Origin of the sequence: Paraburkholderia phytofirmans, assembly GCF_046028095.1 — a bacterium.
GTDB classification, from domain to species: domain Bacteria; phylum Pseudomonadota; class Gammaproteobacteria; order Burkholderiales; family Burkholderiaceae; genus Paraburkholderia; species Paraburkholderia phytofirmans_A.
Map to the genome: position 1 here is coordinate 283651 of NZ_JAQQDJ010000008.1, position 56431 is coordinate 340081.

The 56431-nt window shown below is 64.3% G+C and carries 56 protein-coding genes (2 of these 56 running past the window's edge); 44 read left to right on the forward strand and 12 right to left on the reverse strand.

Annotated features, from left to right (window positions below; translation table 11 throughout):
* The 12 genes from PQR54_RS23230 to PQR54_RS23285 form a co-directional block, all read left to right on the forward strand.
* Nucleotides 1-645, forward strand: the 3' portion of a protein-coding gene (locus PQR54_RS23230; protein WP_408249711.1) for a tripartite tricarboxylate transporter substrate binding protein. The gene continues 354 nt to the left of window position 1, outside the view; only the last 645 of its 999 coding nucleotides appear in the window; the start codon falls outside the window, past its left edge; the stop codon is at nt 643-645.
* A 46-nt stretch (nt 646-691) separates the two neighbouring features.
* Entirely contained in the window at nt 692-1072 is a 381-nt protein-coding gene (locus tag PQR54_RS23235; protein WP_408249713.1) for a VOC family protein, read from the forward strand.
* A 158-nt stretch (nt 1073-1230) separates the two neighbouring features.
* Nucleotides 1231-1749 (forward strand): tripartite tricarboxylate transporter TctB family protein, encoded by a 519-nt coding sequence (locus PQR54_RS23240; RefSeq protein WP_408249715.1) that lies wholly within the window; start codon nt 1231-1233, stop codon nt 1747-1749.
* A 12-nt stretch (nt 1750-1761) separates the two neighbouring features.
* Nucleotides 1762-3309 carry a tripartite tricarboxylate transporter permease gene (locus PQR54_RS23245; RefSeq protein WP_408249717.1) on the forward strand — a complete coding sequence of 516 codons (1548 nt, stop codon included), beginning with the start codon at nt 1762-1764 and terminating at the stop codon, nt 3307-3309.
* Nucleotides 3310-3385: 76 nt separating this feature from the next.
* Nucleotides 3386-3958, forward strand: a complete 573-nt coding sequence (locus tag PQR54_RS23250; RefSeq protein ID WP_408249719.1) for a chromate transporter — start codon at nt 3386-3388, stop codon at nt 3956-3958.
* On the forward strand, nt 3948-4484 hold the full coding sequence (locus tag PQR54_RS23255; protein WP_408249721.1) for a chromate transporter: 537 nt from the start codon (nt 3948-3950) through the stop codon (nt 4482-4484). Before PQR54_RS23250 ends, PQR54_RS23255 begins: the two co-directional genes overlap by 11 nt.
* A 16-nt stretch (nt 4485-4500) precedes the next feature.
* Nucleotides 4501-5142 carry a glutathione S-transferase family protein gene (locus PQR54_RS23260; RefSeq protein WP_408249723.1) on the forward strand — a complete coding sequence of 214 codons (642 nt, stop codon included), beginning with the start codon at nt 4501-4503 and terminating at the stop codon, nt 5140-5142.
* Between the two features lie 280 nt (nt 5143-5422).
* Entirely contained in the window at nt 5423-6142 is a 720-nt protein-coding gene (locus PQR54_RS23265) for a FadR/GntR family transcriptional regulator (RefSeq protein ID WP_408249725.1), read from the forward strand.
* Between the two features lie 166 nt (nt 6143-6308).
* Nucleotides 6309-7076: an SDR family oxidoreductase gene (locus PQR54_RS23270; protein WP_408249727.1), complete on the forward strand. Its 768-nt coding sequence runs from the start codon at nt 6309-6311 to the stop codon at nt 7074-7076.
* Between the two features lie 81 nt (nt 7077-7157).
* Nucleotides 7158-8456, forward strand: coding sequence for an MFS transporter (locus PQR54_RS23275; RefSeq protein ID WP_408249729.1), 1299 nt, complete (start codon nt 7158-7160; stop codon nt 8454-8456).
* A 38-nt stretch (nt 8457-8494) separates the two neighbouring features.
* On the forward strand, nt 8495-9742 hold the full coding sequence (locus PQR54_RS23280; protein WP_408249731.1) for an enolase C-terminal domain-like protein: 1248 nt from the start codon (nt 8495-8497) through the stop codon (nt 9740-9742).
* Nucleotides 9743-10069: 327 nt separating this feature from the next.
* On the forward strand, nt 10070-10312 hold the full coding sequence (locus PQR54_RS23285) for a hypothetical protein (RefSeq protein WP_408249733.1): 243 nt from the start codon (nt 10070-10072) through the stop codon (nt 10310-10312).
* Between the two features lie 72 nt (nt 10313-10384).
* Here PQR54_RS23285 and PQR54_RS23290 read toward each other — a convergent pair whose 3' ends face one another.
* Both PQR54_RS23290 and PQR54_RS23295 read right to left on the reverse strand, forming a co-directional pair.
* Nucleotides 10385-10633, reverse strand: coding sequence for a hypothetical protein (locus PQR54_RS23290; protein ID WP_106314263.1), 249 nt, complete (start codon nt 10631-10633; stop codon nt 10385-10387).
* A 78-nt stretch (nt 10634-10711) separates the two neighbouring features.
* Nucleotides 10712-11101: a hypothetical protein gene (locus PQR54_RS23295; RefSeq protein ID WP_408249735.1), complete on the reverse strand. Its 390-nt coding sequence runs from the start codon at nt 11099-11101 to the stop codon at nt 10712-10714.
* Nucleotides 11102-11910: 809 nt separating this feature from the next.
* On the opposite strand from PQR54_RS23295, the gene PQR54_RS23300 reads away from it, so the two are divergent.
* On the forward strand, nt 11911-12843 hold the full coding sequence (locus PQR54_RS23300; protein ID WP_408249737.1) for a TauD/TfdA dioxygenase family protein: 933 nt from the start codon (nt 11911-11913) through the stop codon (nt 12841-12843).
* A gap of 19 nt (nt 12844-12862) precedes the next feature.
* Here the strand turns inward: PQR54_RS23300 and kdgR are convergent, their stop codons facing one another.
* From kdgR to kduI, 3 genes are all read right to left on the reverse strand, one after another.
* Complete coding sequence (kdgR, locus tag PQR54_RS23305) at nt 12863-13735, reverse strand: DNA-binding transcriptional regulator KdgR (protein WP_408249739.1); 873 nt, start codon at nt 13733-13735, stop codon at nt 12863-12865.
* A gap of 89 nt (nt 13736-13824) precedes the next feature.
* Nucleotides 13825-14595: a 2-dehydro-3-deoxy-D-gluconate 5-dehydrogenase KduD gene (gene kduD, locus PQR54_RS23310; protein ID WP_408249741.1), complete on the reverse strand. Its 771-nt coding sequence runs from the start codon at nt 14593-14595 to the stop codon at nt 13825-13827.
* A gap of 40 nt (nt 14596-14635) precedes the next feature.
* Entirely contained in the window at nt 14636-15472 is an 837-nt protein-coding gene (gene kduI, locus PQR54_RS23315; protein WP_408249743.1) for a 5-dehydro-4-deoxy-D-glucuronate isomerase, read from the reverse strand.
* A gap of 269 nt (nt 15473-15741) precedes the next feature.
* Between kduI and kdgT the strand changes: the two genes are divergently transcribed.
* Nucleotides 15742-16767: a 2-keto-3-deoxygluconate transporter gene (gene kdgT, locus PQR54_RS23320; RefSeq protein ID WP_408249745.1), complete on the forward strand. Its 1026-nt coding sequence runs from the start codon at nt 15742-15744 to the stop codon at nt 16765-16767.
* A 71-nt stretch (nt 16768-16838) separates the two neighbouring features.
* Here kdgT and PQR54_RS23325 read toward each other — a convergent pair whose 3' ends face one another.
* Nucleotides 16839-17438, reverse strand: coding sequence for a GNAT family N-acetyltransferase (locus tag PQR54_RS23325; RefSeq protein ID WP_408249747.1), 600 nt, complete (start codon nt 17436-17438; stop codon nt 16839-16841).
* A gap of 87 nt (nt 17439-17525) precedes the next feature.
* Nucleotides 17526-18971, reverse strand: coding sequence for an NAD-dependent succinate-semialdehyde dehydrogenase (locus PQR54_RS23330; protein WP_408249749.1), 1446 nt, complete (start codon nt 18969-18971; stop codon nt 17526-17528).
* Nucleotides 18972-19292: 321 nt separating this feature from the next.
* On the opposite strand from PQR54_RS23330, the gene PQR54_RS23335 reads away from it, so the two are divergent.
* The 4 genes from PQR54_RS23335 to PQR54_RS23350 all read left to right on the forward strand — a co-directional run bounded on the left by PQR54_RS23335 (nt 19293) and on the right by PQR54_RS23350 (nt 23503).
* Nucleotides 19293-19496: a cold-shock protein gene (locus PQR54_RS23335; protein WP_007181784.1), complete on the forward strand. Its 204-nt coding sequence runs from the start codon at nt 19293-19295 to the stop codon at nt 19494-19496.
* Between the two features lie 336 nt (nt 19497-19832).
* Nucleotides 19833-21254 carry a hopanoid biosynthesis associated radical SAM protein HpnJ gene (gene hpnJ / locus PQR54_RS23340; RefSeq protein ID WP_408249751.1) on the forward strand — a complete coding sequence of 474 codons (1422 nt, stop codon included), beginning with the start codon at nt 19833-19835 and terminating at the stop codon, nt 21252-21254.
* On the forward strand, nt 21251-22411 hold the full coding sequence (gene hpnI, locus PQR54_RS23345; RefSeq protein WP_408249753.1) for a bacteriohopanetetrol glucosamine biosynthesis glycosyltransferase HpnI: 1161 nt from the start codon (nt 21251-21253) through the stop codon (nt 22409-22411). Before hpnJ ends, hpnI (PQR54_RS23345) begins: the two co-directional genes overlap by 4 nt.
* 96 nt (nt 22412-22507) lie before the next feature.
* Complete coding sequence (locus PQR54_RS23350) at nt 22508-23503, forward strand: flippase-like domain-containing protein (protein ID WP_408249930.1); 996 nt, start codon at nt 22508-22510, stop codon at nt 23501-23503.
* On the opposite strand, the gene PQR54_RS23355 is transcribed toward PQR54_RS23350, so the two are convergent.
* On the reverse strand, nt 23500-24903 hold the full coding sequence (locus PQR54_RS23355; protein ID WP_408249755.1) for an ATP-binding protein: 1404 nt from the start codon (nt 24901-24903) through the stop codon (nt 23500-23502). The genes PQR54_RS23350 and PQR54_RS23355 overlap by 4 nt on opposite strands.
* Complete coding sequence (locus tag PQR54_RS23360; RefSeq protein WP_408249757.1) at nt 24900-25559, reverse strand: response regulator transcription factor; 660 nt, start codon at nt 25557-25559, stop codon at nt 24900-24902. The genes PQR54_RS23355 and PQR54_RS23360 overlap by 4 nt, the downstream gene beginning before the upstream one ends.
* 179 nt (nt 25560-25738) lie before the next feature.
* Between PQR54_RS23360 and PQR54_RS23365 the strand changes: the two genes are divergently transcribed.
* Genes PQR54_RS23365 through hpnK form a run of 3 tightly spaced genes read left to right on the forward strand, consistent with a single transcriptional unit; the run spans nt 25739 to nt 28205 of the window.
* The gene (locus PQR54_RS23365; protein WP_408249759.1) at nt 25739-26089 is read left to right on the forward strand and encodes a hypothetical protein; all 351 of its coding nucleotides are present in this window, start codon (nt 25739-25741) and stop codon (nt 26087-26089) included.
* A gap of 12 nt (nt 26090-26101) precedes the next feature.
* Entirely contained in the window at nt 26102-27391 is a 1290-nt protein-coding gene (gene hpnI / locus PQR54_RS23370; protein ID WP_408249761.1) for a bacteriohopanetetrol glucosamine biosynthesis glycosyltransferase HpnI, read from the forward strand.
* On the forward strand, nt 27381-28205 hold the full coding sequence (gene hpnK, locus PQR54_RS23375) for a hopanoid biosynthesis-associated protein HpnK (protein ID WP_408249763.1): 825 nt from the start codon (nt 27381-27383) through the stop codon (nt 28203-28205). Before hpnI (PQR54_RS23370) ends, hpnK begins: the two co-directional genes overlap by 11 nt.
* A gap of 176 nt (nt 28206-28381) precedes the next feature.
* On the opposite strand, the gene PQR54_RS23380 is transcribed toward hpnK, so the two are convergent.
* Nucleotides 28382-29371 carry a LysR family transcriptional regulator gene (locus PQR54_RS23380; protein ID WP_408249765.1) on the reverse strand — a complete coding sequence of 330 codons (990 nt, stop codon included), beginning with the start codon at nt 29369-29371 and terminating at the stop codon, nt 28382-28384.
* A 307-nt stretch (nt 29372-29678) separates the two neighbouring features.
* On the opposite strand from PQR54_RS23380, the gene PQR54_RS23385 reads away from it, so the two are divergent.
* From PQR54_RS23385 to PQR54_RS23425, 9 genes are all read left to right on the forward strand, one after another.
* Nucleotides 29679-31163, forward strand: a complete 1485-nt coding sequence (locus tag PQR54_RS23385; protein WP_408249767.1) for a UbiD family decarboxylase — start codon at nt 29679-29681, stop codon at nt 31161-31163.
* Nucleotides 31156-31782, forward strand: a complete 627-nt coding sequence (locus PQR54_RS23390; protein ID WP_408249769.1) for a UbiX family flavin prenyltransferase — start codon at nt 31156-31158, stop codon at nt 31780-31782. Before PQR54_RS23385 ends, PQR54_RS23390 begins: the two co-directional genes overlap by 8 nt.
* Nucleotides 31779-34817: a xanthine dehydrogenase family protein molybdopterin-binding subunit gene (locus tag PQR54_RS23395; protein ID WP_408249771.1), complete on the forward strand. Its 3039-nt coding sequence runs from the start codon at nt 31779-31781 to the stop codon at nt 34815-34817. Before PQR54_RS23390 ends, PQR54_RS23395 begins: the two co-directional genes overlap by 4 nt.
* Nucleotides 34814-35635, forward strand: a complete 822-nt coding sequence (locus tag PQR54_RS23400) for an FAD binding domain-containing protein (protein ID WP_408249773.1) — start codon at nt 34814-34816, stop codon at nt 35633-35635. The genes PQR54_RS23395 and PQR54_RS23400 overlap by 4 nt, the downstream gene beginning before the upstream one ends.
* 32 nt (nt 35636-35667) lie before the next feature.
* Nucleotides 35668-36189, forward strand: a complete 522-nt coding sequence (locus PQR54_RS23405) for a (2Fe-2S)-binding protein (protein ID WP_408249932.1) — start codon at nt 35668-35670, stop codon at nt 36187-36189.
* Entirely contained in the window at nt 36182-37759 is a 1578-nt protein-coding gene (locus tag PQR54_RS23410) for an AMP-binding protein (RefSeq protein WP_408249775.1), read from the forward strand. Before PQR54_RS23405 ends, PQR54_RS23410 begins: the two co-directional genes overlap by 8 nt.
* Nucleotides 37760-37762: 3 nt before the next feature.
* Nucleotides 37763-38569 (forward strand): enoyl-CoA hydratase/isomerase family protein, encoded by an 807-nt coding sequence (locus PQR54_RS23415; protein ID WP_408249777.1) that lies wholly within the window; start codon nt 37763-37765, stop codon nt 38567-38569.
* A gap of 45 nt (nt 38570-38614) precedes the next feature.
* Complete coding sequence (locus PQR54_RS23420) at nt 38615-40348, forward strand: GMC family oxidoreductase (RefSeq protein ID WP_408249779.1); 1734 nt, start codon at nt 38615-38617, stop codon at nt 40346-40348.
* Nucleotides 40349-40440: 92 nt separating this feature from the next.
* A complete protein-coding gene (locus PQR54_RS23425) occupies nt 40441-41817 on the forward strand; it encodes an MFS transporter (protein ID WP_408249781.1) in 1377 nt (458 codons plus the stop codon).
* On the opposite strand, the gene PQR54_RS23430 is transcribed toward PQR54_RS23425, so the two are convergent.
* Nucleotides 41814-42737 (reverse strand): LysR family transcriptional regulator, encoded by a 924-nt coding sequence (locus tag PQR54_RS23430; protein WP_408249782.1) that lies wholly within the window; start codon nt 42735-42737, stop codon nt 41814-41816. The two genes, PQR54_RS23425 and PQR54_RS23430, sit on opposite strands and share 4 nt — an antisense overlap.
* Before the next feature lie 177 nt (nt 42738-42914).
* Here PQR54_RS23430 and PQR54_RS23435 point away from each other — a divergent pair, with 177 nt between their 5' ends.
* Nucleotides 42915-43646: a ProQ/FinO family protein gene (locus PQR54_RS23435; RefSeq protein WP_408249784.1), complete on the forward strand. Its 732-nt coding sequence runs from the start codon at nt 42915-42917 to the stop codon at nt 43644-43646.
* Nucleotides 43647-43661: 15 nt separating this feature from the next.
* Here PQR54_RS23435 and PQR54_RS23440 read toward each other — a convergent pair whose 3' ends face one another.
* Nucleotides 43662-45014, reverse strand: coding sequence for a TAXI family TRAP transporter solute-binding subunit (locus PQR54_RS23440; RefSeq protein ID WP_408249786.1), 1353 nt, complete (start codon nt 45012-45014; stop codon nt 43662-43664).
* Nucleotides 45015-45144: 130 nt separating this feature from the next.
* Here PQR54_RS23440 and PQR54_RS23445 point away from each other — a divergent pair, with 130 nt between their 5' ends.
* The 13 genes from PQR54_RS23445 to hypF all read left to right on the forward strand — a co-directional run.
* The gene (locus PQR54_RS23445) at nt 45145-45588 is read left to right on the forward strand and encodes a DUF2946 domain-containing protein (protein WP_408249788.1); all 444 of its coding nucleotides are present in this window, start codon (nt 45145-45147) and stop codon (nt 45586-45588) included.
* A 106-nt stretch (nt 45589-45694) separates the two neighbouring features.
* Complete coding sequence (locus PQR54_RS23450; RefSeq protein WP_408249790.1) at nt 45695-46591, forward strand: hypothetical protein; 897 nt, start codon at nt 45695-45697, stop codon at nt 46589-46591.
* 15 nt (nt 46592-46606) lie between these two features.
* On the forward strand, nt 46607-46999 hold the full coding sequence (locus tag PQR54_RS23455; protein ID WP_408249934.1) for a copper resistance CopC family protein: 393 nt from the start codon (nt 46607-46609) through the stop codon (nt 46997-46999).
* 135 nt (nt 47000-47134) lie between these two features.
* Nucleotides 47135-48190 (forward strand): HoxN/HupN/NixA family nickel/cobalt transporter, encoded by a 1056-nt coding sequence (locus tag PQR54_RS23460; RefSeq protein ID WP_408249792.1) that lies wholly within the window; start codon nt 47135-47137, stop codon nt 48188-48190.
* Nucleotides 48191-48527: 337 nt separating this feature from the next.
* Nucleotides 48528-49586 carry an NADH-quinone oxidoreductase subunit B family protein gene (locus PQR54_RS23465; protein WP_116117091.1) on the forward strand — a complete coding sequence of 353 codons (1059 nt, stop codon included), beginning with the start codon at nt 48528-48530 and terminating at the stop codon, nt 49584-49586.
* Between the two features lie 52 nt (nt 49587-49638).
* A complete protein-coding gene (locus PQR54_RS23470) occupies nt 49639-51453 on the forward strand; it encodes a nickel-dependent hydrogenase large subunit (RefSeq protein WP_408249795.1) in 1815 nt (604 codons plus the stop codon).
* 8 nt (nt 51454-51461) lie between these two features.
* Nucleotides 51462-52064, forward strand: coding sequence for a NifU-related iron-sulfur-binding protein (locus PQR54_RS23475; protein ID WP_408249797.1), 603 nt, complete (start codon nt 51462-51464; stop codon nt 52062-52064).
* Nucleotides 52061-52699, forward strand: a complete 639-nt coding sequence (locus PQR54_RS23480; RefSeq protein WP_408249799.1) for a DUF5947 family protein — start codon at nt 52061-52063, stop codon at nt 52697-52699. The genes PQR54_RS23475 and PQR54_RS23480 overlap by 4 nt, the downstream gene beginning before the upstream one ends.
* The gene (locus PQR54_RS23485; protein WP_408249801.1) at nt 52692-53351 is read left to right on the forward strand and encodes a DUF6084 family protein; all 660 of its coding nucleotides are present in this window, start codon (nt 52692-52694) and stop codon (nt 53349-53351) included. The genes PQR54_RS23480 and PQR54_RS23485 overlap by 8 nt, the downstream gene beginning before the upstream one ends.
* Nucleotides 53348-54760, forward strand: coding sequence for a hypothetical protein (locus tag PQR54_RS23490; protein ID WP_408249803.1), 1413 nt, complete (start codon nt 53348-53350; stop codon nt 54758-54760). The genes PQR54_RS23485 and PQR54_RS23490 overlap by 4 nt, the downstream gene beginning before the upstream one ends.
* Nucleotides 54757-55308, forward strand: a complete 552-nt coding sequence (locus PQR54_RS23495) for a hydrogenase maturation protease (RefSeq protein WP_408249805.1) — start codon at nt 54757-54759, stop codon at nt 55306-55308. The genes PQR54_RS23490 and PQR54_RS23495 overlap by 4 nt, the downstream gene beginning before the upstream one ends.
* A 60-nt stretch (nt 55309-55368) precedes the next feature.
* Complete coding sequence (locus tag PQR54_RS23500) at nt 55369-55470, forward strand: DUF6893 family small protein (protein ID WP_408249807.1); 102 nt, start codon at nt 55369-55371, stop codon at nt 55468-55470.
* Nucleotides 55471-55494: 24 nt separating this feature from the next.
* Nucleotides 55495-56431, forward strand: partial view of a carbamoyltransferase HypF gene (hypF, locus tag PQR54_RS23505; RefSeq protein WP_408249809.1) — the start only. The gene runs 1475 nt beyond the window's last position; the window shows 937 of its 2412 coding nt (coding positions 1-937); its start codon is at nt 55495-55497; the stop codon falls past the right edge of the window.

The window sequence follows — 56431 nt, forward strand, 5'->3', positions numbered from 1 at the left end:
GACGACGTGACGCCGCTCGCCGTATTCGTCACTGAACAGGTGGTGTTCTCCGTGCCGGGCAATTCGCCGATCAAGTCCGGCAACGATCTCGTGCAGATGCTCAAGAAAGACCCGACCAGCGTCACGCTGGGCGTGTCGAGTTCGCCCGGCGGCCAGAGTCACGACGCCGCGGCCTTGGTAATGAAGGGCGCCGGCCAGGATCCGAAAAAGATCAAGGTCGTGTTTTTCGACTCGGGCGGTGAAGCGTTGACCGCGCTGATGGGCGGCCACGTGACCGCGGCGGCAACGCCCGCCGGCGTAGTGCTGGGACCGAGCAAGTCGGGCAGCGTGCGCATGATCGCGATTCCCGGCGGCGCGCGTCAAGGCGGCGAACTCGCGAACGTGCCGACGTGGAAAGAGCAGGGCATCAATGTGGACTTCACGACCTGGCGTGTACTGGTCGGCCCGAAGAACATGACGCCCGCCGAAATAGCGTGGTGGGACAACGTATTGCAGAAGGCCACCGCATCGCCGGAATGGGCGGTCGCCGTGAAGCGCAATCTGTGGACCGCCGACTACAGGAACAGCACTCAGACCCGTGCTTTCCTTCAGGGCGAGCGCAATCGCCTGACCCCTCTGCTTGGCGAGCTTGGCATCGCGAAGTAGCGAATCTTTCTTTTAACCCGCAGTACCTATCGACATGGAGATCCATATGTCACGCATCGTTCACCTCGCAGTCAAGGTCGACGACCTCGAGCAGGCCACCCGTTTTTATACCGAAGTGTTCGGCTTCACGGAAGTGAAGACCGGCCGCAATCGCGAACACATCTCGCGTCACATGACCGATGGTCACATCGACTTCACGCTGATGAAGTACGACAGCGAAGACTCGCACGAAGCGCAGATTGCCGGCGCCGGTCCGCGTCTGCACCACTGGGGCGTCACGGTCGACGACCAGGAAGCCGCTGCCGAAAAGATCAAGCAGTACGGCGGTGAGATTCTCTCGGCAAAAGGCGAGGGCGCACTCAAGTTCCGTGCGCCGGACGGCACGATCGCCGAAGTGGTGAAGCCGGGCCGCTATAACGAGAAGTGATGCGGCGCTGTCGTTGCTGACAGGTAGAGCAGCGCACGGGGGCAACCCGGCGCAAGCGGATCAACGAGCACGACTACGCAGGTCCCACGCGGACTGGGCGGACCTGAGAGGATCACCGAGGTTGGCGATCCTCTCAGGAGTCGAACTCTGGAGGAGACATGAAAAGCATCAGAAGCGACGTGTGGCTCGCATTCTGCGCGATGGCGCTCGCCGTCGTGTACCTGTACATGGACATGCGTCTGCCGGAAGTCCGGCTGAGCGACCCGCTCGGGCCTAAGGCGTTTCCGGCTCTGGTCGGTGTGGGACTGATCGCCTCGGCAGTCGTTCTTCTACTCGAAGGGCGTGGCAAAGCGCATGCTAAAGCGGTCGAACCGCCTCCCGCGCAAACAGCGGCCGACGCAGAGCCTGCTCATGCGGACCATGCCGTACCGGAGCCGAAGCAACGTCCGTTCATTCTGATCGGCATGGTGGTCTGGACTGCCATCTATTACCTGTGTTTCGAGCCTGCGGGCTACGTACTCTCGACCTCGGTCTTTCTGTTTGGCTTGCTCAGCTATTTCAACCGCCAGCGCCACAAAACCAATCTTGCCATCGCGCTCGGCGTGACCGTGGTTTTCGATCTGCTGTTTTCCCAGCTTCTCGGCGTTCCGGTGCCGACCGGCCTTCTCCCATTTTGAGGCGTTCGCATCATGGACAGTCTGCATGGCATTCTGCACGGACTCGCGGTTGCCGCGACGCCGATGCATCTCATGTATACGCTTTTCGGCGTTTTCATCGGCACGATGATCAGCCATTTGCCGGGCATCGGCCCGTCGGCGGGAATCGCGTTGCTGATTCCGGTGACCTTCGGCATGGATCCGATTTCCGCGCTCATGATGCTCACCGGCATTTACTACGGCTGCATGTACGGCGGTGCGGTCACGGCGATCCTGCTCAATACGCCGGGCGACGCCGCCGCGGTGATGACGGTGCTCGACGGCTATCCACTGGCGCGAAAAGGCAGAGCGGCCGCGACGCTGGCGATTGCCGCCGTCAGCTCGTTCATGGCCGGCATGATGGGTGTCACCGCGCTGGCGTTCGTGGCGGCGCCGCTCGCTGCCGTCGCGCTGCATTTCGGACCCACTGAATATTTCGCGCTGATCTGCTTCGCACTGTCGACGGTCGGCGCGCTCACCGGTGATTCGTTGGGCAAAGGCATGATGGCGGTGTTCATGGGACTCGGTCTCGCGACCGTGGGCATCGACCTGCAAAGCGGGGTGCCGCGCTTTACGCTCGGCCTCACGCAGTTGCAGGATCGCGTGAACTTCCTGGTTGTTGTCGTCGGGCTGTTTGCGATTGCCGAAGTCAGCCGCATGGTTGAAGGCACGCTCGGCGGCACGCTGCATACGGTGCGGGTCGAAGGCAAGCTGTGGTTCACTCGCGCGGAATGGCGGCGCGCGCGGCCCGCGATCTTCCGCGGCTCGGCAGTCGGCTTTCTCTGCGGCGCGGCGCCGGGCCTCGGCGGCACGCTCGCGGCCATGCTCTCGTATGTGCTGGAAAAGAAGATATCGAAGCATCCGGAAGAGTTCGGCCATGGCGCCATTGAAGGTGTCGCGGCGCCGGAAGCCGCCACCAACGCGGACACCTGCGGCGCATTCGTGCATCTGCTGGCGCTCGGCGTGCCGGGTTCGGGGGCGACGGCGGTGATCATGGGCGCGTTCATCATGTACGGCATCCAGCCGGGCCCGATGCTGTTTCACACGCAACCGGATCTGGTGTGGGGGCTTATCGCGAGCATGTATGTCGGCAACATCATGCTGTTGCTGCTCAATCTGCCGCTGGTGGGTATTCTGTCGCGCATCCTGTACGTGCCGTCCGGCGTGTTGCTGTGTCTGATTCTGGTGATTGCATCGGCGGGCGTGTATTCGTTCAGTAACGATGTGTTCGATCTTTTCCTCGCACTGTTCTTCGGCATTGTTGGCTACGCGTTTCGCAAGTTCGACATTCCCAAGGCGCCGCTGCTTTTCGGGCTGATTCTGGGCCATACGCTCGAGCAGTCGTTCCGTCAGGCGTTGACGATTTCGAATGGCGATCCGAGCGTGTTTCTGCGCAGTCCGATTGCCGCGAGTCTGCTCGGCTGTGCCGCTGTCAGCGTTGGGGCGTCGGTCTGGAGCCGTCGGAGGAAATCGTCGAAGCTGGTGCGGGAAGTGGAAGAGCAGGTTGCCGCCGCGCATCGGCTGGCAAACGAGCGGCATTGAGGTTTATGCGAGGCTTACTCATGCGGCAGCCGTCGCTGCCTGCGCCGCGATATGACACAGCAGAAGGAAAGTCCGCATGCAATCAATATCCGGGCGCAAGCCGGGCGACGTAACGCTGCTGGAAATTCTTCTGCTCTTCGCGCGAGTCGGGCTGACGAGTTTCGGCGGCGGTCTATCCGCCTGGATATACCGCGAGGTGGTCACGCAACGAGGCTGGCTGGAAGAAGACGAATTCCTCGGCGCCCTCACGCTCGGCCAGATCCTGCCCGGCTCGAACGTGATCAATCTGTCGATCTATGTCGGCTACCGCATGAAAGGCGCGATCGGCAGCACGGTGGCCGTGTCCGCTTTACTCGTGCCGCCGATGGTGGTGATCGTGCTGCTCGCCACGGTGTTTCATCAGTTCGCGCAACTCGCGTGGCTGCATGAGTTTCTCGAAGGCGTTGCCGCGGCGGCGATCGGCATGACCGCGTCGGTGGGCTTTCGTACCGCGCGCTCGCTGCTCACGGCGCAACGCTGGCCGCTCGTGATGATCGTCGCGGTGTTCGTCGCGGTCGGCGTGCTGCACTGGCCGCTCGTGCCGGTCGCGATCGTGGCGGGAGCCGCCGGCCTGTACGTTGCGTCGAGGAGCCGCCAGAGTGCGCGATAACATCTATCTGCAACTGATCGCCGTATTCGCCCCGTTGTCGTTGCTCTCGCTGGGCGGCGGACAAAGTATCGTCGCCGATATCAACCAGCAGGCGGTGGCGATCCACGGCTGGGTGACGCAAGCCGAATTCGTCGACCTGTTCGCGATCTCGCGCGCCGCGCCCGGACCGGGCGCATTGCTGACCACGTTGATCGGCTGGAAGGCGTCGGGCTTTCTCGGCGCGGTGATTGCGTCGCTCGCGCTGTTCGTGCCGTCTTCAGTGCTCGCCTACGGTGCGACACTCGCATGGACGCGGCACAAGCAGCATCCCTGGCATCGCACTGCGGAACAGGGCCTCGCGCCGATCGCGACCGGACTGATACTCGCCGGCGCATTTTCCGTGCTGCGCGCTTCTTCTTCGACATGGACGATCTGGGCGCTCGCGGCCATCGCGTTGAGCATCTTTCTTGCACGGCCGAAGATGAATCCCCTGATCGTTCTGTTCGCCGCGGGACTCGTGAATGTGATAATCGGCCACGTTCTCTAGCTAACGAGGTATGGCAATGCAGGTCTATGGCAGACGCAATTCGATCAACGTGCAGAAAGTGCTGTGGTGTCTCGCTGAACTGGGTTTCGAAGAAGGCCGGGAGTTTTCGAGGGTCGACGCGGGACTGGAGTACGGCGTGATCGACACGCCGCAATATCGTGCGCTCAATCCGAATGGCCTCGTGCCGACGCTCGTCGACGGCGAAAGTGTGTTGTGGGAGTCGAATACGATCGTCCGCTATCTGGCCGCGAAATATGACGCGCAGACGCTCTTGCCGTCCGAACCGGCTGCCCGTGCCGACGTCGAACGCTGGATGGACTGGCAGCTCGGCACGCTGTGGGCGACGTTGCGCGTCACGTTCCTGGGGCTGACGCGTGTGCCGGAGGCGCAACGCGATTACGACGCCATCAAGCGTTCATATCGTGAAGCAACGCGGCTTCTGGGCATCGTCGACGCGATTCTCGAAAAACACGACTATCTCGCGCAGGATCGTTTTACCGTGGCCGATATCGGCGTCGGCCTCGCGGCGCACCGCTGGGTGCAACTGGCTGAACGGTTCCCGGACACGTTGGGGGCGCAGCAGCCTTTGCCTTCGCTGGATCGGTGGCTTCAGGCGATCAAGGCGAGGCCGGCGTTTTCAGTGGCGGTCGCTTCGTAAGCGGCCTATCCGGGCGGCGAATCGTGGCGCGTGGTTCGCCGCCAGGCACTAGCATCAAGGTCCCTTGAAGCCGGGCGCACGCGCAGACTTGTATGGTCGTATGCGTTCGGCAGCTTCCTTGATCGCCGAATAATCTGATCATTGCCGCCGGAATCCCCACCCGGCCGCCTCCCTGATTCAACTCCCTCCATTCCCGCTGGGCTTCGGGTCAACCCGCATTGCCAAGCCACGTTCATGCGTCTATCTTTCTACATCATACGTATGACCTAGAGAGTATATTGTGGCAACTTTGCACAGGCAGGTCCTGAATCAGATGGGCGAGCAGATCTGTTCAGGCAAGTTCATGCCCGGCGACATTCTTCCCGCCGAGCCCGTGCTTGCCGAGCAGATGCAGGTGAGCCGCATCACCATCCGCGAGACGATGAAGTCGCTGTCCGCCAAGGGCATGCTTCAGGTGCGCCGCCGCTACGGCACGGTCGTGCTGCCGCGTTCGCAATGGCAGTTGTTCGACCCGGACGTGATCACATGGCGGGCGCGCGCGGGCGCTGTCGAGCCGGGCCTCATCGAAGATCTGATGGAGTTGCGCCTGATCATCGAGCCGAACGCGGCGCGGCTCGCCGCGAAACGCGCGACCGCGGAAGACCGCGTCGCGGTCCGGCGCGCGTTCAGGCTGATGGAGCGCGCGGTCGCCGGGCATGGCGAATACGTTCCCGCCGACCTGGCGTTTCACGGCGCCATTCTCACGGCCTGCCACAACCAGTTTGTCCAGCAGATGCAGAACGCGCTGTCGGCGATCCTGCGCACCAGCTTCGAGCTCAGCTCCGAGATCGAGGGTGGGCCCGCTCGTTCGCTGCCCATGCACGAGGCGCTGTGTGTCGCGATCGAGCAGGGCGACCCCGTGGCGGCGGAGCAAGCCGTGCTGACGCTGATCCAGCGCGCCGAGCAGGACTTCGAGGACCGTGCCGCGCTCGATCGCAGCGCTAACGAGAAGCCCGCCTGAAGAATCACCGGAACCAGATAACACGACCGCACGGGGCAGCCACTTAGGCGAACCGAACCGTTCAGAAGCGGCATCGTTGCATCCCAAACTTATTTATCGCGACTGTCATGACGACACGCGAGGGGCGCACTCGCGCCTTGTTATCGAACATCGAGAGGACACGTGCATGACACAGTTATTCGATCTGAGCGGCCGCACGGCGCTCATCACCGGCTCAGCGCGCGGCATCGGCTTCGCGTTCGCGGAAGGCCTGGCCACCGCCGGCGCCGATGTGATCCTGAACGGCACACGCGCCGACACGGTGGCTGAAGCCGTCGAGCGGCTCCGCGCCAAGGGCTTGAACGCACAAGGCCGCGCGTTCGACGTCACCGACGAAGCCGCCGTCGCCGAAGCCTTCGCGCAATGGGACAAGGACGGCGTGCCGATCGACATCGTGATCAACAACGCCGGCATCCAGTTTCGCAAACCGCTCGTCGACCTTGAACTGAGCGACTGGCAGCGTGTGATCGACACCAACCTCACGAGCGCATTCATTGTCGCGAAGCAGGCCGCGCGCCGCATGATTGCGCGCGGCACGGGCGGCAAGATCATCAACATCGGTTCGCTGACGAGCGAGGCCGGGCGCGCGACGGTCGGCGCCTATACCGCGGCAAAAGGCGGCATCAAGATGCTGACCCGCGCCATGAGCGCCGAGTGGGCGGCCGCGAACATTCAGGCCAATGCGATCGGTCCGGGCTACATCCTGACCGACATGAACAAGCCGCTGATCGAAAACGCCGCGTTCGATGCGTGGGTCAAGAACAGCAATCCTTCGCAACGCTGGGGCAAGCCGGAAGAACTGGTCGGCACGGCGGTGTACCTGGCGTCGCCGGCTTCGAGCTATGTGAACGGCCAGATCATTTACGTGGACGGCGGCTGGCTGGCCGTACTGTAAAGACAGATTCGCGCGGGTAGAGCACAACAGAAACACCGCCCGCGCCAGATAGTGAGTAAGCCGTACCGATCCGGAGACATCATGGAAAGCGTCAAATCCGTAGCACCCCAAAGATGGTGGTATCTGATGCCCATCATCTTCATCACCTATAGCCTCGCCTATCTCGACCGCGCGAACTACGGCTTCGCCGCCGCAGCGGGCATCGATCGCGATCTGGGCATCACGCACGGCACGTCGTCGCTGATCGGTTCGCTGTTCTTTCTCGGTTACTGCCTGTTTCAGGTGCCCGGCGCGATTTACGCGCAGCGCAATAGCGTGAAGAAGCTGATCTTTTTCAGCCTGATTCTCTGGGGGCTGTGCGCGGCGGCCACCGGCATGGTCAGCAACATTCCGATGTTGATGGTGCTGCGCTTCGTGCTCGGCGTGGTGGAGGCGGCCGTGATGCCGTCGATGCTGATGTACATCAGCCGCTGGTTCACCCGCAGTGAACGCTCGCGTGCCAATACGTTCCTGATTCTCGGCAATCCGGTGACTGTATTGTGGATGTCGGTGGTGTCGGGCTATCTGGTGCGCAGCTTCGGCTGGCGTGAAATGTTTGTCTTCGAAGGTGCGCCGGCGCTCATCTGGGCGGTCGTGTGGTGGTTCACGGTGAAGGATCGCCCGGCCGACGCGCCGTGGATGAGCTCCGCCGAAAAGACCGAACTCGACGCGCGCCTGAAAGCCGAGCAGGCTCATATCGCACCGGTGCGCGACTACAAAGCGGCGTTCCGCTCGTCGATCGTATTGAAGTTCTGCGCGATTCACGCGTTGTGGAGTATCGGCGTGTACGGCTTCATCATGTGGCTGCCGTCGATCCTCAAGGCGGCCTCCACGATCGACATCGTCTCGGTCGGCTGGCTCGCCGCCGTTCCGTATCTCGCGGCGATCATCCTGATGCTGCTCGCGTCGTGGCTCTCGGACAAGACGCGCAACCGCAAGCTGTTCGTCTGGCCGCTGCTGCTGGTGGGCACGATCGCGTTCGTGGCGTCTTACCTGATCGGCGGCTCGCATTTCTGGATCTCGTTCGCGCTGCTGGTCGTGGCGGGCGCAACGATGTACGCCCCGTACGGGCCGTTCTTCGCGCTGGTGCCGGAGTTGATTCCTGGCAACGTGCTGGGCGGCGCGATCGGTTTGATCAACGCGTGCGGCGCGCTCGGGGCGTTCGCCGGTTCATGGGTGGTGGGCTATCTGAACGGCGCGACCGGCAGCCCGGCGGCTTCTTATATTTTCATGGCGGGCGGCCTGCTGTCGTCCGTGATCCTGATGATGACCGTGCCGGCGAATTCCGACGAACATGCGAAGCGCGGAGCAGCGCTGTCGCTGCATCGCACGCAACACTAGTCGATCGAACTGATTGGCTGAAAACTGGCAGATAGAACATGGCAACCCTGATTACCGATGTAAAAGTCATCCTGACCGCGCCGGAAGGCATCAACCTGATCGTCGTGAAGGTGGAGACGAACCAGCCCGGTCTGTATGGCCTGGGATGCGCGACGTTCGCTTACCGGCATGTCGCGGTGCAGTGTCTGATCGAAGAATATCTGCGGCCGCTGCTGATCGGGCGCGATGCGGACGCGATCGAGGAACTCTGGCAACTGATGCATCAGAACGCGTACTGGCGCAACGGACCGATCGAGAACAATGCGATCTCCGGTGTCGACATGGCGCTGTGGGACATCAAGGGCAAACTGGCGAACATGCCGCTCTACCAGTTGTTCGGCGGCAAGTGCCGTGAAGGCGTGCCGATCTATCGCCACGCGGATGGGCGCGACCTGAACGAGTTGTGCGAGAACATCCAGAAGTATCGCGAGCAGGGCATCACGCACATCCGCTGCCAGAGCGGCGGCTATGGCGGCGGCGGTTTCGGCAAGGCGCCGGCGAGCGCGCCGCAAGGCGCGGCGGACGGCGTCTATCTCGACAGCCGGAAGTACATGCGCGACACGCTCAAACTGTTCGACGGCATTCGCAGCAAGATCGGTTTCGACGTCGCGCTGTGTCACGACGTGCATGAACGTTTGAAGCCGGTCGAAGCGATCCGCTTTGCGTGCGAACTGGAGCGCTACGAGCTGTTCTTTCTCGAAGATGCGATCGCGCTGGAGGAGGGGGAATGGATGCGTCAGCTGCGCGCCAAAACGACCACGCCGCTGGCGCAGGGCGAGCTGTTCAACAACCCCTACGAATGGCGCTTCATGATTACCGAGCGGCTGATCGACTTCATTCGCGTGCATCTCAGCCAGATCGGCGGGATTACCGCGGGACGCAAGCTGCAGATCTTCGCCGAGCAATTCGGCGTTCGAACCGCATGGCACGGCCCCGGCGACATGTCGCCGTTGGCGCATGCGGCGAATATTCATATCGATCTGGCGGCGCGCAATTTCGGCGTGCAGGAATGGTCGGGAACCGAGCCGCCGAATTTCGTGATCCAGGACCTGAAGGGGCCGAGAGCAGCGTTGCTCGATGTTTTTCCCGGCCTGCCCGAGTTCAGGCAGGGTCACGTGTACGCCAACGACAAGCCGGGCCTCGGCGTCGATATCGACGAAGCCGAGGCCGCGAAATATCCCTGCGAAAATAGCGTGACGATGTGGACGCAAACCCGCCTGAAAGACGGCACGCTGCAAACGCCGTGAAATACCCACTCTGACGCAATGGTGTGCACGGATCGTGACCTGGCAACGGGATCCGTGCGCCGGCGCTCCCGACGTTGCGCCGCAAAACGCAACTATGCGCGCATTGCGGAACAGTCTCTCCGCTACTGCAAGAGAAACGGCGCATTCCGAGCAAATGGATTTAAAAAACCCTCGTTGAACAGCCGTTCTTCATTGTAGTGGCAGCAGCAACAGTGAATTCAGGATTGGCGGATTTATCTCGCCGCGCTGGCCACCTACACTCCATCTACCGCTGCAACGACAGCCCTTGGCGCAGCGCGTAGAAAGACAATCTCTGGAGGTGGTTTCATGAAGTCGCTCATTCAAGCCGTTGCTATCGCCGTTGTTCTTGCCGCGCCGGTAGCCTCGTTCGCCCAGTCGTCCAATGACCCTGTATCGCAAGGCGCGCAAACGCAAGCCGCGGGCCGTCAAGATTCGGCTCAGGCCAATAACAGTGGATACGGTTCAGCCAGCGTCGGCACGTGGCAGGCAGGTCAAGGCAGCGATACGACGGTCAGCTCGTACTCGCCGCCGATTCGCAACGTGCGTTAAGCATCGCGCGTTAAGCATTTCACGAAAGCGCGCGGCGTGCCCCTCACCGCGCGCTAAATCAATTCTCTTCTTCTACGGCGTGCGCAACAGTGTCATCTCGTTGTGCAGCAGCGCCAGCAAATCATCATCGCTAGGCCGCGTGCCCCAATGCCGCGCGCCCGCCACTGACGCAATCGCGATCCACGAGTGAGGTGGAAACCATTCGCGCAAGAGTGCGCCGTCCTGACGCAAACACAATTGACCGGTCTGTTCGCTGTATTCGGCGCAGATCAGCGTGTCGTTGATGTGCGCGGTGACTCGTCTTGGATCGCTGCGTAGCAAATCGTCGCTCCTACAGAACGTGTGGCGCGAATGCGTGCGCGGCACGGCCGCGGCAACGACGCGGCCGCGGCCTATGCATCAATGATCGCCGTGGCCGTGTCCATGATCGCGGTCGTCGCCGTGACCATGCCAGCCGTTATCGTGACCGCGCCAGTCGCCGTGCGGACCCCGCGCTTCATGCCATTCGCGTCCGCCGCGATGACGCTCTTCCCACTCGCGCCGTTCCCAGTAGCGGTTGCCGTCGTAATAGCGCTCGCCGTACCAGCCGGGACTCACGACGACCACCGGCGGAGCCGGAGCATAGACCGGCGGTGGCGGCGGAGCGTACACGGGTTCGGGCGCATAGGCGACGCCCGGAATGCCGATGTTCACGCCCACATCGACGTGGGCCAGCGCGACCGACGATGCGCCGATTCCGAGACCTGCAATGATCGCCATGGACAGCCAGCGGTTTTGTGATTGCTTCATGTTTTATTTGCGGCTTCTACGATGGTGAGTGGAAAGTGCTGCGCGACTCGCGTTCAATAGCGATCGCGATCGTGATAGTGATTGTGGTAGCCGCCTTCCGGAACCACGATGCAACCGCCCAATGCACTGCCGAGCGTGACGGCCAGAATGACCAGCGCGAAAAATCTTTTCATGACATTGCTCCTGTTTCCTTGTGACCCGAACTCTACTGAGCCGCGGCATTTCCGGTGTGTTTGTGTGTAACAGGACGTGTCGATTGCGACGTATGCGGGCAACGCGTGCGTCGTGTGAATAGCGTGCGTGAATGTGCAGCGAGGAAAGGGGGCGGGGCGAGCGGCCGGATGTGCAAGCCATTGAACGCATTGTGGAAAAGACGAAGTGGCCAAGCGTCTCGCATGTTGCGGCGCGTCGAACGGCGCGTGTGTCGACGGCCGTCGGGCATGCCGCGGCGCGTGTCGTTACAGCTATGCCGTGCGGATACATTCGGTTGCAGACTAACTGCGCCGCCCCGCATCCTCGGCCGATTTATCGCACTGACAGCGCGTGCGCATGCGTTCGCGCGCCACGCGAGCCTCGATAGCGAACATGAGCGACAGCATCGTGACGATATCGGCGTCATCGCGTCCACGCGCGATCCTCATACCGTCGCGTGTGATAAGCACATGAAAAACAAGTGTTTTACGCGCGTCGCGGAGACTGGTTAGATCGCTGGATGGCTGACCACCAGCCACTTCAGTTCAATCGCATTCTTGCCGGTCAACGCTGGCCTTTCTCGTTCTCAATCGTCCTCACACCAGGAGTGGCATAGCATGTCGAATCTGAGTCTCGCGACGTCCAACGCACTGGACATTCATCCCGTCACCGGTCGTATCGGCGCGGAAATTCGCGGCGTACGGCTGTCGAGCCAACTCGAAGCGGCCACCGTCGAAGCGATTCGCGCGGCGCTGGTACGTCACAAGGTGATATTTTTCCGCGGCCAGACGCACTTGCAGGACGCCGATCAGGAAGCCTTCGCCAGGCTGCTCGGCGAGCCGGTTTCGCATCCGACGGTACCGGTGGTGGACGGCACGGACTATCTGCTCGAACTCGACTCGCATCGCGGCGGCCGCGCCAATTCATGGCACACGGACGTGACGTTCGTCGACGCTTATCCGCAGGCGTCGATCCTGCGCGGCGTGACGATTCCGGAAGTGGGCGGCGACACGGTGTGGGCCAACACGGCCACCGCGTACGACGATCTGCCGCCGCCGCTCAAGGCGCTCGCCGATCAGCTCTGGGCCGTGCACAGCAACGACTACGACTACGCGAATCACACCAGCGTCGGCGAGCGCGGCCGCGACGCCGAAGCGATCAGGCGTTACCGCGAGGCGTTCGTGTCGACGCGTTACGAGACCGAGCATCCGGTCGTGCGCGTGCATCCCGAGTCCGGCGAAAAGACGCTGATTCTCGGGCACTTCGTGAAGAGTTTCGTGGGTCTCGCGCCGAGCGCGTCGGCGCATCTGCTGGAACTGCTGCAAGGCTACGTGACGCGTCACGAGAACATCGTACGCTGGCGCTGGCAGGCCGGCGACGTCGCGATCTGGGACAACCGCGCGACCCAGCACTACGCGGTCAACGATTACGGCGACGCGCACCGCGTGGTGCGTCGCGTGACGCTGAAGGGCGACGTGCCGGTGAGTGTGGACGGCCGCCGCAGTTTCACGCGCAGCGTGCAGCCCAACCCGGCGGCGAAGGCGGCCTGACGGTCTGACGATCTAAGGTTCAGCCCGGCTCGGCGGCGATCTGTTCCGGCGCCGTCGTTTCGCGATAACCGAGCCGCGTCGAGATCGCGAGGCCCGACTTTTTGAGCAGCGCGACATAGTGCGACTTCGTGTCGGCGCCGCAGCGCATGGTCGGAAACGAAATCGACAGGCCGGCGATTACGCGGCCGAAGCGGTCGAACACCGGCACCGCGAGACACCGCAGACCTTCTTCCTGTTCCTCGTTATCCTCGCCGTAACCTTGCTCGCGCACGTGCGGCAGAATGTTCAGCACGGCCTCGGCGGAGGAGAGCGTCTTCTGCGTCGACTTGCGGAATTCGACGTGCGAGAGGACTTCGCGCGCATCGGCCGGATCCATCCACGCCAGCAACACCTTGCCGATCGCCGTGCTGTGCAGCGGATTGCGCCGGCCGATACGCGACTGCATGCGCAGCCCGTAGTCCGCATCGATCTTGTGAATGTAGATGATCGCGTCTTCGTCGAATGCGCCGAGGTGCACCGCCTCGCGCGTCGCTTCGCCGATGCGGCGCATTTCCACGTCGGCCTCGCGCACCAGATCGACGCTTTCCAGGGCCTTCGCGCCGAGTTCGAACAGGCGGATGGTCAACCGGTAGCGCTCCGTTTCCACTTCCTGCGTCACGTAGCCGAGCGCCTTTAGCGTCTGGATCACGCGGTGCACGGTGGTCTTCGACATGCCGAGCCGTTGCGACAGTTCGCTGATGCCGATCTGTCCGCTGTCGCCGATCGCGCCGAGAATCGCGAAGACGCGGCCGATGGACGAGGCCGATTCGCCCTTGTCGCCGCAGTCGGTGTTCTCCGCGTCTTGCGCCTGGGCGGTGCCGTCGTCTTTGCGCTGTTTACCTGTCGATGCCATTTCCGTGTTCCCTGTCTATCCGTTCCCGCGATGCCGGCATGCGCCGGCGAAGCGCCGAGAGCATACCGCGTCCGGCGCCCGCTGCCGAGTCAGCGCGCGAGCCAGCCGCCGTCCACCGCCAGTGTATGCCCATGCACGTAGTCCGAAGCCCGCGACGCGAGGAACACCACCGGTCCCGCGAGATCGTCCGGCGTGCCCCAGCGGGTGGCCGGAATGCGGCTGAGAATCTCGTCGTTGCGCTGGGCGTCGTCGCGCAGCGCGGCCGTGTTCGCGGTCGCCATGTAGCCCGGCGCGATCGCGTTGACGTTGATGCCTTGCGCCGCCCATTCGTTCGCGAGCAGTCGCGTGAGACCGAGCACGCCGCTTTTCGACGCCGTGTAGGAGGCGACGCGGATGCCGCCTTGAAACGACAGCATCGACGCGACGTTGATGATCTTGCCGCCGCTTTGCTGCTTCACGAACTGCCGCGCGGCGGCTTGCGAGAGAAAGAACAGGCTCTTCAGATTGACGTCCACCACGGCGTCCCAGTCGGCTTCAGTGAAATCGAGCGCGTCCTCGCGGCGGATGATGCCCGCGTTGTTCACCAGCACGTCGATGCGGCCGAACGCTTCGACCGCGGCGCGCACGATGTCCTCGACCGGCGCGATCGAGCCGAGATCGGCGCGCACGTCCGCGAACCGTCGCCCGCATGCTTCGACGCGCGCGGCGGTGTCGCCGGCGTCGGCGCGGCTCACGCCGACGATGTCGCAACCCGCGGCGGCGAGCGCGACGGCCATGCCGGCGCCGAGGCCCGTATTGCTGCCGGTGACGATGGCGACGCGGCCGGTGAGATCAAAGGGATTCACGATGTTCGAGCCCATGTCGTGCGGTCGTGGTTGCTGATGTGAAAAGGGCGGTCCATCAACGCAAATCCCGCACCGCGATGTGATCCATATCGCTGAACACCTGGTTTTCGCCGACCATGCCCCAGATGAACGTGTACGCCCGCGTGCCGACGCCGGAGTGAATCGACCAGCTCGGCGAGATCACCGCCTGCTCGTTGTGCACGAGAATATGCCGCGTCTCGTTCGGCTCGCCCATCATGTGAAAGACGGCGGCGTCGTCGGCGACGTTGAAATAGAAATACACCTCCATGCGGCGTTCGTGCGTATGGCACGGCATGGTGTTCCACAGGCTGCCCGGTTCGAGTTTCGTCATGCCCATGGAAAGCTGGCAGGTGGGCAGCACTTCGGGAACGATGAACTTGTAGATGGTGCGGCGGTTGCTCGTGGCCGGGTCGCCGAGGGTCTGCGGCGAGGCTTGCGCGAGCGAGATCGTGCGGGTCGGATACGACGTGTGGGCAGGCGCGCAGTTCAGGTAAAACTTCGCCGGACGCGCGGCGTCGTCACTACCGAAGGCGATGGCTTGCGTGCCTTGGCCGATGTAGATCGCCTCTTCGTTGCGCACCGTGTGGCGCGTGCCGTCCACGTCGACCCAGCCGTCGCCGCCGATGTTGATCGCGCCGAGTTCGCGCCGTTCCAGCAGATAGCTCACGCCGATCGCCTTGCCGAGCGACTCGGGCACCTCGACCGCGCGCGCCGCCGGCATCACGCCGCCGACGATGATCCGGTCGATATGGCTATAGGTCAGCTTCAGCGCATCGCGCTCGAACACCTGATCGACCAGAAACGCCTTGCGCAGCCCGTCGGTATCCAGCGTCTTCGCGTATTCGCTGTTGATGGCCTGTCTCACTTCCATTGTTCTTTCTCCGCTGGGGTTGTGGGCTCGACTGTAGCGCAGAAATACAGTTTCGGAACAGTGGTCCGAAAATATTGCGGCGCGACATGACGACTGGCAAGGCTTTGGAAGAACGCGCGGGTAAACGATGAGCGAGATTTCTGACGGAAACGGAACAGCGTTCCTTTCACGGTGCTATATTGCGCCGAAAGGGAGCAGCCCGGCGCGAGAACGGGACATTACCCAGGGTGAATTACCCAATAACTGGACGCGAAGTCCATGGAGGAGGCATGAAGCTCAAGAAGGCCATCGACCGCATTCCTGGCGGCCTGATGTTGGTGCCGTTGCTGCTCGGCGCCTGCGTCCACACATTTGCGCCGGGCGCGGGCAAGTACTTCGGCTCGTTCACCAATGGCTTGATCTCCGGCACCGTGCCGATTCTGGCGGTGTGGTTCTTCTGCATGGGCGCGACCATCGATCTGCGGGCGACCGGCACGGTGCTGCGCAAGTCGGGCACGCTGCTCGTAACGAAAATGCTCGTGGCGTGGATCGCCACCATTATCGCCTCGCACTTCATTCCGATCGACGGCGTCAAGGCCGGGCTCTTCGCGGGCCTTTCGGTGCTCGCGATCACCACGTCGATGGACATGACCAACGGCGGTCTCTACGCCGCGGTGATGCAGCAATACGGCACCAAGGAAGAAGCGGGCGCGTTCGTGCTGATGTCGATCGAATCGGGGCCGCTCGTCAGCATGATCATTCTCGGCGCGACCGGTGTGGCGTTCTTCGAGCCGCGTCTGTTCGTCGGCGCGGTGCTGCCGTTTCTGGTCGGCTTCACGCTGGGTAACCTGGATGGCGAGCTGCGCGAGTTCTTCGGCCGTTGCGTGCATCCGCTGATTCCGTTCTTCGGCTTTGCGCTCGGTAACGGCATCGACCTCAGCGTGATCGCGAAAAGCGGCCTGCCGGGGATCGTGCTGGGTCTCGGCGTGATCGTCGTGACGGGCATTCCGCTGATTTTCGCCGACCGCTGGATCGCGGGCGGCAATGGCGCGGCGGGGCTGGCGGCTTCGTCGACGGCGGGGGCCGCGGTGGCGAATCCGGCGATCATCGGCGAGATGATTCCGAGCTTCAAGCCGCTGGTGCCGGCCGCAACCGCAATGGTCGCGACGGCGTGTCTCGTGACCGCGATTCTGGTGCCGATCCTCACGGCGATGTGGGTGCGCCGGCATCATGCGCGCGATGCGTTACGCGAGGAATTCGCGGCGGCCGCGGCAGGCAATGCGCCGCCGCTGAATGAGCGGGACGTGCATGTGTAGAGCAGGCTGACGGCGGCTCGCTTGCGCGCTTGTACTTCAAGTCAGCGCAAGCGGGCCGCACGTCGGCGGTTTTATCGCGCCAGCTTCGCCTCGAGCATCGCCTTCACTTCACTCCATTCCTCATCGATGATGCTAAAGCGCACCGAGTTGCGCTTACGCCCATCCGGCATGATGCGTTCATGCCGAACCACGCCTTCCTGTTTCGCGCCGATGCGTAGAATCGCCGCGCGCGATTTCTCGTTGAGTTCGTCGGTGGTGAATTGCACGCGCACGCATTGAATCGCTTCGAACGCGTGGCATAGCAGCAGATACTTCGCTTCGGTGTTCACCGCCGAACGCTGCACCGATTCGCTTAACCACGTGTGCCCGATTTCGAGCTTGCGATTCACGCGGTCGATCTTCCAGAACCGCGTGCTGCCGACCAGCGCGCCGGTGTCGCGACGCACGATCACGAACGGCATCACGGTGCCGGCCGCGCGGCCTTCGAGCGCCGTCGCGATATAGCTGTCGATGGTGCCGGCTCCGGGCACCACGGTCAGCTTCATATTCCACAATTGCCCGTCCGCGGCGGCGCCGAGCAAAGCTTGCGCGTGTTCCCGCTGAAGCGGCCGCAGTTCCACGGTCTTGCCGGTCAGCGTGGGTTGCATGAGTGGTTGGTCGATATCGTTCATGGCAATAAAAAAGGTCCGCGATCGATGACTCGCGGACCCGGCACGGTGGTGTAAAAAGAGGCGGCCAGCAAGCCGCCTCTGTCCGTCTTAAACCGACATCACCGATACGGCCTTGGTGACCAGATAGCCTTCCATCGCTTCCGGGCCGCCTTCCGAACCGTAGCCCGAATCCTTCACACCGCCGAACGGCATTTCCGGCGACGGCGTAGCCGGCTGGTTGATCCACAGCATGCCGACTTCCAGTTGCTGCGACAGCAGATGCACGTTGGTGAACGACTTCGTGAACGCATAGCCCGCGAGGCCGAACGGCAGACGGTTCGCTTCGGCGATCGCTTCCTCCAGCTTGTCGAAGCCGCGGATCGCGGCGATCGGGCCGAACGGCTCGTTGTTGAACACGTCCGATTCGAGCGACACGTTGGTCAGCACGGTCGGCGCGAAGAAGTTGCCTTCCGAGCCTACGCGTTCACCGCCCGTTTCGACCTTGGCGCCGGTCTTGCGCGCGTCGTCGAGCACCTTGCTCATGGCCGTGAGGCGGCGTGCGTTGGCGAGCGGGCCGAGCGTGGTGCCTTCGGCGAGGCCGTCGCCGAGCTTCAGGCTTTCAGCGTGCTTGACCAGCGCCGCGGCGAATTCTTCGCGGATGCTGTTGTGCACGAGGAAGCGCGTCGGCGAGATGCAAACCTGGCCGGCATTGCGGAATTTCGCGCCGCCCGCGGCCTTCACGGCGAGCGCCACGTCGGCGTCTTCGGCCACGATCACCGGCGCATGACCGCCCAGTTCCATCGTCGCGCGCTTCATGTGCGAGCCGGCCAGTGCCGCCAGTTGCTTGCCGACCGGCGTCGAACCGGTGAAGGTGACCTTGCGGATCACCGGATGCGGAATCAGATAGCTCGAAATCTCAGCCGGGTCGCCGAACACCAGGCCGACCGTGCCGGCCGGCACGCCGGCTTCGACGAAAGCCTGCAAGAGCGCCGCCGGCGACGCCGGGGTTTCTTCCGGCGCCTTGACGAGGAACGAGCAGCCGCATGCAAGCGCGGCGCTCAGCTTGCGCACGACCTGGTTGACCGGGAAGTTCCACGGCGTAAAGGCGGCGACCGGGCCGATCGGTTCCTTCAGCACCAGTTGCTGCGCCGCGAGATTGCGCGACGGCACGATGCGGCCGTAGACGCGGCGGCCTTCGTCGGCGAACCATTCGATGATGTCAGCGGCCGCGAGCACTTCGATGCGCGCTTCGGCGAACGGCTTGCCCTGTTCCAGCGTCATCAGGCGGCCGATGTCCGAGGCACGCTCGCGCACCAGCGCGGCCGCTTTGCGCATGGTCGTGGCGCGCTCGTTGGCCGGCACCTTGCGCCAGGCTTCGAAGCCGCGCTGCGCGGCTTCGAGCGCGCGGTCCAGATCGGCGATGCCGGCGTGCGCCACTTTGCCGATGGCCTTGCCGGTAGCAGGATTGATGACGTCGAGGGTCTTGCCGCTGGCGGCGTCGCACCACTCGCCGTTGATCAGAAGTCGGGTATCGGTATAGTTCGAGGTTGCCATGCTGGGGTTCCTGTGTAGGGGAAAACGACAAGGCCGCGCGCTCATGAAACATTGGGCTGTATCTGCGCGGGCCCTGGATGGACTGCCGATAACCAAATAGTTTATCTGATTGCACGGAATCGCACCGGCGGGCCGCCCGCTTGCGGTGCGCGGCACGGCGCTTGCGACGCGGCTGTCGCGGCGGCGAAAAACCGGGCAAAGCAGCGCCGCGCAAAGAAGCGTAGAGTCGAGCGGCGGAGGCAGAATCCGGCGCACACCCGCGGCGGCGGGCGAAGCTCGGCGAATGCAGCCCAATCAACCCAGATGCACAGAGGAATCGACATGCCAACCGGTACAGTGAAATGGTTTAACGACGCGAAAGGTTTTGGTTTCATCACCCCCGACGACGGCGGCGAAGATCTATTCGCGCACTTCTCGGAGATTCGTTCCGAAGGTTTCAAGTCCTTGCAGGAAAACCAGAAGGTCAGCTTTGAAATCAAGCAGGGGCCGAAGGGCAAGCAGGCGGCGGATATCAAGCCGGTCTGACGTCATGGCCGGTTCGCGGGCGCAACGTGTGCGGCCGGCCATCATTGCGTGCGATCCACGCATTAAAAAAGCGCCTCGTTCACACGCGTGACATGAAGCGCCGCTAGCGGGATTTTGCCCGCTCGATCCTCCTTATTGCACCTATTCCTCCGCCTGTTTCGAAGCACATGGAACAGCGCCGCCGGCATCGTCAGTGCCCGCATTTTCCTTAAGGTTTCCTTCAGCTTTGCTCCGTAGTATTTGCGCGATTCCCCGCCGCCCGGCGGGCAATAGTTCCGATAGTCAGTTTGTCGACAGAGAACTGAAAGCGCCGATTCAAGGCTTGCTGGAGCATCCATGAAAACCCTGTTCTTGCAGGCGCCGTCGTATGACGGCTTCGATGGTGGCGCGGGTTCGCGCTATCAGGCCAAGCGTGAAGTCCGCTCGTTCTGGTATCCGACGTGGCTCGCGCAACCCGCCGCACTCGTGCCCGATAGCCGCGTGCTCGACGCGCCCGCCGACGGCCTCTCCGTCGAGGCCTCGCTCGACATCGCGCAGCACTACGATCTGGTGGTGATCCACACCAGCACGCCGTCCTTTCCCACCGACGCGCTATTCGCCGAAGACCTGAAAAAACGCAAGCCGTCGCTGCTGATCGGCATGGTCGGCGCGAAGGTCGCGGTCGATCCGCACAATTCGCTGACCGCGAGCGAGGCGATCGATTTCGTGTGCCGCGAGGAGTTCGACTTCACCTGCCAGGAAGTCGCGGAAGGCAAGCCGTTCGCGCAAATCAAAGGTCTCAGCTACCGCAACCGCGACGGTTCGATCGAGCACAACGAAGCGCGGCCGATTCTCGAGAACATGGACGAACTGCCGTTCGTGGCGCCGGTTTATAAACGCGATCTGAAGATCGACAACTACTTCATCGGCTATCTGAAGCATCCGTACGTTTCGATCTACACGGGCCGCGGCTGCCGTTCGAAATGCACCTTCTGTCTGTGGCCGCAAACCGTGGGCGGCCATCGCTACCGCACGCGTTCGGTCGAGAACGTGCTGGAAGAAGTGAAGTGGATTAGCGACAACATGCCCGAAGTCAAGGAGATCATGTTCGACGACGACACCTTCACCGACTTCAAGCCGCGCGTCGAGGACATCGCCCGCGGTCTCGGCAAGCTCGGCGTGACGTGGTCGTGCAACGCGAAGGCGAACGTGCCGTACGCGACGCTCAAGATCATGAAGGAAAACGGCCTGCGCCTGCTGCTGGTCGGCTACGAATCCGGCGACGACCAGATCCTGCTGAACATCAAGAAAGGCCTGCGCACCGACATCGCGCGCCGCTTCAGCGACGATTGCCGCAAGCTCGGCATCAAGATTCACGGCACCTTCATTCTCGGTTTGCCGGGCGAAACGCAGGACACGATCCAGAAGACGATCGAGTACGCGAAAGAGATCAATCCGCACACCATCCAGGTGTCGCTCGCCGCGCCGTATCCCGGCACGACGCTCTACAACCAGGCGGTCGAAAACGGCTGGCTCGAAGAGAACAAGGTGATCAACCTGGTGAGCAAGGAAGGCGTGCAGTTGGCCGCGATCGGCTATCCGCATCTGTCGCGCGATGAGATCTACCATCAGCTCGAAAACTTCTATAAGCGTTTCTATTTCCGCCCGTCGAAAATCTGGGAAATCCTGCGTGAGATGTTGACGAGCTGGGACATGATGAAACGGCGCTTGCGTGAAGGCGTCGAATTCTTCCGTTTCCTGCGCGCCCACGAGGCGTGAGCGCCGCGCATTGGGTCGCCGTCACGCTGGCCTATGCGTGCGCGGCGGGCGCGGCTTTCGGCGTCGGCTACACCGCGCTCGCCGGCGCGTTGATCGGCCGGTTCTTCGCGCGAGCGGTGTCCGAGCCGACTGCGTTTCCGCCGGTCACGATCGTCAAGCCGCTGCACGGCAACGAGTGGGCGTTGCTCGCCAATCTGTCGAGCTTCTGCCGTCAGGATTATCCTGGGCCCGTGCAATTCCTGTTCGGCGTGCACGACTCCGCCGACCCCGCGCTGCAAACCGTCGACGACCTGCGCCGTCTCTATCCCGACGCGGACATCACCGTGGTGGCCGACGCGCGCCTGTACGGCCCGAACCGCAAGATCAGCAATATCCTCAACATGCTGCCGCATGCGCGGCACGACGTGCTGGTGTTCGCCGACAGCGACGTGAGCGTCGGCGCGGACTATCTGCGCAACGTGATCGGCGAGTTGCAGAAGCCGGGCGTCGGTCTCGTTACCTGCGCGTATCGCGGACAGCCCGATCCGGGCTTCTGGCCGCGCCTGTCGGCCAAGGCGACCAACTATCAGTTCCTGCCGGGCGTCGTGACCGGTCTCGCGCTCGGACTCGCGCGCCCGTGCTTCGGGCAGACCATCGTAATGCGGCGCGATACGCTGGAAAAAATCGGCGGCTTTACACCGTTCGTGCGGCATCTGGCCGAAGATCACGCGATCGGCGAGGCGGTGCGCCTGCTCGGCGAGAAAGTCGTGATTCCGCCGTTCACGATCTCGCATGCATGCGTCGAATCGAGCGCGGCGCAACTGATCGCGCATGAACTGCGCTGGAGCCGCACCATTCGCCGCATCGATCCGCTCGGCCATTTCGGCTCCGCGCTGGTTCATCCGTTCGCATTCGCGCTGCTCGCGGTGGTCTGCTCGGCCGGCGCCTGGTGGGCGTGGTCGCTCGCGCTTGCCGCCGTGGGCGCGCGGCTCGCCTTGAAACTGCTGTCCGATCGCGCATTGAAGCAGGCGCATCGCGATCTGTGGCTGCTGCCGTTCTGGGATATCGTATCGTTTGCGATTTTCGTCGCGAGCTTCTGGTCGTCGCGTGTGATCTGGCGAGGCTTCAGCTTCAAGGTGGACGGCGACGGCCTGTTGTCGGCGGCACAGGACGAATGAACGGCAGCACGGATCGGTCATGATGCACAGCGTTTCTAAAGCAGCGGTGAACAGCATGGCAATGCGCGTGAGGCGCGCGCGCGAGGTGTGCGCGTGATGAAGCATCTTGGCCGTATGGCCGCATTAGCCGGCTTGCTGGCGTCGCTCTGGCTCGTCTGGCATGACAATCCCGGCGCCGTGCTCGACGCGCTGCGCGCGGCCGGCGCGGGACTGCTGCTGGCGGCGCTCGCGCACGCACTGCCGATGCTCGCCAATGCCTGCGACTGGCGTTCGCTGATTCGCGGCGCGAACCGTCCCGGTCTCGTCAATATGCTGCACCTCGTGTGGGTGCGCGAGTCGGTGAATAGCATGCTGCCGGTGGCGCGTATCGGCGGCGAAGTGGTGTCGTTTCGCATGCTCAAGCGCTGGGGCGTGCGGCCGTCCACGGCGGTGGGCAGCATCGTCGTCGATATGCAACTCACGGTGATCAGCCAGCTTCTCTTCACGATGGTCGGCATCGGCTTTCTGTTCGCGCATGCGCATTCCAATACGCTGCGGCTCGCCGGACAACTGGCATGGGGCGTGGTGGTGCTCACGCCGCTCTTGGTGCTGTTCGCGCTGGTGCAGCACGCGAGTCCGTTCGAGCGCATCACGCGCGCGCTCAATCATTTGACGAGCGGCAAGCTCGCGGCATTGGTCGGGCAGTCGGCGCAGATCGATCAGGCCATCAAGCTGATCTGGCGACGGCGTGGCGTGGTGCTGCGCTATCTGTTCTTCTGGCAACCGCTGCAGTGCTTTCTCACGTCGCTGGAAATCTGGCTGGCGCTGCACTTTCTCGGCGTGCAGGTCACGCTCGTGGAAGCGGTGGTGATCGAATCGCTGATCCAGGCGATCAGCAGCGCGGCGTTCTTCGTGCCGGGCGGTCTAGGCGTGCAGGAGGGCGGCTTCATTCTGATCGGCGGCGCACTGGGCCTCGACCCTTTCATCTGTCTCGCGCTGGCCGGCGCACGCCGGATTCGCGATCTCGTGATGTTCGTGCCCGGCCTGATTGCGTGGCAGTTCGCGGAGTCGTCGAACCGGGCGCCGGAGCGGGCGTTCGAGCGGGCGCCTTAACTCGCCTGCGCATAAGCCGGAAACGACACCTCGACCGCGAGCCCACGTTCGCCGATGCCTTTACCGAGATGCAGGCTCGCGCCGAAATGCTCCGCGATGCGCGCGACGATCGAAAGACCCAGCCCACTGCCGGTGGCCTGATTGCCGGTCGCGCGAAAAAAACGATTCGTCAGACGGTCGAGGTCGCCCGGCTCGACACCGGGGCCGTCGTCGCGCACGGTCACCTGCACGCGGTCTTGCGCGTGCTGCACCGCCACTTCGATGCTGCCGCCGGCGTGCCCGTACTTGATTGCGTTATCGAGCAGATTGTCGAGCAGGATGCCGATCAGCACGGGCTCGGCGTCGATCTCGGCGCGCAGGTCGCCGAGCAGCGTTACGTGAATGTCTTTCTGCTGCGCGTTGCGCTCGTTGGCGAGCAGCGCGTCTTTGGCCACCGTTGCCGGCTTGAGCGGCGCGGTCGAGATTTTTTCATGCACGTCCAGACGCGCGAGCAGCAGCAATTGCTCCGCGAGCCGCGCGCTGCGATCGACGCCTTGCACCACGCGCTCCATCGCCAGCCGCTGCCGCGTCGTGTCCGTTTCCGCCAGCGCGACTTGCGCCTGCACCTTGATCGCGGCCAGCGGCGTTTTCAGTTCATGCGCGGCGTCGGCGGTAAACGCGCGTTCGCGCTCCAGCGAATGCAGCAGACGCGACAGCAGCAGATTGATCGCATCGACGAGCGGGCGCACCTCGGTCGGCGCGCGGCCTATGTCGACCGGTTCCAGCCGGTTCACGTCGCGCGAACGGATGGCGCGCGAGAGCAGCCTGAGCGGCGCCAGACTCCAGCCGATGCTGAACCACACCAGCACCGCCAGCACCGGCAGCGCGACCAGTGTGGGGCGCGCGATGCGGCTCGCGACGCCGCTCACGAGGTCGCTGCGCGTATTGGCCGGTTCGAAGACGCGCACCGTATGGCCGAGCGCGGTGTCGCGCAAGGTGAACGAGTGATACATCTGGCCGCCGAGCTTGATGTCCTGCGTGCCGCTCACCGCTGGTGTGGGCAAATCCCACGCCTTGAGTTCGCGCAATTGCGGGCTGCCCGCCAGCACCGCGCCGTTCGGGTCGCGCACCTGGAACAGCGCATCGCGCGGCAGCGCGTCGTCGTCGTCGCTGTCGTTGGCGCCGGGCGCGCCGCCTTTTTCTTCCTCGCGCACGTCGATGCGCGCGTTGGCGAGCGTGGTCAGATTGCGCTGATCGAGGAGGGCGAGAATCTGCGCGAGTTCCGCGAGACGCGCCTCTTCCCATTCGGCGACTTCGCGGGTGGCCTGACGATAACTCGACACCAGCGCAATGCCCCAGACCAGCGCGATGCTGGTGAGGACCAGCAGCACGAGACGCCGGCGAATGGAGGCGCCCATCATTCTTTCTCCACCACGTAGCCGATATTGCGCACCGTTTTGATTAGCTTGGCGCCGAGTTTCTTGCGCAGATTGGACACGTGCACCTCGATCGCGTTGCTCTCGATTTCTTCCTGCCAGCCATACAGCGCTTCTTCGAGCCGCGAGCGCGACTGGGGAATCCCCTGGTTGGTCAGCAACTGCAACAGGATCGCCCATTCGCGCGAAGTGAGCGGCACGCGCGTCGTGCCCACTTCGACGGTTTGCGCGGCCGGGTTGACCGTCAGGTCCTGATAACGGATCTGCTCGACGCTACGGCCCTGCGCGCGGCGCAACAGGGCCCGGCAGCGGGCGATCAGTTCGGTCAGATCGAAGGGCTTGCCGAGATAGTCGTCGGCGCCCGCTTCGAGGCCGCCGACCCGGTCGACCACCGTGCCCCGCGCGGTCAGCACCAGCACCGGCACGTCCTTGCCCGAATCGCGCAGCCGTTTCAGCAGTTCCATCCCCGATACGCGGGGCAGGCCGAGATCGAGCAGCACCAGCGCGTAGGCGGTGGTGTCGAGCGCGAGACCGGCCTTGTGGCCGTCGCGCGCCCAGTCGACCGTGAAGCCCGCCTGACGCAGTCCCGCTTCGATACCGCAGCCGATCAGATCGTCGTCTTCTACGAGGAGTACGCGCATGAGTCTGTTATTTCCGTTCGATGTTTCATTGCACGGCAGCCGCGATATTTAAGCAAGCCCGCAACCGTATCCGAAGTTTAGCCATGCTGTTCATCACCCGCTTTATACGCTTTCTTCCTTAAGGTTTCCTTCAGCTTGGATCGCTACTATCGCCCCTCAACAGGTCACGAGACCCAGCCATGAAGCCAGCCACCGTCGACATGCTGCGCGCCCACCTGATGGTGGCCTCGCTCACCGCCATGGGCGCCGAGGTGCTCGCGTGCCTCGTGCTGCTGGTACTGCCGGTTTCGCAGAGCGCCCTCAGCTCAATGCCGTTCCGGCTGCTCGCCATTGCTGTGATTCTCAGCGGCGTGATCGTGACGCGCCAGTTCGCGCATGCCGCGTTCGAACTCGCGCGGCAGGGCCGCTTTGCCACGGGCGCGAGCCGGCCTTCGCGACCGGTCGCGATCGCCGTGGATTGTCCGCGGCGCTGGCTCGTGATTCTTCATCTGCGCCTGACCGGCAGGGCGTTCGTGCTGGACGAGCACTGACGGAACCGGGCGATGGCGGCGCACGCAGTGACGGCATGTCAATGGGTCCTGCTGGCTGTCTGCTCGAGCGCGTCGCTTTACGCGCTGCTGGCGGCGCTCGCGATGCCGTTTTTTGGCTCGCGCGGCGGCGCGGCGAGTCGCGCCGCTTATTCCCCTTCGCACGTTTCGCAACCGCAGCCGCTGCATCGCTTCGCGCGGGTCGGCGTCAGCGTGCTCAAGCCGCTGTGCGGAGCGGAGCCGCGTCTGTACGACAATCTGCGGACCTTTTGCGACCAGCGTCACGAGCATTTTCAACTCGTGCTCGGCGTGTCGTCGCCGGACGATCCCGCGCTTGCCGTGGTGCGCCGTCTGCAGGCAGCCTATCCCTTGCACGATATCGAACTCGCGATCGACACGCGCGTGCACGGCAGCAATCTCAAAGTCAGCAATCTGATCAACATGGCGGCGCGGGCACGCCATGAGGTGATCGTGATCGCCGACAGCGACATCGCCGTCGAAGCCGATTATCTCGACAGCGTGGCCGCGCCGCTCGCGGATCCGCGCGTGGGCGTGGTCACGTGTCTCTACGTGGCGCGCGGCATCGGCGGCTTCTGGGCGCGCGTGGGCGCGCTCTTCATCAACGAATGGTTCGCGCCGTCGGTGCGGGTCGCGCACGCGGCCGGCTCGCGCCGCTTCGGCTTCGGTGCGACGCTTGCTTTGCGGCGCGCGACGCTCGAACGCATCGGCGGTTTCGAGGCGCTGAAAAACTGTCTCGCGGACGATTACTGGCTGGCCGAACACGTGCGCGCCCTCGGCCTGCAAACCGTGCTCTCGCGCGTGATGGTAGCCACCGACGTGATCGAGCCAACGTTTTCCGCGTTGTGGCAGCGCGAAACCCGCTGGCTGCGTACGATCCGCTCGGTGAATGCGCCGGGTTTCGCGTTCCTCTTCATTACCTTTCCCACGCCCTGGATCGTGGCCGGCGCGTGGCTCAGCGCCGGCCTCGCGGCCACTTCGTCGGATGTGGTGCACGCGTGGGCCGCGTTCACGGGCGCGACCGGAGCGGCCGCGGGGCTCGCCGCGCGTCTGTTGATGCATCTGCGCTCGGCGCGTCGTGAGCGCACCTTCTGGCGCGATCTGCCGCTGGTGCCGTTGCGTGATACGTTGCTGGCGTTGCAGTGGTGCGCCGCTGTGTTCGGCTCGCATGTGACGTGGCGCGGCGCGCGCGTGCCGGTCGAGGCTTCGACGTCGAAGGCCGCGCGCAACGGCGCGGTGAGTGTGATGGATGTGATGGATGTGATGGAGGCGTCGGATGGCGGCTAAGCCACGCGCATTGATCGTGACCGCCGACGATTTCGGTCTGCACGCGCGAGTGAATCTGGCCGTGGAGCGAGCGCATCGCGACGGCGTGCTGAGCGCCGCGAGCCTGATGATCGGCGCACCGGCCGCGGGCGACGCGGTGGCGCGCGCCCGCGCATTGCCGCGCCTGCGTGTCGGCCTGCATCTGGTGCTGGCCGACGGCGACGCGCTCACGCCGCGCGCGGAGATTGCGGCGCTGCTCGACGAGCATGGCCGCTTCGGCGACAACATGGTGCGCGACGGCGTGCGGTTCTTCTTTTTACCGCACGTGCGCAAGCAGCTTGCGCGGGAAATTCGCGCGCAGTTCGATGCCTTTGCGCAGACCGGTCTGACGCTCGATCATGTCAACACGCACAAGCATTTTCATTTACATCCGACGGTGCTCGGACTGATTCTGGAGATCGGCCGCGAGTATGGAATGAAGGCGATGCGCTTGCCGTTCGAAGCGAACGCGCCGCTGTGGTTGCGGCCGTGGATTGCAGGCGTCAAGGCGCGTCTGGATCGCGCCGGCATTGCGCATAACGATTATGTGGTGGGGATCGCGAACAGCGGCCGGATGGATGAGGCAGCGTGGCTGGCGGCGCTCGCCGATCTGCCGCGTGGGGTGGGCGAGATTTACTGCCATCCCGCGGTGGCGGGGGAACGGGCGCTGAGCGACGGGATGAAGATGTACCGGCACGAGGATGAATTGCGCGCGCTGTTGTCGCCGAAGGTGGCGATGGCGATTCGTGCGGCGGGGGTGCGGGTTGGCGGGTTCGGGGATGTGCTGAAGGTGTAGGTTTGGTCACTTCGCCGACTGATCCGACTGTGCGCCCGCCGCGAGCCACGGGCGCGCAGAAGCGAATGCGGCGTATGCCAGCCCGGCTCGCGGGTGTCCGTGTCCAGTCTCAAAGCGCATGACGTCGGCGCGCCGGTGGGTCTTAAAACGTGACGGTGTTCAACACGCCACCACGTTTAGGCGCTGCGTTCGTTGCTCGACGAAAGCGCTGGACGTGGCTCATTCGACCCATCACCGGACGGCGCGCTCAGCGTCGCGTCCAGTTCCGACGCGCTCGACACTTGCCGCAACTCATCGGCGATGATGGACACGAGAGCATCCGCCGCGGCGCTCAACGGACGTCGCGGATGGCTCACGCACACGATATGCCGCACGATGCGCGGCGCGAGAATCGGATAGGCGCGCAGGCTGCCCAGGCGCACCGCGCGCTGCACGGCGATACGCGGCAGGATGGTCGCGAAGTGGGTCCTCTCCACCAGCTTCACGATCGTGCTCAACACGTCGATCTCGAAACGCGGCGCGAGCAGCACGTCTTCATGTTGCGCGGCCGTATCGAGCACGCCACGCAAGCCATGACGCTTGGTCGGCAGCACCAGCTCCAGTTCCGGCAATTGCGCGAGTTCAATGACGTGCGGCAACTCGGGGCCGTGCTCGGCGCTCGTCACCAGCACCATTTCTTCGTCGAGCAAGGGCTGCGCGTCGAGTGACAGGCGTGCGCGCGGTTTGTTGATCAGCGCCGCGTCGAGCTGTCCGCCCGCCACCCAATCGATGAAAGTCGCGGTGTAGCCGTCCGCCACGGTCACTTCGACATGCGGATAACGCGCGTGGAAACGCGAAAGTGCATCGGCCAGCACGCTTTCCGTGACGGATGCGATCAGTCCGATCGACACATGGCCCGTCACCACCTCATCGCGCTGCACGAGTTGCTGACGCGCGTGCGCAAGGTCGCGCATGATCGGCAGAAAGAGCCGGTACATGAGGCGGCCGGCGGCTGTCGGCGCCATGCCGTGCGCGTTGCGCTCGAAGAGCTGCTGGTGCAGTTCGTCTTCGAGCTTGGCGATCTGCATGCTGAGCGCGGGCTGCACGATGTTCAGGCGTTTCGCCGCCCGCGTGACCGAACCGTCCTCGAAGAGCGCGATGAAATACTGGATTTGCCTGAGGTCCATGTTGGTATGAATAAAACATCAGCAAACGTAATGAGAATGGCGCGCCGTATCAGACAAAGACAGGAACCGCGCTCCACCAATGCTCCTGGACCCTCGCTCCGGCCCTGCAGAATGCGCCGCTGCCCGCGCGGTGTCTATTGATATCCTGCCTACAATTGGCTGTCATTGGTGCTAACACGCATATCATCGGGAATGATTCAACGCATCAATAATCAATATTAGAAGTTATAGGCCGATCTCGTTACGCTTCCATCATCAACTGGCAGTCCGCTTCGGACATGAAGCCGGGGCACGGATGGAGACGTAAATGAATACTCGCGATGCCGCATCGCACGGTACTTTCCACCTGACGTGGGCTCGCCCGACCGGCGCACCCACGCTGCGCGACTGGCTGGCGCATCTGGCCCGCACTGAGCGGGTAGCCACGATCGACCAACCGGTGGCGCTCGAACACGAGCTTGCCGCAATTGCCAGGCGCCTCGACGGCACGCAAGCCGCGTTCTTCACGAAACCGGGCGGACACGACGTGCCGGTGGTCAGCGGTTTCATGTCGCGCCGCGCCTGGATCGCCGAAGCGATGGGCGTGGCCGAGACCGATCTGCTGACGCGCTTTCGCGACGCGGCCGATCAGCCGGTTCCCTCGAAGGAAATTCCACGCGCCGAAGCGGCCTGCCAGCAGGTCGTGCATACCAGCGGCATCGACCTTCACAAGCTGCTGCCGATTCCCACGCACAGTGAACACGACAACGGGCCGTACATTACCGCGGGTCTCGTGATCGCGCGTAATCCGCGCACCGGCGTGCAGAACGTGTCGATCAACCGCATTCAGGTGCATGGGCCCGACCGCATGGCGATCCTGCTGCTGCCGCGCCACTTGTACGCATTCCAGAAAGCCGCTGAAGAAGCGGGCGATGCGCTCGACGTCGCCATCGCGATCGGCGTCGATCCGCTGACGATGCTCGCCTCGCAAGCCATTTCCCCAATCGATTCGGATGAACTGGAAATCGCCGGCGCGCTGCATGGTGCGCCGCTGCCGGTGGTCAAGTGCGTGAGCAACGGCGTGAATGTGCCGGCCTTCGCGGAGATCGTGATAGAAGGGCGCATTCTGCCCAACGTGCGCGAACCGGAAGGCCCGTTCGGCGAATTCCCCAAGTACTACAGCGCGCAGGAAGCGCGTGAAGTGATCGAAGTCACCGCGGTGACGCATCGCGAGAAGCCGATCTTTCATACGATCGTGCCGGCGGAAATGGAGCATCTGCTGCTCGGCGCGATTCCGCGCGAGGCGACTCTGCTCGCGCATCTGCAACGTAGTCATCCTAACGTGAAGGACGTGCATCTTTCCGTGGGCGGCGTGTGCCGATATCACCTGTGGGTGCAGTTCGAGAAGAAGCGCGAAGGCGAAGCGAAGAACGTGATTCTGTGCGCGTTCGGCGCGCACTACGACATCAAACAGGTGGTCGTGGTCGATACCGATGTGGACGTGCACGATCCGGCCGAAATCGAATGGGCCATCGCCACGCGCTTCCAGGCCGATCGCGATCTGGTCGTGATCGAAGGCGCGCAAGGTTCGCCGCTCGATCCGTCGACCACCGTCGGTCAGCCGGAAGACGCGCCGCCGCATTTGCAAGGCGTGAGCGCGAAGATGGGACTCGACGCCACGCGGCCGGTGGTGTATCCGTCGCACGTGTTCACACGTGTGCGCATTCCGGGCCAGGACACGGTGGATCTGGACGCACTCGTCGCCGCCGACAACACCGCGTTCGACACCTATCTGGACGGCGCGCATGGCTGAGCACGCACAAAAGCCTCAGCGCATCGTCGTCGGCATCTCCGGCGCGAGCGGCGCGTTGATCGGCGTGCGTCTGCTTGCGGCGTTGCGCCGCCTCGGCTCGCACGAGACGCATCTGATCGTATCGGCCTCCGGCGCGGTCACGGCGGCGCAGGAACTCGGCATGACGCGCAGCGACCTCGACAGTCTCGCCGACGTGGTCTACAACGTGCGCGACATCGGCGCTGCGGTGGCGAGCGGTTCGTTCATCACGGCCGGCATGGTGATCGCGCCGTGCTCGATGAAGACGCTCGCGGGCGTGGCTCATGGTTTCGCCGACAACCTGCTCACGCGCGCCGCCGATGTGATGCTCAAGGAACGCCGCCGGCTCGTGCTGGTCGCGCGTGAAACGCCGCTCAATCTTGCGCATCTGCGCAACATGACTTCCGTGACGGAGATGGGCGGGATCGTGATGCCGCCGGTGCCCGCTTTCTACGCGCATCCGAAGACTATCGAGGACGTGGTCGATCACACGGTAGGGCGCATTCTCGATCTGTTCGGTATCGAGCATCGCGAGATCGCGCAGCGCTGGAGCGGGCTTGCCGATGAATTCACGCAGCGCCGCTCGGGAGTGGACGAATGAATCAGCGCGACTTGCTTCACACTGGCGACACCGCGACGCATGAACGCGAACCGGAACTGGATAAACGCCCGCAGCGCCATCTCGGCCGTCCGATGGAGCGTCTGGAAGATCCCGCGATTCTCGCCGGCCGTGGCCGTTACGGCGACGACATCGGCATCCGTCCGGGCACGCTGCACGCCGCGATCCTGCGCTCGCCGCACGCGCATGCGGAACTGGTGTCGATCGATACCGACGCGGCTTCGAAACTGCCCGGTGTCCACGCGATCCTGACACGCGACGACCTGCGCGCCTGGTCGCGGCCTTTCGTGGTCGGCGTGAAATCGCCGATGGAACAGTGGGCGCTGGCGATGGACCGCGTGCGCTATGTCGGCGAACCGGTAGCGGTAGTGCTGGCGCAATCGCGCGCCATCGCCGAAGACGGTCTCGATCTGCTCAAGGTCGAGTACGCGACGCTCGATCCGGTCACTTCGATCGAACAGGCGGCGAGCGATGAGTCGCCGGTATTGCACGAGAAAGTGGGCAGCAACGTGATCAGCGACCGGCACTTCCGCTACGGCGAGCCGGAAGCCGCGTTCGAGCAAGCGCCGCATCGCGTGAAACTGGTCGCGCATTATCCGCGCAATACCTGTGCGCCGATCGAATGCGGCGTAGTCATCGCCGAGTATCTGGCGGGCGACGAAGGCTACGACGTCACGTCGAATTTCATGGGCCCGTTCTCGTTGCACGCGGTGATGGCGATGGCGCTGAACGTGCCGGCCAACCGTCTGCGCCATAAGGCGCCGCGCGATTCGGGCGGCAGCTTCGGCGTGAAGCAGGCGGTGTTTCCATACGTCGTGCTGATGTGCCTCGCTTCGCGCAAGGCCGGTGCGCCGGTGAAATGGGTCGAGGACCGGCTCGAACATCTGAGCGCAGCCACCTCCGCGACCGCGCGTTTCTCGACGCTCGAAGCCGCCGTGGAAAGCGACGGCCGCATCACGGCGCTCTCCTACGATCAACTTGAAGATTGCGGCGGCTATCTGCGCGCGCCGGAACCGGCCACGTTCTACCGCATGCACGGCTGCCTGACCGGCGCGTATGCGATCGACAATCTGCTGGTGCGCAACCGCGTGGTGCTGACCAACAAGACGCCGACGGGTCTGGTGCGCGGTTTCGGCGGACCGCAGGTGTACTTCGCGCTCGAACGGCTGATGCAGCGCATCGCGCTCGAACTGAAACTCGACGTGCTCGACGTGTACCGCCGCAATTTCGTCGCTGCCGATGCGTTCCCGTATCGCGCCGCAGCGGGCGCGCTGCTCGACTCGGGCAACTATCAGGAAGCGCTGCGCCGCGCGCTGGCCGAAGGCGGTTATGACGAACTGCGCGCGCGCCGCGACGCGGCACGCAAGGAAGGGCGGCTGTACGGGATCGGCTTCGCGGCGATCGTCGAGCCGTCGGTGTCGAACATGGGTTACATCACGACCGTGATGCCCGCCGAGGCGCGCAAGAAAGCCGGACCGAAGAGCGGCGCGATCGCCAGCGCGACCGTGAGCGTCGATCTGCTCGGCGGCGTGGTGGTGACGATTGCATCGACGCCCGCGGGTCAGGGGCATATGACGGTGTGCGCGCAAGTGGTCGCGGACGTGCTCGGCGTGTCGCCGCAGGATGTGGTCGTCAATGTCGAATTCGATACGCACAAGGACGCGTGGTCGGTGGCGGCGGGCAATTATTCCAGCCGCTTTGCCGGCGCGGTGGCGGGCACGGTGCATCTCGCCGCCGTGCGCGTACGCGACAAGATTTCACGCATCGTGTCGAAACAGTTGGGCTGCGCGCCGGACGATATCTGCTTTGAAGAAGGCCGCATCTTTGCAAAGGGCGCCGAGGATCGCGCGCAGCCGTTCGGCCGCGTCGCCGCCAATGCGCCGCATTGGGCGCCCGCGCTGTTGCCCGAAGGCGAGGAACCCGGCCTGCGCGAGACCGTGTTCTGGAATCCGCCGAACATGGCGGCGCCGGACGAGAACGACCGCGTCAATACCTCGGCGGCCTACGGTTTTGCTTTCGACATGTGCGGCGTCGAAGTGGATCGCGCCACCGGCCGCGTGCGGATCGACCGCTACGTCACCGCGCACGACGCCGGCACGCTGCTCAACCCGGCGCTCGCCGACGGCCAGATTCGCGGCGCCTTCGCGCAAGGACTCGGCGCGGCGTTGATGGAGGAGTTTCGTTACGGCTCGGACGGCAGCTTCCAGTCGGGCACGCTCGCCGACTATCTGATGCCGACCACCTGCGAAGTGCCCGATCCGGTGATCGTGCATCTGGAAACACCGTCGCCGTTCACGCCGCTCGGCGCGAAGGGGCTCGGCGAAGGCAACAACATGAGCACGCCGCCGTGCATCGCGAACGCAGTGGCGGATGCGCTAGGTGTCGACGATATCCGCTTGCCGCTGACGCCTTCGAAGGTGATGGCGCTGATCGGCATCGACGATCCGGAGCCGTCGCGTCCTGAGTTCCGTGAAGCGGCCGCCGCCAAACCGGCGAGCCCGGGTAGCGGCAAGGCGCTCACCGCGCAAGGCAGCGTTGACTTGCCTGCGTCGCCGGAAGCGATTTTTGCCGTGCTGCTCGACCCGAACGCGCTCGCCAAAGTGATACCCGGCTGCCACGCGCTCGAAGCCGAAGGCACGAATCAGTATCGGGCCGACGTGACGGTCGGCGTCGGCATGATCAAGGCGCGTTTCGAAGCGAAGATCGGCCTGTCGGAAATCGACGCGCCGCATCGGCTGCGTCTGGCGGGCGCGGGCATGTCGTCGCTCGGCAGCGCGCGCGGCAGCGGCCTCGTCGAACTGACGCCGATCGACACCGGCACGCGTCTTTCCTACGACTATGAAGCCCAGGTGTCGGGCAAGGTCGCGGCAGTGGGCGGACGCATGCTCGAAGGCGCGGCCAAGGTCGTGTTGCGGCAACTGTTCGAATCGCTCGGCCGTCAGGCGGCGTGCAAGCCGGTTCACACCGGCGGCTCGTGGCTCTCGCGCCTCTTGGCCCGTTTCAGGAGACAGGCATGAAACCCGCGCCGTTCGATTATCTGCGCGCCATGACAACGCAGCATGCGCTCGATGCCCTCGCGCAAAGCGGCGAGGACGCCCGCGTGCTGGCCGGCGGCCAGTCGCTGATGGCGGTGCTGAACATGCGGCTCGCGCAGCCGCATATGTTGATCGATATCTCGCGCACCGACGAGCTGAAATCGGTGCGCGTCGATCACAAGGCCGGCTTGCTGGTGGTGGGCGCGGCGGCGACGCAAGGCAGCGTCGAATGGCGCGAAACGCTGCGCGACGAAGTGCCGTTACTGGCGATGGCGTTCCCGCACATCTCGCACTTCCAGATCCGCAATCGCGGCACGGTGTGCGGCTCGGTGGCGCATGCCGACCCGAGCGCGGAACTGCCGCTGGTACTCGCCGCGCTCGGCGGCGACGTGCTGCTGCGCTCGAAAAAGAAACACCGCGTGCTGCGTGCCAGCGAGTTTTTCCAGGGCATGTTGATGACCGCGCGCGAGCCGGACGAACTGGTCGAAGCCGTACGCTTTCCGCTCAGGCGGCCAGGCGAGCGCTACGGCTTCACGGAATTCTCCGCGCGCCACGGCGACTTCGCGATGGTCGCCTGCGCGGCCGTCGTGACGAACGATTCGATCCGCCTCGCGGTGGGCGGCGTCGCGGACCGGCCGGTGGTCGAGCAATGGCCGCGTCTGCGTGACGAGGATCTGCGCAGCGCATTGAACGATTTGAGCTGGAAGCTGGGCGCGCAGGACGACGCGCATATCAGCGCGGCATACCGCCGGCATCTGGTCCGGCAACTGGGATGGCGCGTGATCGAGGAGGCGAAGTGAGCAATACATCGAACGGCAATGTCGTGCACGTGATGCGGCAGGGCGAACGGCAATGCGTCACGCTGACGCTCAATGGCCGTGAACGCAGCGGCTATTGCGAGCCACGCGAACTGCTGTCGGATTTCATCCGTCATGAACTGGGCGCGACCGGCACGCACGTCGGCTGCGAGCACGGCGTGTGCGGCGCGTGCACGGTGCACGTGGACGGCGTGGCAGGGCGCTCGTGCCTGATGCTGGCGGTGCAGGCCGATGGCCGCCGCATCGACACCGTGGAGGGACTCGCGCCCGACATGCAACTCGGCGATCTGCAGCAGGCGTTCCAGCGGCATCACGCGTTGCAGTGCGGCTTCTGCACGGCCGGGATACTGATGTCGTGCGCGGACTATCTGCGGCGCGTGCCCGATCCGAGCGAAGCCCAGGTTCGCGACATGCTCTCGGGTCACCTGTGCCGCTGTACGGGCTATACGCCGATCGTCGCCGCGGTGCTCGACGTGGCGGCACGGCGCCGGCAAGGCCACGCGGCTAGCGAAACCGTGGAGGCCGCTCATGCTTGACCTCGGCCGAACCTTTTTACAGAGCGTGGAACGCAGCCCCAATGCGCTCGCTCTCGTCGACGGTGAACTGACGCTGACGTACGCGCAGTGGCACCGGCTCATCGTGAAGGTGGCCGAAGGTCTGCGCGGTCTGGGTCTCGCACATGGCGACCGCTTGCTGGTGGTACTGCAGAACCGCTGGGAAATGGCGACCCTGCATTGGGCCTGCCAGTTCGCGGGCGTGGTGATCGTGCCGCTGAACTGGCGCGCGAAACCCGATGAACTCGAATACTGCGTGACCGACGCCGGCGTGAAAGCCATCGTGTACGAACCGGTGTGCGCCGACGCCGTCGCGCAGAGTCCCGCAGCGCAACGTCTGCCGCGTATCGGTCTCGACGACGTGCAAGGCCGCACCGCGAGCTTCGAAACGCTGATGGCGCAAGGCACGCCGGACGCGCTGAACGCCGGGCACACCCGCGCGAATGCCGACGACTACTCGCTGATTCTCTACACCTCGGGCACCACCGGCAAGGCGAAAGGCGTGCCGCGCCGGCATCGGCATGAACGCGCCGCCGCGCTCGCGCATGTCGCGCAGAATCTGTACGGCCACGGCGAACGCACGCTCGGCGTGATGCCGCTTTATCACACCATGGGCGTGCGCTCGCTGCTCTCGATGGCGCTGGTGGACGGCCTGTTCGTCTGCGTGCGCCGCTGGAATGCGCGCTTCGCACTCGATGCGATCGCGCAGCACAAGCTCACCTGCCTCTACCTGGTGCCGACGCTGTATCACGATCTGCTGGCCGATCCGGCTTTCGCGTCGACGGATACGTCCACGGTGAAGAAGCTCGGTTTCGCCGGCGCGCCGATGAACGACGGTTTGCTCAAGCGCCTCTCGGCGGCGTTCGAACCGGACCTGTTCGTCAATCACTACGGCTCGTCCGAGGTCTACACCTTCAGCATCGATCAGGATGCCACACGAAAACCGGGCAGCGCGGGACGCGCAGGCATCAATACGCGTTTGCGCGTGGTCAGGCTCGACGCGCTTACGCCCGAAGATCTGGCGCAAGTGGGCGAAGAAGGCCAGATCATCGCGGACCTGCTTGGCGACGAAGCCTTCGAAGGCTACTGGAAGCGTCCCGACGCGAACGCCAAATCGTTGCGCGACGGCTGGTACTTCACGGGCGACACCGGTTTCTTCGACGCCGAAGGCGACCTGTACGTATCGGGCCGCGTCGACGACATGATCATCAGCGGCGGCGAGAACATCTCGCCGGTCGATATCGAGTCGGTGCTGTCGCTGCACCCCGCGGTCGACGAGGTCGCGGTGGCCGGCGTGAAGGACGAGCGCTGGGGCCAGCGCGTGGTCGCCTTCGTCAAGCGCAGCGTCTACGTCGATGCCGAGACGCTCGACGCGCACTGCCGCACCTCCGACCTCGTGAACTTCAAGCGTCCGCGCGAATACGTGTTCGTCGACGACATACCGAAGTCCCCGGTCGGGAAAATTCTGCGCCGCAAGCTGTCCGCCGGCGAGTACCAGCGCGACGCTCAAGGCGAAGCCATTGCACCTCACACGGAAACCACCAAGGAGTAACTCATGACCGATTTGACCCACCGCGGCCAGAGCCTGCTGCAGGACCTCGACGGCTTTTCCATCGAGATCGACGCGCAGCGCGAGCGGGCCGACATCATTCTGCACCGGCCGCCGTTTAACGTGATTTCGATGCATGCGCGCGACCAGTTGCGCGCCGCCTTCGAAGCGCTCGACGAAGACCCGCGCGTGCGCGTGATCGTCGTGCGCGCCAAAGGCGAACATTTTTCGAGCGGCGGCGACATCAAGGGCTTTCTCGAAGCGTCGCCCGAGACCGTGTCGAAGCTCGCCTGGAACATCGCCGCACCCGCGCGCTGCTCGAAGCCTGTGATCGCCGCGAACCGCGGTTTCTGCTTCGGTGTTGGCTTCGAACTGTCGCTCGCGTGCGATTTCCGCATTGCCACCGACACCACGTTCTACGCGCTGCCGGAACAGAAACTCGGGCAGATTCCGGGTTCGGGCGGCTCGGCCCGTTTGCAGCAGATGGTCGGCATCGGCCGCACCAAGGACATCGTGATGCGCTCGCGCCGGATTCCGGGCAAGCAGGCTTACGAGTGGGGCATCGCGGTCGAATGCGTGGCCGACTCCGAACTCGAAGCGACGACCGACGCGCTGGTGGATGAATTGCGCGCGTTCTCGCCGCTCGCGCAACGCACCGCGAAGAAGCTGCTCAACGATACCGAGGACGCGCCGCTGTCGATCGCGATCGAACTCGAAGGGCATTGCTATAGCCGTTTGCGCACTTCGGATGATTTCCGCGAGGGCGTCGAGGCGTTTCACGGTAAGCGCAAGCCGGTGTTTCGCGGCAGTTGAGGCGGACGCCCGGCAAGGGCGAACCCAAATAAAGGAGACAGGTGTATGGAGCGCTTCGATTACGTGATCGTCGGCGGTGGATCGGCAGGGTGCGTGCTCGCGCATCGGCTGTCGGCAATCCCGTCGTTGCGCGTCGCGCTGATCGAAGCGGGCGCGGATACGCCGCCGGGCAAAGTGCCCGCGGCGATTCTCGACAGCTATCCGATGCCGGTCTTCTGCGGCGAGAAATACATCTGGCCGGAGCTGAAGGCGAGCGCCACCCGTACCGCCGCGCCGCGCGTCTACGAGCAGGGCCGCGTGATGGGCGGCGGGTCGAGCATCAACGTGCAGTCGGCCAATCGCGGCCTGCCGCGCGACTACGACGACTGGGCCGCCAACGGTGCAAGCGGCTGGGCATGGCAGGACGTGCTGCCGTATTTCCGCAAGCTCGAACGCGATGTGAATTTTCCCGCCGGCGAACTGCACGGCAGAGACGGCCCGGTGCCGATTCGCCGAATTCTGCCGGCATACTGGCCCGCGTTCTGCGATGCCTTCGCCTGCGGCATGCGGAAAAACGGTTTCGCGGCCCTCGAGGATCAGAACGCGGAATTTGGCGACGGCTATTTTCCCGGCGCGTTTTCAAACCTCGACGACCAGCGTGTATCGACCGCAATCGCCTATCTGGACGAAGCGACGCGTCAGCGCCGCAATCTGCACATCTATGCGGACTTGCGCGTCGAGTCGATCGTCATGGAGGGGCGTGTTGCGCGTGGCGTGGTCGCGGTGGAGCGCAGCGGTGCGCGCATCCGTTTCGACGCCAATGAAGTCGTGGTCAGCGCGGGCGCGTTGCAATCCCCCGCGTTGCTGATGCGGGCCGGCATCGGCGCGAAGTCGGAACTCGACGCGCTCGGCATCGACTGCAAGGTCGATCTACCGGGCGTGGGACGCAATCTGCAGGATCATCCGTCCCTCACGTTCTGTCATTTTCTCGAACGGCGTTTTCGCATGCCGCTGTCGCGCCGTCGCGCGAGTATGACGGCTGCGCGTTTTACCTCGGGCGTTGCGGGTTGCGACGAATCCGATCTGTATCTCTCGAGTGCGACGCGCGCTGCATGGCATGCGCTCGGCAACCGGCTCGGTTTGTTTTTTCTCTGGTGCAACCGGCCTTATTCGCGCGGCCGTGTGCAACTCGTATCCGCTGATCCAACCGTGGCGCCGCGCGTCGATCTGAATCTGCTCGACGATCCGCGCGATCTCGCGCGCCTCGCGTACGGCGTGCGGATGCTGACGAAGATCGTCGAGGCGTCCGGTCTCGGCGACAACCCGCGCGACTTTTTTCCGGCCGCGTTTTCGCCGCGTGTGAAAGCGCTGAGCCGCGTCGGCAAGGGCAATGCGGCGCTGACTTCGCTGCTCGGCATGCTGCTCGATACACCCGCGCCGTTGCGGCGTCTGCTGATCGAGCGTTTCTTCACGCGGGGCCAGCGCATGTCCGCGCTGCTCGCCGAGCCGGGCGCGCTCGAAGACTTCATCCGCGCCAACGTGTTCGGCGTTTGGCACGCGAGCGGTACTTGCCGGATAGGCGACGCGCATGACGTCATGGCCGTAACCGACTCCATTGGCAACGTGCACGGCGCACTCGGCCTGCGAGTGGTCGACGCCTCGCTGATGCCGCGGCTGCCCTCGGCGAACACGAATATCCCGACCATCATGATGGCCGAAAAAATCGCCGACGCGATGCTCGCGCGGCGCGAGACGAATGCTGCATCGAATACGGCGCCGCTCACCACGGCGTCGCCATAGGGTTTCTTAACACCACCAAGAGCACGTGCAATAGAACGTGCCTCAAAACGGGGCGATCGAGAGACGCCCCGCTGATAGTCAAGGAGATGACGATGTCCGTAGCAGCGCAAAATGGCGCCGCCTTGCCCGCGGTTGACCAGCGACAAGTGATGGGTGCGGTAATGGCCTCGTGCCTCGGCTGGGCACTGGATCTGTTCGATCTGTTCGTGTTGCTGTTCGTCGCGCCAGTGGTCGGGCGGCTGTTTTTCCCATCCGAGCACGCAATGCTCTCGCTCGCGGCGGTGTATGCGTCGTTTGCCGTGACGCTGCTGATGCGCCCGCTGGGTTCGGCATGGTTCGGCTCGTACGCGGACCGGCATGGACGCAAGGGCGCGATGATCATCGCCGTGGTCGGCGTGGGCCTTTCCACTGCGGCGTTCGGCTTGCTGCCGACCGTCACGCAGGTGGGTCTCGTCGCGCCGATCCTGTTCCTCATGCTGCGGCTCGTGCAGGGCGTGTTCGTGGGCGGTGTGGTGGCGTCGACGCACACCATCGGCACCGAATCGGTCGCGCCGAAATATCGCGGCGCCGTGTCGGGGCTGATCGGCGGCGGCGGAGCGGGGCTCGGCGCGTTGCTCGCCTCGCTCACGTATCTGGCGATGTCGGCGCTATTCCCCGGCGCAGCGTTCGATGTATGGGGCTGGCGCTGCATGTTCTTCACCGGCATCATCAGCTCGGTGCTCGGCCTGTTCGTCTTCAGCAGCCTCGAAGAGTCGCCGCTGTGGAAGAAGCTCGCTGCCGATAAAGCCGCCAAGGCGGCCGCGCAGAATCTCGACACGCCGGTCGAAATCGTGCGCTCGCCGTTGCGCACGCTGTTTTCCCGCGACTATCGGTCGATCCTTCTGGTCAACCTGCTGCTGACCATCGGCGGCGGCAGCGGCTACTACCTGACCTCGGGCTATCTGCCCACCTTCCTCAAGGTGGTGAGCCACGCGCCGAACGGCGCGGCGGCGGGGATCCTGCTGATCTGCAGCGTGGCGGTGGTGATCGCGTCGGTGGCGGCGGGGCATCTGAGCACCTTTATCGGGCGCAAGAGCACTTTCATCTGGCTCGGCGTGATTCGCCTGTTCGCGTTGCCCGCGCTGTTCCTGCTGCTGCCCACCGCGCAGAGCATCACCATGATCGGCGTCTACGCGGTGATTCTCAGCGCGCTCGGCAGCGCGGGCTATGCGCCGATCCTGATCTTCCTGAACGAACGCTTCCCGACCGCGATTCGCGCGACCGGCACCGGGCTCTCGTGGAACATCGGCTTTGCGATCGGCGGGATGATGCCGACCGCCGTCTCGCTGGTGGCCAAAGACGCGAGCGAGTTGCCGATGACGCTGGCGATCTTCGTCGGGGCGATCAGCGTGATTTTCCTGATCGGCGCGTTCGTCGTGCCGGAAACGCGCGGCCGCCTCGAGCAGAGCGCGGTGCGCGAGCCGGTTTAACTCCCGGATGGGTCGGCGGGCACGCCGGTCGTCACCCGCCGGATCTCCTCGCCGATGATCTCGATCAGCGCGTGCGCCGCGGGCCCGATCGGCCGCTTCGGATGGCTCACGCGGATGATGTGCCGCACGATCGGCGGCGACGTGATGGTGCGCGCGCACAGCACGCCTTCGTCGACCTTGCGCTGAACCACCACGCGCGGCAGGATCGTCGCGACGCTGCTCTGTTCGACGAACTGCACGATGGTGTTCAGCAGGTCGATCTCGAACTTCGGCTTGATGACCACGTCCGCGGCCAGGAGCGCCGCGTCCAGCACGCCGCGCAGGCCGTTGCGGCGGGTCGGCAGCACCAGCTCGATGTCGGCCAGTTGCGCGAGATCGACGGCCGGCGGCAGGTCGGGGCCTAGCGCGGCACTGGTCACCAGCACCATTTCCTCGTCGACCAGCGGCACCACGTCGAGCGTGAGGCGCCCGCGCGGCTTGTTGATGATGGCCGCATCCAGCCGGCCGGCTTCTACCGCGTCGATCAACTGCGCGCTGAAGCCGTCGGCGACCGACACTTCGACTTGCGGGAACATCGCGTTGAACCTGGCGAGCGACTCCGGCAGCACGCTTTCCGCCTCCGACGACACCATGCCGAGCGACACGCGCCCCGTCACGATCGCGTCCTGCCGGCTCAGCTGGTCGCGCGCCCGCTCGATGTCGCGCATGATCGGCGTGTACAGGCGGTACATCTGGCGCGCCGCGTCGGTCGGCGTCATGCCGTGCGGGCCGCGCTCGAAGAGTTTCTGGTGCAATTCGGTTTCGAGCTTCGAAATCTGCATGCTGAGCGCGGGTTGGACGATATTGAGCCGTTTCGCCGCGCGCGTGACGGAGCCGTCTTCGAAAAGCGCGATGAAATAGTGGATTTGCTTGAGGTCCATGAAGCGCGGGTGCGGAGGCGGGAAGGGGAGAAGGACGGCGGAAAGCGCCGCAAACATCGAGTTTATACGCAGCGCGCCGGGCGTACGCGCAAGCCTGCGTGCGCGCTCGCGCGGCGTCGTCACGAACGGGTTTCCTTACGCTGCTACAATCTCGTCTTTCTCGATCGATTGTGCGCTATGGGTTTCGAACAACTCGCTGAACTGAAGAAGCAACTGGCCGCGGCTCGCCGCGAGGCTGCGCCTGCCGCGAAGTCCGGCGCCAAGCCTGCTTCGAAGGACGCATCCAAGCCGGCCAGGGACGCTTCCAAGCCCGCTGCCAAAGATGCGGCCAAGCCGGGCGCGAGGCCTGCCCGCAAGCCCGCGCCGCCGCGCCGTGCCGCGCCCGCAGCCGCCTCCGACGCCAAACCGGCGGTGGATGCGAAGCCGGTGGACCCGGTGGTGAAATCGATCGGGCGGCTGCAGAAGCGCTTCCCCATTGCGTTCCCCAAGAATCCGGCGCCCAAGCTGCCGCTCAAGGTCGGTATTTTCGAAGACCTCGTGGTGCACGCCAAGGACTTGTCGCTGAGCGAAGCAGAGTTGCGCGACGCGATCAAGACGTGGTGCCGTGGCAGCCGCTACTGGAAATCTCTGGTGGAAGGCGCGGCGCGCGTCGATCTGACGGGCGCGGAGGCCGGTAAGGTCACGGCGCAGGAGGCCGCCGGTGCGCAGCGTCTGCAGGCGCATCGCGCGGGCAGGGGTGCGGCGAAGGCGGCAGCCGGCGCGGCGAATGCGACCGGCGAGGCAGGCGCGGAAGCGGCGGCCGAGGTAGTCGCGCAAGCGTCCACCGAGACAGCCGCGCAGCCGAACGCTGAAGCCGCCGCGCAAGCCAGTGCCGAACCGTCCGACTCACCCGCCACCCGCGAAGCGTAAAACCCGCCACGCCGCCTAGGCGTGGCTGCCTTGCCGCGGCGCAGCCCCCAGCCGGCTGCGCACGAAGCCGACGTGTTCGCGCAGCACATAGAACGCGTCGGCGTAAGCGAGCGGCATGCGCAGCCGATTCAACGAATCCTCGATCTGATCCAGTTCCGCGAAGAGCCGCTTGCGCTCCTCGTCGGTCGAATCGGCGAGCGCGCCGCGTTCGATCGCAATCAGCGAACCGTAGTAGCGATAGATGCGCGAGCGCACCCGCCAGCGGTAGAGCGCGGGAATCAGGCGCATGGCCGGGAACAGCAGCACGGCCATCGGCAGCAGCAGAACCAGCGTACGGTCGCCGATGCTCGCCAGCCAGAACGGCAGCGTGCGGTACAGAAAGCTCTTGCCCGTCTTGTAGTAACGCTGCGCGTCCTCGCTGATCTGATATTCACGCGCGACCGGACTCGGAAATTCTCCCGCTCGCTGCAGCAGCCCCGGCATGCCATGCACTTCCTGCGCCGCCTCGATCAGCAGATCGGAAATAGCCGGATGCAGCGTGGTGCGGGCCACCAGCTCGACGGTCGGGCTGATCAGATGCACCGTTTCCGGCGGAATCCGGCGCTTCAGATCCAGCACGCCGGCCGGCAGGTCGATCTGGTCCAGATAGGGAAAAAGACGCGTATAGGCGCTCGCCTCCGCGAAGTTCATCACCGACACGCCGGGCACCTTGAGCAGGCGCAGCATTAATCCGCGCGTGGCCGAGTCGCCGTTCAGGATCGCCGCATCCACGTCGCCCGCCACCAGCTGGGTGGCGGCTTGCAGGCCGTCGCTCGGGACCAGCGTGGTGTCGCCGCCCGGCTCGATGCCGTTCGCATCCAGCAGTTTGAGCGCCAGCATGCGCGTGCCGCTGCCTTCGCGGCCCACGGCGATCCGTTTGCCTTCCAGTTGCGAAAGCTGACTCAAGCCCGAGCCGCGATAGAACACCACCACCGGAATATAGAAAACGCTGCCGAGCGACATCAGCGACGAGGTGTCGAGGCCGTCGGCCACGCCGCCTTGCACGAGCGCGACGTCGACGCGCTGCTTCGGGTCCAGCAGACGTTGCAGGTTCTGCACGGAGCCGTCGGACTCCAGCACGTTCAGCTTGATGCCGTTGCGGGCGAGGATTTTCCTGTACTGCTCGGCGGCGACGAAAAACGAGCTGTCATGCGGCCCGGCGCTCAGGGTGATCGTCTTGGGCGGCGCCGGATCGACCAGCCAGACGGCGAGTGTGACCATGAGTATGATGAGGGCCGCCACGACGGCATAGAGCAGAGTATGGTCGCGCCACTCGGCATGCGGCTCTTCGCCGGGAAACTGCGGGGGACGCGGGCGCTGCGGTTTCATGGACACTCCGTGCCGGGAGCCGGGATGAAACGCATTGTCCACTGTCCGTGGCGGGTTTGCCGTCGGCAGTTTGCTCTATTGACCGTGGCATAATCCGCGACAGCTTCCCCATCGTGTCGCCGGGCGCATCGTGAGTCGTTTCTATCGGAAGATCGGCAGTTGGCTGGGATTGTTCGCGATCCTGATGGCCACGCTCGCGCCGACCATCTCGCACACGCTCGCCGCGCGCGCCGATGAAAGCGCCATGTCGGACGAGCATTGCGATATGCCGTCGATGGCGTCGATGGGGGCGATGGACTCCATGCAGACGGACATGCCAGACGCGTCGTCTGTCACGTCGAGCGTGCCCGATCAGGCAGCCGACAAACACACCGGCCACACCGCTATGTCCGACGGCGACGCCTGCGGATATTGCAGCCTGCTCGCCCACATGCCGGCCGTGCCGAGCGTCGAGGCGCTGTTCGTCGTCACCGTCCGCGCTTTGCAGCACACCGTCGCGACCCGCTTCGAAAGCGTGCGCCGCGTCGAGCCGCTCACTTTCGCGCAACCCCGCGCCCCTCCGTCCGCATCCTGATTCGAGTCACCACGGCGCGATGCATCGAATGCATCGCGGCTGCCGCCGCACGTCCCTGTCGACTGTGCGCGCCGGCATTGTCACGACCCATGAAACAGGATCAACCATGCGTATCCACTCAACGCCCCGTGCGCAACCGCTGCGCTCGGCGGCGCTTCTCGTCGCTACTGCCGGCGCATTGCTGTGCGCGCCAACGTTTGCCGGCGCCCACGCCATCGCGGGCAACCGCGTTTTCCCAGCGACGATGGCTGTCGACGACCCCGGCGTCGGCGACGAAGCCAACCTCCAATTCGGCCACCAACGCGTGCCGGGCGACAACGGCGACCAGAGCATCAACACCTTCGACTTCGAGTACGACAAGCTGATCACGTCGCGGCTCGCGGTGTCCGTCGACGGCACGTATGCGATGCAGAACAACCCGCGGGCGCGCGGCTTCGACAACTTTGGCGTCGGCTTGAAGTACCTGCTGTACGTCAACGACGCGCACGAGTTCATGACCTCGGTCGGCGTGGATGCCGAACTCGGCGGCACGGGCAGCCGCGCGATCGCCGACAACTTCTCGACGATCTCGCCGACGGTTTACGTCGGCAAGGGCATGGGCGATCTGCCCGAGTCGCTCGCGTATCTGCGGCCGATCGCGATCACCGGCGAAGCGGGTCCGGCGCTGACCACCGGCGCGGGACAGCCGAACGCCTTCAACTACGGCTTCACCGTCCAATACAGCTTGCCGTATCTGCAGCAGCACGTGCGCGATGTCGGTCTGCCGCAACCGTTCGCCAATCTGATTCCGCTGGTGGAAATTCCGTTATCGCGCAGCCAGGGGCAGACGACCGGCACGGTCAATCCGGGCTTCATCTGGATCAACCGTTATGGGCAGTTCGGCGTGGAAGCGCAAATCCCGATCAATCGTGCGAGCGGCTCGCATGTGGGCATTCTGGTCCAGGCGCATATCTTCTTCGACGACGTCGCACCGACCACGATCGGCAAACCGCTGTTCCAGTAAAGCAGGAGAGTGATGATGAATGACACGATGAAACCTGCACGTTTGCGTGGCACACACGCCGTGGCGAAACTGGCGGCGCTGTTCGTGGGCCTTGCATTCGCCAGCGCGGCTTTCGCGCATGTGTTCCCGCAGAAGCAGGAGCCAGGAGCCGGCGCGACGGTGGCCTCACCCGCGCAGGTGCGGGTGACGTTCGACGGCCCGCTCGAAGCGGCGTTCAGTTCGCTGACGGTGACCGACGCGAGCGGCAAGCAGGTCAACACGGAGAAGGCCACAGTCGATGAGCATCAGCGGGCATTGATCACGGTGCCGCTGCCGACGCTCGCGGCTGGTCACTACACGGTGCACTGGGTGGCCGTCGCGTCGGACGGACATCGCACCCATGGCGACTATGCGTTCAATGTGAAATAGCCTGAAGCGGTGATGCGCTGCGTCATCCATCGGGCGATGGCGCAGCGTCTGAAAAGGTCTATTATCGAAAAGAAGCTTTGAGCGCCTGGTTGTGCAAAGCAGCCGCCTTCGCCTTCGCTCCGAGGAGAAGAACACATGACGGAGTCCGTAAAGGCGTTCCCGACAGCGGCGCCGGGCCATCAGCGCCGGCGGATCGCCTGGCTCTACGCGTTGCTGCTGACCTTCAATCTCGCCGCATGGCTCGCGGCCTTCGTGGCGTTTCGCGGCTATCCGCTGCTGATGGGTTCCTGCCTGCTGGCTTATTCGCTCGGCTTGCGGCACGCCGTGGACGCGGACCACATCGCCGCCATCGACAACGTCACGCGCAAGCTCATGCAGTCCGGCCAGCGTCCGCTGACCGCAGGGCTGATGTTCTCGCTCGGCCATTCCACCATCGTCGTACTGGCGACGCTCGGCATTGCCGTTACCGCGATGGTCCTGCAAACCCGGCTGAGCGGATTCAGGGATACGGGCGCAATGATCGGCACGCTCGTGTCGACGTGTTTCCTGTATGCCATCGCGCTGCTGAACCTCATCGTGCTGCGCACCGTGCTGCGCGCGTTTCGGCGCGTGCGCCGCGGCGAGCCGTACGTCGACGAAGATCTCGACATGCTGCTTGCCAATCGCGGCTTTCTTGCTCGCATCTTCCAGCCGCTGTTTCGCCTGATCACACGAAGCTGGCATATGTACCCGCTCGGCTTTCTGTTCGGCCTCGGCTTCGATACCGCGACCGAAGTCGGCTTGCTCGGCATTTCCGCGGCGGGCGCCGCGCAAGGCATGTCGATCTGGTCGATCCTCGTGTTCCCGGTGCTGTTTACCGCGGGCATGACGCTGATCGATACCACCGACAGCATCCTCATGCTGGGCGTCTACGGCTGGGCCTTCGTTAAGCCGGTGCGCAAGCTCTACTACAACCTCACCATCACGACGATTTCGGTGCTGGTGGCGCTGCTGGTCGGCAGCATCGAAGGCCTTGGGCTCGCGGCCGGCAAGCTGCATCTGAATGGCGGATTCTGGCAGACCGTGGCGGTTCTCAACGATCACTTCGGCATGCTCGGCTATGCGATCGCCGGCGTTTTCGCGGCCGCATGGTTATTGTCCGCGGCGGTTTACAAGTGGCAGCGAGTCGGCGAAATGGAAATCCGTTCCTGATGACGGCGCATGAAAAATAAGCGTAGCCCCAACCCTTAGGGTCTATCGTCAGAGAATTGAACAGGGTGCGTGGATGCGGCTATCGCGGCGCGCGAAGTTTCGCGAAAAAGCCATGAAAATTGGGGTATTTCGTATCGCTGAACTATACTCGAACAAGTTTTTCGGGCTCATTGCGATGAGCACCATTCAAACGAAAACATGCAGCAAATCCGATCTTTTTAACCGCTCCCCACGCGGAAATTATCCCTGATCGATTGCTGGACACGTGACTGCCGTGCGGCGCTCGCCACGTATCTTTGCTTGTCCAAAAAGAACGTGAACGTAGTGGAGACACATCATGGCGGAAGCAGACAACGTCCCCTATGGGCGCAAGACTCAGCACGCGCCGGCCCTCAAGGAAGTGCACATCATCTGGATTACCGCGGGCCTCGGCTGCGACGGCGATTCGGTGTCCATCACCGCGGCCACCCAGCCGAGTATCGAGGACGTGATACTCGGCGCGATTCCCGGCTTGCCGAAGGTCCATCTACACAATCCCGTACTGGCGTACGAAAACGGCGACGAGTTTCTCAAGCCGTTTCATCAGGCCGCGCGTGGCGAGCTGGATAACTTCGTGCTGGTGATGGAAGGCTCGATTCCCAATGAGCGGATCAATCGCGAGGGCTATTGGGCCGCCCTGGGCACCGACCCTGACACAGGCGACCCGATCACCATTCCGCAATGGCTCGACCGGCTCGCGCCGCGCGCGCTGGCGGTGGTCGGCGCGGGAACCTGCGCGACGTATGGCGGCATTCACGCGATGCAAGGCAACCCGACCGGCTGCATGGGTCTCGCCGACTATCTCGGCTGGGACTGGAAGTCGAAAGCGGGCCTGCCGATCGTCAACGTGCCGGGCTGCCCGGTGCAGCCGGACAACTTCATGGAGACGCTGCTCTATCTGCTGTATCAGCTCGCGGGCCTCGCACCCATGATTCCGCTCGACGACGCGTTGCGGCCGAAGTGGCTGTTCACCCGCACCGTGCACGACGGTTGCGACCGGGCGGGTTCGTACGAGCAGGCGATCTTCGCGACCGAATACGGCAGCCCGAATTGCATCGTCAAGCTCGGCTGCTGGGGACCGGTCGTGCAATGCAACGTGCCCAAACGTGGCTGGATGGCGGGCATAGGCGGCTGTCCGAACGTGGGCGGCATCTGCATCGGCTGCACGATGCCGGGCTTTCCGGACAAGTTCATGCCGTTCATGGACGAGCCGCCCGGCGCGGTGCTGTCGTCGAATCTGATCAGGAGCTATGGCCCGCTGATCCGCAGCTTGCGCAAACTGACCAGAAACACGCTCAACGATGAGCCGAAATGGCGTCACAACCGTTCGGAACTCACCACCGGTTACCGTCGCTGAGCGGGCGGATTCGCGCAGTCAGTGTCGTCAGCATAGTCAGCAGGAGAAGGTCATGGCCGTCAGCACCGCACCTGAAGCGACCAGCACCACCCAGGCAGCGCCGGGCAAGCTGGTCGAAATGAACTGGGATCCGATTACGCGGATCGTCGGCAGTCTGGGGATTTACACCAAGATCGATTTTGCGAACCGACGGGTCGCGGAATGCTACAGCACGTCGTCGATCTTTCGCGGCTATAGCATTTTCATGAAGGGCAAGGACCCGCGCGACGCGCATTTCATCACGAGCCGGATCTGCGGCATTTGCGGCGACAATCACGCGACCTGCTCGGTCTACGCGCAGAACATGGCCTACGGCGTGAAGCCGCCGATGATCGCCGAGTGGATCGTCAATCTCGGCGAAGCGGCCGAATACATGTTCGACCACAACATCTTCCAGGACAATCTGGTGGGCGTGGACTTCTGCGAGACGATGGTCAAGGAAACCAATCCGGGCGTGTGGGCCAAGGCGCAGACAACACCCGCGCCGCATGCGGACAAGCACGGCTATAAAACCATCGCGGACATCATGACCGCGCTCAATCCGTTTACCGGCGAGTTCTACCGCGAGACGCTGATGGTGAGCCGCTACACGCGCGAAATGTTCTGCCTGATGGAAGGCCGCCACGTGCATCCGTCGACGCTGTATCCCGGCGGCGTGGGCACCGTGCCAACCATTCAGCTCTTTACCGACTACATCACGCGTTTGATGAAATACGTGGAGTTCATGAAGAAGGTCGTGCCGCTGCACGACGATCTGTTCGACTTCTTCTACGAGGCACTGCCCGGTTATGAAGAAGTGGGCCGGCGCCGTGTTCTGCTCGGCTGCTGGGGCTCGTTCCAAGACCCGAACGTGTGCGACTACAACTACAACACCATGACGCAATGGGGCCGCGGCATGTTCGTCACGCCGGGCGTGGTGGTGGATGGCGAGCTGATCACGACCGACCTCGTCGACATCAACCTGAACATTCGCATCCTGCTCGGCAGTTCCTATTACGACGATTGGGATCACGAAGAAACCTTCGTGAAGAACGACCCGCTCGGCAATCCGGTGGACCGCAAGCATCCGTGGAATCAGACCACGCTGCCGCATCCGCAGAAGCGCAAATTCGACGGCAACTATACGTGGGTCATGTCGCCGCGCTGGCTCGACAAGCGCACGGGCGACCACCTCGCGCTCGATACCGGCGGTGGTCCGATTGCGCGCCTGTGGTCTACGGCGTTGGCGGGACTGGTGGATATCGGCTATATCAAAGCGACCGGTCACAGCGTGAAGATCTATTTGCCGAAGACCGCGCTCAAGCCCGAAGTCGAATTCGAATGGAAGATTCCGAAGTGGAGCAATGCGATCGAACGCGATCGCGCCCGCACTTACTTTCAGGCTTATTCGGCAGCCGCGGCGCTGTATTTCGCCGAGCAGGCGCTCGCCGAATTGCACGCGGGCCGCACCCGCACGTTCAGCGATTTCACGGTGCCCGAAGAAGGCCTCGGCTGCGGCTTTCATGAGGCGGTGCGCGGCGTGCTCTCGCATCATCTCGTGATTCGCGAGGGCAAGATCGCCAACTATCATCCGTATCCGCCTACGCCATGGAACGCCAATCCGCGCGATATCTACGGCACGCCCGGACCTTATGAAGACGCGGTGCAGAACACGCCGATCTTCGAAGAGAACGGCCCCGACAAGTTCAAGGGCATCGACATCATGCGCGCGGTGCGCAGCTTCGATCCGTGCCTGCCGTGCGGCGTGCATATGTACGTGGGCAACGGCAAGACCATCGACGCCTCGCACTCGCCGACCTTCGGCGTGATGCAGGGAGCGCATACGTGAGCGCCGGGATGAGCGACCAGCGGGCGGTCGCCGCCCAGCAGCGCCGTATCGAGGAACTGATCGCGGCGCTGGAGACGCTCGACGATCCGACGGCGCGCGAGAGCGCACAGGAACTGCTGCAGGTGGTGCTCGATCTGCATACGAACGGGCTCGCGCGGCTGCTGGAGATCGTCTCGTGCGCCGGAGCAATGGACGACGCCATGGTCGAAGCGTTCGAACGCGACGCCGGGGTGTCGGCGCTTTTACTGTTGCACGGTTTGCACCCGCAGGACTTGCCGACGCGTGTGTCGCGTGCGGTGGAGAAGATGCGGCCGCTGCTCGGCGTGCAAGGCATCCAGATCGAATTGCTCGGCGCCGCGGAAGAAGCGGTGCGTGTGAAAGTGGCCGGGCGTCTGCAAGGCAAGCACAATTCAGTCGGCGAACTGCAGCAGGAAATCGAGTTGGCGATTTTCGAAGCGGCGCCTGAGGCGATGCGCGTCGACATCGCGGGCTTGCAGGACGTCAACGTGCATGAACTGCGCTTCGTGCCCAATCCGCACACCGAGGCGCACACGGAAACCCACACCAAGCCCACCAAGTTACCCAGCCGGACCGAGGCCGGCGCGCAATGACACCCGCCGCCGCCACGACGCGCGGCTGGGTCGCGGCCGTGCGCCATTTCGTGCGCAAAGCCGACGACACGCACTGCGAGTTATGCGGCGCGCTGCTGCTGGCCGACCATCCTCATCTGTTCGAAATCGCCAAACGACAACTGCATTGCTGCTGCCGTGCCTGCGCATTGTTGTTCGGCAATCAGCAGAACGCACGCTATCGTCCGGTGCCGCGCGACGCGCATTATCTCGACGGCTTTCGCATGAGCGACGCGCAGTGGGACGCGCTGGCGATTCCCATCGACATGGCTTTCTTCTATCACGACAGTTCGGCGCAACATATCGTCGCGCTGTATCCCGGACCGGCGGGCGGCACGCAGTCGCTGCTGGATCTGCAGGCGTGGACCGAACTCGTCGCCGACAATCCGTGGCTCGCGCAGCTGGAGCCCGACGTCGAAGCGCTGCTCGTGAACCGCAGCGAAGGCGCGCGCGAGTATTACCGTGTGCCGATCGACCAATGCTATGCGCTGACCGGCGTGATTCGCGCGCGCTGGCGCGGCGTCTCGGGCGGCCGGCAGGCCTGGGACGCGATTCATCGTTTCTTCGCCGCGTTGAAGACCCAGGGCCGCGTACCGGAGGGCTTGCTCCATGCCTGATCTCGCATTCACCGTCGAGTCGGCGGAAGTGGTGCCGTTTGCGGCGGCGCCGCTGCTGATGTTCAAGCTGCATATCGTCGATACGGCGGCTGACCCTTCGGCGCAGCGCGAGATCGCCAGCATCGTGCTGCAATGCCAGATCCAGATCGAAGCCGCGAAACGCCGCTACGCGCCCGCCGAGCAGTACGGGCTCGAAGACCTGTTCGGCATTCCGCGGCGTTGGGGCGATACGTTACGCACGATGCTGTGGACGCATGCGTCGGCGGTCGCGCCGCCGTTCACCGGCGAATGCACGCTCGATCTGAGCGTGCCGTGCAGCTACGACTTCAATGTGGCCGCCACCAAATATTTTCACGGCCTGGAAGAGGGCGAGATTCCGCTGATGCTGCAGTTCAGCGGCACCGTGTTCTATCGCGAGCCCGACGGCGCATTGCAGGCCGCGCCGATTCCGTGGCACAAGGAGGCGGCGTACCGTCTGCCGGTGGCGCTATGGCGCGACATGATGGCTCGCTATTACCCGAACGGCGCGTGGCTATGCCTGCATCGCGACGTGTTCGATCGCCTCTCGCGTTTTAAAACCCGTGGCGGTCTGACGAGTTGGGAGCAGGCGGTGACGAGCCTGCTCGACAAGCTCGAGGAGGACATATCGTGAACGCGGTCGAGAGCGTGGTGCAGGCGGTGCTGTATGAAGGCTACATGCTGTATCCGTACCGGCCGACTTCGGTAAAGAACCGGCAACGCTGGACCTTCGGCGGCGTTTATCCGCGCGCCTATGCGGAGGTATCCGGCAGCGATCCGTGGGTGACGCAAAGCGAGTGTCTGCTGCGCGGCGGCGAGCACACGCGCGTGGCCGTGCGGCCCGGCTTTTTGCAGGTGATCGAGCGGACGGTGCTGGACGTCCCGGCGAACGCCGCGGTGCGGCCGGAGTCGGGCGAGCCGGCATGGCGCACGGTGTCCCGGCTCGACATCGACGAACGGCGCTACACGCCGTGGCAGGAAGCGGCTGAACGGCACCTCGCGCTGCCCGTGCTGGCGCTCGGCGACTTGCTGAATGCGCCGCGCGAGATTCCGTTTTCACTCGATGCCGGCAATGAACTCGAACCGCTGGCGGACCGGCATGGCAGGCTGCGCGGTGCGTTGCGCCGCACGCGTGCGGCGCTGCAAGGCCGCGTCGAAATCAGTGCGGCGAGCGTGGCGGCGGGCGTCTACCGGCTGAAGGTGCGCATCGTCAACGAGACGCCGCTCGGGCAGGCGCGCAACCTCACGCGCGATGCCGCGTCGCTGTATGCGCTGGTGTCGTGCCATACGGTGCTGAGCATCGAGCGCGGCACATGGATCTCGTCGATCGATCCGCCCGACGACCTCGCGGCGGCGTCGGCCGCGTGCCGCAATATCGGCGTGTGGCCGGTGCTGGTCGGCGATGAACAGCGGCCCGACACCATGCTCGCCTCGCCGATCATCCTCTACGACTTCCCGCAGATCGCGCCCGAAAGCGCAGGCGATCTGTTCGACGCCACGGAGATCGACGAGATTCTCACGCTGCGCATTCTCACCATGACCGACGATGAAAAGCGCGAAATGGTCGCCACCGACGAGCGCGCTCGCGCCTTGCTCGCGCGCACCGAAGGTCTGGGCGCCGAGCAGATGCAGAAGCTGCACGGCACCTTGCGGCAGGTACGCGCGCTCGACGCGGCGAGCGTGGGCGCGCCGATTTCTCCCGCACAGTCCGCCGCGCCCGTCTCGCCGTGGGCCGAACTCGATGCGCGACCGCACCTTGCCTGCGTGCGGGTCGCGGGCGTGGAGATCCGCATCGGCGATCAGGTGCGCCTGCGCCCGCGCGGCCGCGCAGACATCTTCGATATCGCGCTGAGCGGCATGGTCGCGACGATCGAATCGATCGAACGCGATTTCGACGACCACGTGCACGTTGCCGTGACCATCGACGACGATCCGGGCAAGGACTTCGGCGTGCAGCGCATGCCGGGCCACCGGTTCTTCTTCGGGCCGGACGAGATCGAGCCGCTCGGCCAGGCCGCCGGCGCACGGCGGGGGCTCGTATGAGCGCGATTCTGGTGGCCGGCATCGGCAACGTGTTTCTCGGCGACGACGGCTTCGGCGTCGAAGTGGTGCGGCGTTTGCTGCAACAGTTGGCCGCGGGCGACCTGCCGGGATTCGCGGCGGACGTGGACGTCGCGGACTTCGGCATTCGCGGCGTCGATCTGTGTTACGCGCTGCTCGACGGCGTGGACTGCGCGATCCTGATCGACGCGACGCAGCGTGGCGGCGCGCCCGGCACGCTGTACGTGATCGAGCCGTCCGTCGACGAGCCGGACAGTACAGCAAGCGACGATCCGTACGCGTTGCCGATCCTGATGTTGCCGCATGAGATGGACCCGGCCAAGGTGCTGCAAACCGTGCGCATGCTCGGCGGCTGCTGCGAGGACATTGTCGTGCTCGGCTGCGAGCCGCAGGATTTCGGTTGCGAAGAAGGCGAAGAAGGGCGAATGAGTTTGAGCCGCCCCGTGGCGGCTGCGGTGGAGCAGGCCGCTGAAGTAGTGGTGCGGCTCGTGACGGCGAGGCTCGCGCAGCGCGCCGCGCGCGTGGCCTGATATGCGCGGTGCGCGGACACGTCATGCATACGGCGTCGAATAACTGAAGCGGGAGACATCATGAAAGGCTTTTTCAGGTACCTCTTGTTGCCGGCATTGGTGGTCGGCGTGCTGGCGAATATGAAGGACATCAAGCGCTATATCCGCATTCGCAACATGTAGGCGGCAACGGTCAGGGAGATGGCGATGAGCACGCATGCACAGCCCGCCGGGCCGGGTTCGACGCAGCATCCGGCGGTCGCGGGACCGGTTGGTGAAGAGATCCGCGTGCGCGGGCTGGTGCAGGGCGTCGGCTTCCGGCCGACCGTGTGGCGGCTGGCGCATGCCTGCGGCGTGGTCGGCGACGTGTGCAACGACAGCGACGGCGTGCTGATTCACGCATGGGGCGACGCGCGGATGCTGCAGCGTTTCATCGACAGCCTGAGCGCCGAGTGTCCGCCGCTCGCGCGGATCGACGCGATCGAGCGGCATCAGTTGAACGAGGCGGCCGGAGCGAATGACTTTCGTATCGTGCCGAGCGTGCGTGGCCCTGTGCAAACCGGCGTCACGCCCGACGCGGTCATCTGCGCCGACTGCGCGGCGGATATCGCCGACCCGGCGAACCGCCGCTACCGCTATCCCTTTACGAACTGCACGCACTGCGGCCCCCGGCTATCGATCGTGCAGGCCATTCCCTACGATCGCGCCAATACGACGATGGCGGCGTTCGCCATGTGCGACGCGTGCCGCGCGGAATACGACGATCCCGCCAACCGGCGCTTTCACGCGCAACCGGTCGCGTGCCCCGCATGCGGCCCGCGTGTCTGGCTGGAGAGTCGCGACGGCGGGCGTGTGCGCGGCGACGACCCGTGCCGCGCGGCGAGCCAGTTGCTGCGGCATGGCGCGATCGTCGCGATCAAGGGCTTGGGCGGTTTTCAGCTGGCCTGCCATGCGAACGATGAAACCGCGGTCGCGCGTCTGCGGCAGCTGAAACGGCGCGAGCGCAAACCCTTTGCGCTGATGGCGCGCGATCTGCAAGCCGTGCAGCGGTATTGCACAGCGAACCAGGCCGAGCACGCGCTGCTCGCGAGCGCGGGCGGACCCATCGTGATTCTGTCTGCCGATGGCGTCGAATGCGTCGCGC

Bases quoted from the DNA above. Each gene is read 5' to 3' on its own strand.
- PQR54_RS23440 (WP_408249786.1), bottom strand. From the start codon at position 45,014: ATGAAACCGCAGCGCCCGCGTCCCCCGCAGTTTCCCGGCGAAGAGCCG.
- PQR54_RS23235 (WP_408249713.1), top strand. From the start codon at position 692: ATGTCACGCATCGTTCACCTCGCAGTCAAGGTCGACGACCTCGAGCAG.
- PQR54_RS23330 (WP_408249749.1), bottom strand. From the start codon at position 18,971: ATGGCAACCTCGAACTATACCGATACCCGACTTCTGATCAACGGCGAG.
- PQR54_RS23325 (WP_408249747.1), bottom strand. From the start codon at position 17,438: ATGAACGATATCGACCAACCACTCATGCAACCCACGCTGACCGGCAAG.
- PQR54_RS23430 (WP_408249782.1), bottom strand. From the start codon at position 42,737: ATGGACCTCAAGCAAATCCACTATTTCATCGCGCTTTTCGAAGACGGC.
- kduD (WP_408249741.1), bottom strand. From the start codon at position 14,595: ATGGGCTCGAACATCGTGAATCCCTTTGATCTCACCGGCCGCGTCGCC.
- PQR54_RS23455 (WP_408249934.1), top strand. From the start codon at position 46,607: ATGAATGACACGATGAAACCTGCACGTTTGCGTGGCACACACGCCGTG.
- PQR54_RS23400 (WP_408249773.1), top strand. From the start codon at position 34,814: ATGAAACCCGCGCCGTTCGATTATCTGCGCGCCATGACAACGCAGCAT.
- PQR54_RS23260 (WP_408249723.1), top strand. From the start codon at position 4,501: ATGCAGGTCTATGGCAGACGCAATTCGATCAACGTGCAGAAAGTGCTG.
- kdgR (WP_408249739.1), bottom strand. From the start codon at position 13,735: ATGGCATCGACAGGTAAACAGCGCAAAGACGACGGCACCGCCCAGGCG.
- PQR54_RS23280 (WP_408249731.1), top strand. From the start codon at position 8,495: ATGGCAACCCTGATTACCGATGTAAAAGTCATCCTGACCGCGCCGGAA.
- hpnK (WP_408249763.1), top strand. From the start codon at position 27,381: ATGGCGGCTAAGCCACGCGCATTGATCGTGACCGCCGACGATTTCGGT.
- PQR54_RS23480 (WP_408249799.1), top strand. From the start codon at position 52,061: ATGACACCCGCCGCCGCCACGACGCGCGGCTGGGTCGCGGCCGTGCGC.
- PQR54_RS23415 (WP_408249777.1), top strand. From the start codon at position 37,763: ATGACCGATTTGACCCACCGCGGCCAGAGCCTGCTGCAGGACCTCGAC.
- PQR54_RS23410 (WP_408249775.1), top strand. From the start codon at position 36,182: ATGCTTGACCTCGGCCGAACCTTTTTACAGAGCGTGGAACGCAGCCCC.
- PQR54_RS23495 (WP_408249805.1), top strand. From the start codon at position 54,757: ATGAGCGCGATTCTGGTGGCCGGCATCGGCAACGTGTTTCTCGGCGAC.
- PQR54_RS23335 (WP_007181784.1), top strand. From the start codon at position 19,293: ATGCCAACCGGTACAGTGAAATGGTTTAACGACGCGAAAGGTTTTGGT.
- PQR54_RS23350 (WP_408249930.1), top strand. From the start codon at position 22,508: ATGAAGCATCTTGGCCGTATGGCCGCATTAGCCGGCTTGCTGGCGTCG.
- PQR54_RS23435 (WP_408249784.1), top strand. From the start codon at position 42,915: ATGGGTTTCGAACAACTCGCTGAACTGAAGAAGCAACTGGCCGCGGCT.
- PQR54_RS23380 (WP_408249765.1), bottom strand. From the start codon at position 29,371: ATGGACCTCAGGCAAATCCAGTATTTCATCGCGCTCTTCGAGGACGGT.
- kdgT (WP_408249745.1), top strand. From the start codon at position 15,742: ATGAAGCTCAAGAAGGCCATCGACCGCATTCCTGGCGGCCTGATGTTG.
- PQR54_RS23465 (WP_116117091.1), top strand. From the start codon at position 48,528: ATGGCGGAAGCAGACAACGTCCCCTATGGGCGCAAGACTCAGCACGCG.
- PQR54_RS23295 (WP_408249735.1), bottom strand. From the start codon at position 11,101: ATGAAGCAATCACAAAACCGCTGGCTGTCCATGGCGATCATTGCAGGT.
- PQR54_RS23500 (WP_408249807.1), top strand. From the start codon at position 55,369: ATGAAAGGCTTTTTCAGGTACCTCTTGTTGCCGGCATTGGTGGTCGGC.
- PQR54_RS23425 (WP_408249781.1), top strand. From the start codon at position 40,441: ATGTCCGTAGCAGCGCAAAATGGCGCCGCCTTGCCCGCGGTTGACCAG.
- PQR54_RS23245 (WP_408249717.1), top strand. From the start codon at position 1,762: ATGGACAGTCTGCATGGCATTCTGCACGGACTCGCGGTTGCCGCGACG.
- kduI (WP_408249743.1), bottom strand. From the start codon at position 15,472: ATGGAAGTGAGACAGGCCATCAACAGCGAATACGCGAAGACGCTGGAT.
- hpnI (WP_408249761.1), top strand. From the start codon at position 26,102: ATGGCGGCGCACGCAGTGACGGCATGTCAATGGGTCCTGCTGGCTGTC.
- PQR54_RS23385 (WP_408249767.1), top strand. From the start codon at position 29,679: ATGAATACTCGCGATGCCGCATCGCACGGTACTTTCCACCTGACGTGG.
- PQR54_RS23355 (WP_408249755.1), bottom strand. From the start codon at position 24,903: ATGATGGGCGCCTCCATTCGCCGGCGTCTCGTGCTGCTGGTCCTCACC.
- PQR54_RS23475 (WP_408249797.1), top strand. From the start codon at position 51,462: ATGAGCGACCAGCGGGCGGTCGCCGCCCAGCAGCGCCGTATCGAGGAA.
- PQR54_RS23390 (WP_408249769.1), top strand. From the start codon at position 31,156: ATGGCTGAGCACGCACAAAAGCCTCAGCGCATCGTCGTCGGCATCTCC.
- PQR54_RS23300 (WP_408249737.1), top strand. From the start codon at position 11,911: ATGTCGAATCTGAGTCTCGCGACGTCCAACGCACTGGACATTCATCCC.
- PQR54_RS23240 (WP_408249715.1), top strand. From the start codon at position 1,231: ATGAAAAGCATCAGAAGCGACGTGTGGCTCGCATTCTGCGCGATGGCG.
- PQR54_RS23485 (WP_408249801.1), top strand. From the start codon at position 52,692: ATGCCTGATCTCGCATTCACCGTCGAGTCGGCGGAAGTGGTGCCGTTT.
- PQR54_RS23285 (WP_408249733.1), top strand. From the start codon at position 10,070: ATGAAGTCGCTCATTCAAGCCGTTGCTATCGCCGTTGTTCTTGCCGCG.
- PQR54_RS23450 (WP_408249790.1), top strand. From the start codon at position 45,695: ATGCGTATCCACTCAACGCCCCGTGCGCAACCGCTGCGCTCGGCGGCG.
- PQR54_RS23395 (WP_408249771.1), top strand. From the start codon at position 31,779: ATGAATCAGCGCGACTTGCTTCACACTGGCGACACCGCGACGCATGAA.
- PQR54_RS23360 (WP_408249757.1), bottom strand. From the start codon at position 25,559: ATGCGCGTACTCCTCGTAGAAGACGACGATCTGATCGGCTGCGGTATC.
- hpnJ (WP_408249751.1), top strand. From the start codon at position 19,833: ATGAAAACCCTGTTCTTGCAGGCGCCGTCGTATGACGGCTTCGATGGT.
- PQR54_RS23460 (WP_408249792.1), top strand. From the start codon at position 47,135: ATGACGGAGTCCGTAAAGGCGTTCCCGACAGCGGCGCCGGGCCATCAG.
- PQR54_RS23275 (WP_408249729.1), top strand. From the start codon at position 7,158: ATGGAAAGCGTCAAATCCGTAGCACCCCAAAGATGGTGGTATCTGATG.
- PQR54_RS23405 (WP_408249932.1), top strand. From the start codon at position 35,668: ATGCGGCAGGGCGAACGGCAATGCGTCACGCTGACGCTCAATGGCCGT.
- PQR54_RS23270 (WP_408249727.1), top strand. From the start codon at position 6,309: ATGACACAGTTATTCGATCTGAGCGGCCGCACGGCGCTCATCACCGGC.
- PQR54_RS23365 (WP_408249759.1), top strand. From the start codon at position 25,739: ATGAAGCCAGCCACCGTCGACATGCTGCGCGCCCACCTGATGGTGGCC.
- PQR54_RS23250 (WP_408249719.1), top strand. From the start codon at position 3,386: ATGCAATCAATATCCGGGCGCAAGCCGGGCGACGTAACGCTGCTGGAA.
- PQR54_RS23420 (WP_408249779.1), top strand. From the start codon at position 38,615: ATGGAGCGCTTCGATTACGTGATCGTCGGCGGTGGATCGGCAGGGTGC.
- PQR54_RS23470 (WP_408249795.1), top strand. From the start codon at position 49,639: ATGGCCGTCAGCACCGCACCTGAAGCGACCAGCACCACCCAGGCAGCG.